The following is a 55,569-nucleotide window of genomic DNA, read 5'->3' on the forward strand; positions in this document are numbered from 1 at the left end:
GGGGACGGTCCCTTTCGGACACACCACCACCGGCCACTCCATCACGCGGCTTAACGTCACCGTATCCTGCAGCAGAGGGTGATCGGGACGAACCACCAGCTTCAGGGATTCCAGGAACAGCAGTTCGTAATTGAGACCCCCCATCAGTTCAGGATCGGACATGCGGCCGATACCGATATCCAGCTCGCCCGATTTCAGCCCCGCGAGCAGCATGGTGTTATTCATGGTGGCAACCTGGATCGTGGTATGCCGTTGCTGCTTGTGGAACTGGCCAATCACCGGCGGAAGAATGCCGAGCGCGGCGGTAGGCAGGGCCCCGACGCGGACGACCTCGCTGCTGTGTTCTTCTTTTCGATGCAGGGACTGGCCTGCGGTATTGAGCGCATCCAGCACCTTAACGGCGTGCGTCAGGAACTGTTCGCCGACGATGGTAAGCTGCGCGCCAAGCCGACCGCGGTCAAAAAGACGGGCGCCGGTCAGCTGTTCAAGCTCGTTGAGGGTTTTCGAGAGCGCAGGCTGGCTCAGGTTAAGAGTTTCAGCCGCACGCCCCAGCGTTCCCTGTTGAGCGACGGCCACAAATGTATGCAAATGGCGCAAGCGTATGCGCTGACTGAACAGACCATTTTTTTCCATAGGCGATGTTAAAAACAGAGCGATGCGGGTGACAAGTTAAGTTGTTTAATTTTGATAACCTGATAGCAAAATATTTTTAACATTTGATCTGTTTGAGTTACAACATGTTTTTCGGCAGGGGAATAAGAGCGAACATCCTTGTTCATTTATTGCTCATTGCTGAGGGGAAAGGGTTATGCGGTTAGATTACCCCGTCACCGCCGTCAGAACACCACACCTGGCCGGACGTAAATGAACATTCATCCGAGGCCAGCGTGACGTACAGCGGGGCAATCTCGACGGGCTGACCTGGACGTCCCAGCGGCGTATCTCCGCCAAACTCCTTCACTTTTTCCATCGGCTGGCCGCCGCTGGACTGCAGTACCGTCCAGTAAGGACCGGGAGCGACCGCGTTGACGCGAATGCCTTTCGGACCCAACTGCTTGGCTAAGGATTTGGTAAATACCGCCAGACAGGCTTTCGTCTGGGCGTAGTCCAGCAGCACCGGGCTGGGCTTCACCGCCTGGACGGAGGAGGTATTAATGATCACGGACGAGGCTTTCAGGTGGCGCAGAGCAGCCTTCGTGATCCAGAAAGGCGCGTACACGTTAGTTTTAAACGTCGCGTCAAAATCTTCGGTGGTCAGCTCTTCAAGCGATTCACGGAACTGCTGGCGACCGGCGTTGTTGATCAGAATATCCAGCCCGCCCAGCTTCGAGACGGCTTCTTCGACCAGATTCTGGCAGAAGGTTTCGTCCCGGACGTCCCCCGGCAGCGCGACGGCATTCCGCCCTTCGGCTTTGATCAGGTCGATAACCTCGGCGGCGTCTTTTTCCTCTTCAGGCAGGTAGTTAATGGCCACGTCCGCGCCTTCACGGGCATAGGCGATGGCTACAGCGCGACCGATACCCGAGTCACCACCGGTGATCAGCGCTTTTTTGCCCGCCAGGCGGCCATGCCCTTTATAGCTGGTTTCCCCGTGGTCGGGTACGGGTTGCATTTCGGATGCCAGTCCCGGTGGCGTTTGTGGCTGTTCCGGGAACGGGGGCTGCGGGTAAGCGTTCGTACGTTGTTTAGTATCACTCATAGCTGACTCCTTAAGCCAAGGGGTGAGATTTGATGGATAACTGCAGCGTTAACGCTTCGCTGAATTATTTCTGCAAACGATCAACACGGACGACGGCAGGGGATGATTTTTTATCAAGCGAACCGTTGATACTGATCATCTGGTCGGGTTTTACCGTTCTGCCGTCGAAGACTGCCTGGGGAATAATAACGTCGATTTTTCCGGTTTTATCCTGAAATACAAACTTATCGCCGCTACCATCAATAAGATTACCGCGTAATGAAATGGTCGCACCGTCGTGCAGTTGTTTTGCCTGATCGATGGTCATAATACGCGCATCATCGGTTCCGCGATATCCACTATCCAGCGCATGGGGTGGCGGCGGAGCTTCACCTTTTTGTAATCCGCCATTATTATCTGCGAAGGCGGCCGGAACCAGAAATATCATAAAAGCGGAAATAAGCGATAATTTCATCGGATATCCTTCATTTTGGGTGTCTTGACTTATTAAGTATTGTTGCTATTTCTTTATGTGGCAAATGTGATAAGTCCTAAAAACATTCGCGTGAAAAATCAAACTTATCGGATAATAAGCGAAACGGTGACGATGACCATGAAGCGTGAAAATGAAAAGTTGCCCGGGATAGATGAGAGTTATCGCTTGCTGACGTTTGAATACGCGTTTCGTCAGGTGGGTTTTATTGTTCTGCTGGCTATTATCATCGCCGCTATCGCCGGTCTGTTTTCAATCGGGTGGGTCAGCGATACGGTTAAAACCAATTCCGCTAAATCACTGACCATAAGTTATGAACGGTTTGGCCGCCGGGAGACGGAGACGCGAATGGCGCTGGCGTTCCCGGTGCGAACAGAGGGAAAGTATGTTCTCAGCATGGCCAGCGAGAGCAGCGATGTTTACGAGCCTGGCAGCGTCTGGCCGCAGCCGGACAGCATGTTCAGCCGTGGCAAGACCCTCTATTTTGTCTATAACAACCTGAAAAAGTCAGACCGCTTCGCGGTGTTACTCTTCACCACGCCTTCGAGAGCCGGTAAATGGAACACGACCGTTCGTGTAAACAACGAGCCGGAGATAACCCTCTGGCAATTTATTTACCCCTAGGAGGCTGATATGGATATGGTCTTTCGTGCGCTGGCGATTTATCTGTTCCTCGTGGTGGTATTTAAAGTGGCCGGGCGGCGTGCGCTGCTGCAGATGACCAGCTTCGATCTCATTCTGCTCCTGATAATTAGTGAAGCTACGCAGCAGGCGCTTCTCGGACAAGATTTTTCCGTCACCGGTGCGATGATTACGATTACCACCCTGGTGGTGGTGGATATTATTTTTGGCCTTATGAAGAAGTATTTTTCCCCGGTGGAGAATATTCTTGACGGCACTCCTGTGATTCTGGTGGAAAACGGCGTACCCCTGGCGGATAAACTCAAAAAGGTCGATGTCTCTTGCGATGATATTCTGGTGTCAGCGCGTCAAAATAATGGTATTACCGAAATAAGCCAAATTAAATATGCCATACTTGAGCGCAATGGACATATTTCAATCATTCCTTTCGAGAAATAAGAGGCGAAAAGATGAGCAATCTTTTTCACGACAATAATTATACCGTGGGTGAACTGACGAAAAAACTGGCGAGCAAATTAACCGATCTCGGGCTTCGCTTAACCACGGCGGAATCCTGCACTGGCGGAAAGCTATCGGTAGCACTTTGCGCCGAAGAGAACACGGCCGATTTTTATGATGTTGGCCTGGTCGTATTCAGCGACGAAGCCAAAGCGCGGATCCTCGGCGTTCGTCCTGAGACGCTCGCGCGCTATACCGCCGTCAGTGAGCAGACGGTGACCGAGATGGCCGCCAGCATCCGCGACATCGCCCAGGCGGATATCAGTATCGCCATCAGCGGCTATGCTGGCCCGGAAGGGGGCGACGATGGCACGGCGGCGGGGACGGTCTGCTTTGCGTGGAACATCCAGGGCGAGACGCAAACCCGCACCGTGCTTTTCTCCGGCGACTGTCAGGACGTGGTGGAAAAAGCGGTGCATTTTTCGCTGGCCGAGCTGGTGACAGCATTGTCGGACGGGCATAACGGTTGATTTCACGTGGAGGTTCTATGGCTGTCATAGTAATTACCGGTGGGACGGCGGGCGTGGGAAAAGCCACGGCGCTGCGCTTTGCAAAAGCAGGTTACGATGTCGGCCTCATCGCCCGCGATGAGGCAAGCCTGCACTCCACCCAGGAAGAGTTGCGCCGCTTCGGCGTGAATGCACACGCCGTGCAGGCTGACGTTGCCGACAGTCAGGCGGTGGTGGATGCGGCTAACGACATTGAGTATCGCCTCGGCGCGATTGATGTCTGGGTTAACAATGCCATGGGGGCCGTGCTGGCACCGTTTCGCACCCTTACGCCGGACGAGTTTCGCCGCGTGACTGAGGTGACGTACCTCGGCTACGTGAACGGTACCCGCGCGGCGCTTGAGCTTATGGTTCCGCGCGACAGGGGCGTGATTATCCAGGTAGGGTCCGCGCTGGCCTACCGTTCCATTCCCCTGCAGTCCGCCTACTGCGGGGCCAAAGCGGCGATCCGCGGGTTTACCGACGCGGTACGTACCGAGCTGATGCATGAAAACAGCCGGGTTCAGCTTTCGATGGTGCAGATGCCGGGGCTTAACACGCCGCAGTTTGAATGGGCAAGGAACAAGTTCGCGTGGGCGATGCGGCCGGTACCGCCGGTGTTCGAGCCTGAAGTCGCCGCCAGCGCCATCTTCAGGGTGGCGCAAAAGCCGGTGCGTGAGCTGTGGGTAGGCAGCAGCACCATCCAGTCGATTGTCGGGCAGTTCCTCTTCCCGGGTTTTCTGGACCGGCTGATGGTGAAGAAAGCCTGGGAAGGTCAGATGACGGACGATCTGAACGCGCCGGACCGCCGGGATTATCTCGACCAGCCGGTTAACGACCTGCACAAAATCCATGGCCGTTTCACTGACGAAGCGAAAACTCGCGCGACGTCCGTGACCTCCGGTATGCCGGGCAAAGTGGCGTTAGGGGGGCTGGCGTTGGCGGGGATTGTATTAACGCGTTTGCTCACCCGCCGGAAACCGTAATCAGCGCAGCGCGCTGCGGTGCGTCCAGAACCAGCGATAGCCGTAGCCGCCAAGGCTGAGCTCAACGGTTTTACCGCAAACCAGCGCGTCATCGTAGCGTTTGTCTTCGAGACAGGCGGTCCAGGTGGCGTTGCGGATCCCCTTGACGGTGAACCGCACCGGCTGGTCGCTAAAGTTGACGAAGGTCAGGATGCTGCGTTCTTCGGTCTCGTAATAGATCCCCAGCACCGCGTCATTATCGATCGTGAGGAGCCGAAAGGGCGCAACGGCGATTTCGGGGAACTCCGAGCGGGTATTGGCGATATCAATGATCCGGTGCAGAAGCGAGTTGCGGTGGAGCAGCGAATCAGCGACGTTGATTTTCTGATAGCGATAAGGACCGCGGTCGATAATCGGCGCGATAAATTTTTCCGGGTCGGCTGCCGAAAAACCGCCGCCTTGCGATCCTGCCCATTGCATGGGGGTGCGGACGGCGTAGCGCTCCTCCAGTTCGAGGTCATCCCCCATGCCGATCTCATCGCCATAGCGCATCACCGGAACGCCAGGCAGGGAAAAGAGTACCGCGTGGCAGAACGCCAGCCGCTTCAGATCGCCGTTGAGCATCGGGGCCAGGCGTCGGCGGATCCCGCGCTGGTAGACGTTCATCTCCTCTTCAGGGGCGAAGGTATCGAGGACAAACTGTTTGTCTTTCTGGCTGATGCCCTCCAGATCCAGCTCGTCGTGATTGCGCAGCCAGTTGGCAAAACAGCATGAATCGGGCGGGACAATCATCTTCTTCACCGCGTTGCGCAGCGGGCGGGCGCTTTTGCGGGCCAGGCTGACGTAGAAATATTTGTTGAGCCAGAAATTGAGCACCAGATTCAGGCGGTCATTATTGCCAAAGTAATCCTGATAGGCCTCCACCTCGACGTCCACTTCACCCAGCAGGATCGCCTCCGGATTATGCTCCTCAATAAGACGGCGCATATGCTCGAGGATCCACAGACCCTTTTTTTCATCACCATTTCCCGCCTGCGTGGTCAGGTGGGAGGCGGCATCCAGGCGGAACCCCGACACGCCCAGCTTGAGCCAGAAGAGGATGATGTTCTCAATCTCTTTCAGCACCGCGGGCGAGGTCAGGTTCAGGTCCGGTTCGTGGCGATAGAACATGTGCCGGTAGTATTGTCCCGCCTCGTCGTCCGAGCTCCAGATGCTCTCCTCCACGCCGGGAAACATCGGGGGCGTATCGTCCTCGTCAGTATCTGACCAGAGGTAGTAATCCCGGTAGGGTGACGCCGGGTTACGGCGGGCCTGCTGGAACCAGGGGTGCGCGTCGGAGGTGTGCTGGATCAGCAGCTCAATAATGACCTGCATGCCCAGCTCGCGGGCCTGTTCGATAAGGGCAATAATATCGGCCAGCTTTCCGAAGCGGGGGTCTACCTGGAGATGGTCGCTGACGTCATAGCCTTCATCGAGAAAGGGGGTGAGGTAAAACGGGGTGATCCAGATAACCGTCGCCCCCATCCGGCGAATGTAGCGCAGCTTGGCCGCTATCCCGGCGATGTCCCCGCAGCCATCGCCGTTCAAATCATAAAAGAGTGCGGTATCAATCTGGTAAATAATGGCCCGTGTATGCCAGTCCGTCATAGCGTTCCTCAGTGATAGCCTTCAGTATCCGAGACCTTGCCCCGGAAAACGTAGTAGCTCCAGGCGGTGTACACCAGGATCACCGGAATAATCAGTAACGTCCCAACCAGCATAAACAGCTGGCTGGCAGGCGGGGCTGCGGCCTCCCACAGGGTGATGCGCGGCGGAATAATGTTTGGCCAGAGGCTGATGCCCAGCCCGCTAAACCCGAGGAAAATCAGCCCCAGCGTCAGCAGGAAAGGACGCGCGTGGCTGTCCGGGTTGCGGGTCAGGCGCCAGATCACCACGCTGAAGATACCGACCAGCAGAGGAACCGGCAGGAACCAGAAGAAGTTGGGCAGGGTAAACCAGCGGTCGGCGACGTACTGCCAGCCGAGCGGTGTCCAGACGCTGACTCCCGCGATAACCACCATCAGGGCCAGCAGCACGTGGCGGGTCAGCTCGCGCATGCGTTGTTGCAGCGCGCCTTCGCTTTTCATAATGAGCCAGGAGGTGCCCAGCAGCGTGTAGGCGACGACCAGACCGATGCCGCAGAAAAGGTTAAAGGGGGTGAGCCAGTCCAGCGCCGAGCCGACAAAACGTCGGCCCTCCACGTCAAAGCCGTTGATCACGGCCCCCACCACCACGCCCTGGCTAAAGGTGGCGAGCAGGGAGCCGCCGGCAAAGGAGTAGTCCCAGAACCGGCGGTGTGAGGGTGTGGCTTTGAAGCGGAACTCAAAGGCGACGCCGCGAAAAATAAGGCCGATCAGCATTGCGGTGAGGGGGATCGTCAGCGCATCTATAATGACCGCGTAGGCCAGCGGAAACGCGCCGAACAGCCCCGCACCGCCGAGCACCAGCCAGGTCTCATTGCCGTCCCAGACGGGCGCTACGCTGTTGACCATCACATCGCGCTCTTTCGCATCGCCCACGAAGTTAAACAGCAGGCCAATGCCCAGATCGAAGCCATCCATAATGATGTACATCAGCGTGGCAAACACGATGATGGCAAACCAAATCACTGAGATATCGACGCCCATCAGATTCTCTCCTCTTCCGGAACAGACTCAGCGGCAGACAGCGGACGGGCAGGCGTGCCCGAGGTGTTTGACGTCAGCGTATCGACGGGCTGAGGTCCTTTCTTAATCAGCCGGATGAGATAAACATAGCCCACGCCAAACACGGATGAGTAGACGACGAAGAACGCCAGCAGGCTGATGCTCATCTGTAGGGTACTGTGCAGCGATACCGCGTCGATGGTGCGCAGGTAGCCATAGACGACCCACGGCTGACGTCCCACTTCGGTGGTCACCCAGCCGGCGAGCAGCGCCAGCAGCCCGGCAGGCCCCATGCAGAGGGCAAACCACTGGAACGGACGCGAGTGGTAAAGTCGATGGCGATAGCGTAGCCAGAGGCTGACCAGACCAAGGGTAATCATCAGCAGTCCCATCCCGACCATCACGCGGAACGACCAGAAAACGATGGTCGAGTTTGGCCGATCCTCTTTCGGAAAGTCTTTCAGCGCCGGGACCTGCTTGTCCAGACTGTGCGTCAGGATCAGGCTGCCGAGCGCGGGGATTTCCAGGCCGTATTTGGTGCGCTCTTCCTCCATATCCGGCAGACCAAACAGCAGCAGCGGGGTGGCCTCGCCGGGCGGATTTTCCCAGTGACCCTCAATAGCGGCGATTTTGGCTGGCTGATGCTCAAGCGTGTTCAGGCCGTGCATATCACCCACCACCGCCTGAATGGGCGCGACCAGCAGCGCCATCCACATCGCCATCGAAAACATGGTGCGAACGGCAGGCGTATCGTTACCGCGCAGCAGATGCCATGCCCCCGATGCTCCGACAAACAACGCGCTGCTCAGAAACGCGGCGATAGCCATATGAATAAGACGATAAGGGAAGGAGGGGTTAAAGACGATGGCCAGCCAGTCCTGCGGGATCACCTGGCCGTTCTCGATAGTAAAACCCTGTGGCGTGTGCATCCAGCTGTTGGAGGCGAGGATCCAGAAGGTCGACATCAGCGTGCCGAGCGCCACCATGCAGGTCGAAAAGAAGTGCAGCCCGGGGCCGACCTTATTCCAGCCGAACATCATAACGCCGAGGAATCCGGCCTCCAGGAAGAAGGCGGTTAACACCTCATAGGTCAGAAGCGGGCCGGTAATGCTGCCCGCGAACTGGGAGAACCCGCTCCAGTTGGTGCCAAACTGGTACGCCATCACCAGCCCGGAAACGACACCCATGCCGAAGTTAACGGCAAATATCTTGAGCCAGAAGTGGTATAACGATCGCCAGACGTCGTTTTTGGTGCGCAGCCACATGCCCTCCAGCACCACCAGGTAGCTGGCGAGACCGATGGTGATCGCGGGAAACAGGATGTGGAACGAGACGGTAAAAGCGAACTGAATTCTGGCCAGATGAAACGCATCGAGTTCGAACATGTTCCGTACCTCTGAGACGATGGGGCACGCGAATTGCCGGGCAGGTCAGGCCTGCCCGGCAAACCGATTACGGTTTAGTCTTACCGGCACCCAGCTCGGCACCGGTCAGCGGGTCGGAATGTGGATCGGATTTCGTGCGGGCAGACATCGCCTTGACCAGGGTTGCCTGCTCGGTTGTGAGCGTGACGCTGGCACTGCCATCGCCGCCATCCACCGCAGGCTGGGGGGACTCAACGTAATCGAAGTGTTTATCGCTGTTCCAGCTTCCGCGAACCTCTCCACCTTCAGACATATTGTAGTACTTGTTGGTGAATTCCTCGATTGGCGGCAGTTTTCCCGGCGGGAAATTATTACGGATGGACTGCAGCGCCTTCTCAAAGGAGAGCTGATGCGCCGCCTCACGCGTCATCAGAAACGCCAGCGCGTCCTTAACGCCGGGATCGTCAGTCACGTTGATCAGTCGTTCATAGATGATTTTCGCTCTGGCCTCGGCCGCCACGTTCGAACGCAGATCCGCCGTCGGCTCGCCGATGGTGTCGACGTAGGCCGCCGTCCACGGCACGCCCGCCGAGTTGGTGAGCGGGGTACCGCCGCCGTAGAGCAGGGAGGTGATGTGGCTGTCATTGCCGTTTTCGGTCATGGAGCGATACAGCTCGGCCTCATTTTCCACCCCTTCCGCCAGCGCGCCCTTGGCACCTTTATTCAGCATACCGACCAGGGTACCGATGATTTCAAGGTGGCTTAACTCCTCGGTCGCGATATCCATCAGCATGTCTTTACGGCCCGGATCGTCATCGCTCAACCCTTGCGTAAAGTAGCGGCAGGCGGCGGCCAGTTCACCCTGCGGTCCGCCAAATTGTTCCAGTAAAAGGTTGGCCAGGCCGGGATTCGGTTCGGCGACGCGAACCGTGTATTGCAGCTGTTTAACGTGTCGAAACATGCTCACTCTCCTGTGGGTTATTTTTTCGCTTCGACACCCGATGCGTCTGAGCGCAGCAGGAACTGTTCCGTCGTTTGCGGGATATGGCGAATCAGCCAGTCGGCCATTTCGCGCTCTTCTGCGAGGATCGTCTCAATAGCGGGTATCGAAGCGGTGTCCCCGGCTTTTTTGGCCGCTGCCAGCAGGGAGGTATAGCAGGCGATTTCAAACTGTTCGAAAACATAGCCGCTGATCGAGCCCTTCACGATTTCGTCTGAAGGGAACATGCCGCCGATGGATTGCCCCAGCGCCGCCATTTTGCTCATCGAGTCTTTTAAGACCGAACGAGAAATATCATTACGGTCGAGGATTTCCTCCAGCAATGTGATTTGCCGTTTTGTCTCATTGATATGCTGTTCAATTCTGGCGCGAACATCAGGATAATTATCGATACGGCTGGCCATGGATTCCAGCATAGATTCGGCTTGCTTTTCCATCGCATGGGCATCGCGTAGCCAGTCATGGTAGTGTTCTACGTGATTCATCATTGTATCCTCATTAGGGGTTCGCTTATTTGGTCTCACTTTCAGCAGCCTGATCGGCACGTGCGGCACTGTAGCCAGATAAATGGCCGACAATATTGGCATAGATACTGATGATAATGACCCATAGCACGCTGTTCTTCCACCATATTACGGAAGGGATAGCGAGTATGAACCATATTATAGCTGCCGTTAAATGGCACCGTTTAATTGTCCTGGGACTGATGCTCATTTTATTTAACCTGTGTTATTGCGTCATTTCTGCGCTTTTTGGTTAATATTTCCAACGGCCAGGTCGGTGAGTTTAAGGTCGGTCTCTTTTTCTTCTTCCAGCGTTTCGGCAAGAAGTTTAACGGCTTTTTTATAGCCCAGTTGTTCTGCTAATGTGGCAAGGGTACCGTAGCTGGCTATTTCGTAATGCTCAACTTTTTGTGCAGCGGCAATTAACGCGGCATCACGCACTTCATTTTTTTCCGTGCTTTCGATAACTTCGTTGGCTTCTTCAATTAAGCCTTCCATCGCCACGCACTTCATGCGTTTGATCTTAACACCGTCTTCCTGTTCGACGATCTGGTCGATACGTTCAATCTGACCTTGCGTCTCTTCAAGGTGTGCGGTAAAGGCGGCGCTCAGCTTCTCGCTGGAGGCGGCACGGGCGAGTTTACTTAACGCTCGGGTAAGCTGCTTTTCTGCGCTGTAGGTATCCGACAGAAGATGAATAAATACATCCTCAACACTTTTCATATTCATAATAATTACGCTCCGGTAAAATAAAGAAAGGGTACTGCGAGCTTTTCAGCCCGCAGCATGCTCTCAGGTTTTATTAAAGGAGTACTAAATAAGATCAGGAGTTATCAGACTTACGGCCTCCGCCGTGACTGTTCTGTCCCCCTTTCTTACCCGCTTCAGATGCGCGTTGCGGATCGTTTTTAAAATTACCACCGCTGTGCTGGCCACCTTTACGTCCAGCTTCTGATGCTTTTTCACGGTCTTCAGCGAAATTACCGGAACCACCACGATGCTCTGCCATATTAAACCTCATAGTCATATATTGGTTATGTCAGTACGATACGAAAATATTCCGTATCACTCGTCGTTCGAGTAATAAATCTAGTCGCTGTGCGTCATCCGTCAAATGCGTTTTGCTATTTGCGGCTGCGTTATTTTTAAATATTTGTAAATTTACGCTTCGCTTAAAATGGAAATATGGATAGGCAGGAGGGACTTGTAAACAACCATTCGGATTAGTCCTAACTTCGAACTAAAAATTTGAAAGGTGAGGAAAAAATAATGGCGCGCTCAAATTGGTTAATTTGCAGTCAGAAAAAAAGCAAAAAATACTCCTTTATAGCTAGCAAGCGGAACCCTAAATAATTATAAGGAAAATCCTGGATAAAAGCGTTCAGGTCGAAAGGGCGGTTTCGTTCGGACCTGTTCAGGGACCAGTAGCACACGGTTTGACCACTGTCGTCTTAAGATCACAAATCAGAAATTCTTCCCCCCGGAAGGAACGGGTTTCTCTACACTCCAGGTAATATTCACTGGAGGCATGACATCATGGCGAACACCATCACGGCTGATGACATTCGGGAACACTTTTCGCAGGCTATGTCGGCGATGTACCAGCAGGAAGTTCCGCAGTATGGCACCTTGCTCGAACTGGTTGCGGACGTAAACCTGGCGGTGCTGGAAAATAACCCACTATTACATGAACAACTGGCAAACGCCGATGAGCTTGCGCGCCTGAACGTGGAGCGTCACGGGGCGATCCGCGTTGGCACAGCACATGAACTTTCAACCCTGCGTCGTATGTTTGCCATTATGGGGATGTACCCGGTCAGCTATTATGATCTCTCCCAGGCGGGGGTGCCGGTCCACTCAACGGCGTTTCGCCCGATCGATGATGCGGCGCTGTGCCGTAATCCGTTCCGTATCTTTACGTCGCTGCTGCGACTTGAACTGATTGACAACGTTGCGCTGCGCGAACGGGCGGCGGAAATCCTCTCTCACCGGAACATCTTTACCCCGCGCTGCCTGGCGCTGCTTGATCTGTATGAATCTGAGGGGCAGTTTACTGACGAACAGGCGCACGAATTTGTGCAGGAAGCGCTGGAAACCTTCCGCTGGCACCGTCATGCGACGGTCGATCAGGAAACCTATCAGGCGCTGCATAACGAGCACCGCCTGATTGCCGACGTGGTCTGCTTCCCGGGCTGCCATATTAACCACCTCACGCCGCGCACGCTGGATATTGACCGGGTGCAGGAGCTGATGCCGAAATACGGTATCGAGCCGAAAATTTTGATTGAAGGGCCGCCGCGTCGCGAGGTGCCCGTCCTGCTGCGTCAAACCAGCTTTAAAGCCCTGGAAGAGCCGGTGCTGTTTGCCGGGGAACATAAGGGCACCCACACTGCGCGCTTCGGTGAGATTGAGCAGCGCGGCGTGGCGCTGACCCCGAAAGGGCGTGAACTGTACGATAGCCTGCTTTCCCAGGCCGGTACCGGCAAAGATAACCTGACGCATCAGCTGCATCTGCGGGAGATCTTTAGCGCCTTCCCTGACAGCGAACTGCTAATGCGCCGTCAGGAGCTGGCGTATTTCCGCTACCGTCTGACGCCTGCGGGTGAAGCGCATCGCCATGCGTTCCGTCCGGGAGACGATCCGCAGCCGCTAATAGAGCGCGGATGGGTGGTCGCACAGCCGATCACCTACGAAGATTTCCTCCCGGTCAGTGCCGCGGGGATTTTCCAGTCCAATCTCGGGAATGAAACCCAGGCCCGTAGCCACGGCAACGCCAGCCGCGATGCGTTTGAAGACGCGCTGGGCTGCCCGGTGTATGACGAGTTCACGCTCTACCAGGAGGCTGAAACCCGCAGCAAACAGCGTTGCGGTTTGCTCTGAAATCGTTACTCTGCTGGGGTGTGATGGAAAAAATAAGGTCGTTATGCAAAATCCTTCCGCCCCTGTGGTTGAAACGCGCCAGGGCGCACTGTCTGGTTTAACCGATGAAAATGTCCACGTCTGGTGCGGCATTCCTTACGCCGCACCGCCCGTGGGCGAGTGGCGCTGGCGCTCCCCGCGGCCGCCTGAACCGTGGGATGGCGTTCGCGAGGCCACCGCCTTTTCGGCCTCAAGCTGGCAAAGCAGCGAATATTGTCAGGAGCTGGGCGGGGGCGATCCCGGCCAGTTCTCGGAAGACTGTCTTTATCTGAACGTCTGGTCCCCCAAAGAGCGCGCCGGGGCGCTTCCGGTTATGGTCTGGCTGCACGGGGGCGGGTTTACGATTGGTGCAGGCGGCCTGCCGCCTTATAACGGCAAAGCGCTGGCCACACGCGGGGTGGTTGTGGTCACGATTAACTACCGTCTCGGCCATCTCGGCTTTTTCGCCCATCCCGCGCTGGAAGGCGAGGAAGATCGCGTGGTGCATAATTTTTCCCTGCTGGATCAGATCGCGGCTCTCGAATGGGTTAGGGACAATATCACCGCATTTGGTGGCGACCCCGCTAACGTGACCCTGTTTGGCGAATCCGCCGGTGCGCGCAGCGTGCTCTCTCTGCTGGCATCGCCCCTGGCGGCTGGCTTGTTCCACAAGGCGATTGTGCAAAGCGGGTACACCTTGCCGGACACGCCGCGTGAACAGGCGCTGCAAAAAGGGGAGGCGCTGGCCGCCCATTTTGGCCTGGAGAAAGCGACTGCTGAGCAGCTGCGCGCCATTCCGCCGGACGCGTTCTGGCCGCTCACCGCGCCGCTGAACGTCGCCCCGGCACCCATCGTCGGGGACTGCGTTCTGCCCGAAGCGATGCTGGACGTCTTTTTCGCTGCCCGCCAGCATCCCGTACCGGTGATGATTGGGTCGAACAGCGATGAGGCCAGCGTGATGGCGGTGTTTGGCATCGATCTCGCCGGGCAAATCCAGAAGCTCCGCCGGGAGCGACGCTTCGGGCTGGGGCTGATTAAGCTGCTCTATCCGGGCGTCAAAGGCGATGAGGAGTTGGGCAGGCAGGTATGCCGCGACATGGCGTTCACCACGATGGGCTATGTCGTGATGCAGGCGCAGCAGCGCGTCGGCGGACTGTGCTGGCGTTACTGGTTTGACTATGTCGCGGAAGCGGAACATGCCACCTATATCAACGGCGCCTGGCACGGCAATGAGGTGCCCTATGTCTTCGATACCCTCGGCCAGGTGGAGCCTTCACGCCAGTATGTCAACGAACGGGATTTACAGTTTGCTGCGCAGGTGGCCGATTACTGGGTGAGCTTTGCGCGAGACGCAGGGCCTCGTGAGATCCTGCCAGGGCCGACGCACTGGCCCGCATGCCGAAAAGGGCGGGATGTTTTGTTACGCATTGGCGTGAATAAACATGCAGGTTTCCGGCTTGAAAACCGCTTTATGCGCGCCCGCATGAGCCTCTTCAAACGGGTAATGAAGCACCACGTCAGCCTCGATTAAGCAAACAGGCGCGAAACGCCGCCAGTCCATTTTCCTCCCCTGGCGTTTCGCGCAGCACCAGCCGGTAGCTCGCGCCGGTTTTTATGCTGGTTTCATAGGGCCGTATCAGTCTTCCCGCGCGGACATCTTCGGCCACCAGCGTTTCGTCGGCAATGGCCACGCCCAGCCCCTGAATGGCGGCCGTGATGGCGAGATCCATCGTGTCGAAGTGTTGATTTTTGTGCATGGCAAAGCCCGGACCTTCCTGTTTCGTCAGCCACAGCGACCAGTCTGTCTTATCCCTTGTGGGGTGCAGGAACGTCAGCGATCCCAGCGCTGCACCCGCCCGCACCGGGCTTATCACCGGGGTGAGCGCCTCTTCGAACAGCAGGTCGCCTGCGCTCATGTGCGTGCCGAACACGATGGCCGCGTCGTAAGATTCGGTTTTGAAATTGACGTTGTGATCGGTGGTGGTGGTCAGGGCGATCTGCAGATCCGGCTGCTCACGCTCCACCTCCAGCAGGCGCGGCACCAGCCAGCGCATGGCACAGGTGGGCGCCTTGAGCCGGATCACGGTCTGCTGGCTGCGGGCCTGGTCGGCCACGGTCAGCAAGTGTTCGAAAGCAGACTGCAGTTCCGGGAGCAGGGCGCTGCCCTGCGAAGAGAGGCGCAGGCCGCGCGCGTGGCGTTCAAAAAGCGGAAAGCCAAACCACGCTTCGAGGGAGGCTATTTTGCGGCTCACGGCCCCCTGTGTCAGGCAAAGTTCTGCGGCAGCATGGGTCAGATTCAGGTGACGCGCGGTGACTAAAAATGCGTCGATGGCATTGAGCGGGAGCGAACGGCGCGACATGGAAACACCTCAGCTATGCATTTTTCTCATGGCTATTATGACAACAATTCGATTGTCCCGACAACAGAGATGTTGTTTGAATAGTTATGCAATGTCCATGAGAAGGGAAAGAGGATGACTTTACGAACGCCAGTGCAAACGCGCTCTAAACTGCCCGATGTGGGCACCACCATTTTTACCGTTATCGGCCAGCTCTCGGCGCAGCATAACGCGATTAACCTTTCTCAGGGCGCACCGAATTTTTCCTGCGACCCGAAGCTTGTTGCGGGCGTTACCCGCGCAATGGAGGCGGGGCATAACCAGTATGCGTCGATGACCGGTCTGCAGCCGCTCAAAGAGCGCATTGCCGATAAAATTGCCACCCTATACGGCACGCGGTATGACCCGGCCAGCGAGGTGCTGGTGACCGCCAGCGCCAGCGAAGGGCTCTATTCGGCAATCAGCGGGCTGGTGCACCCGGGTGATGAGGTGATCTACTTTGAGCCGTCATTTGACAGCTACGCGCCGATTGTCCGTCTGCAGGGGGCAACGCCGATTGCCATCAAGCTCACCGTGCCGGATTTTGCCGTCAACTGGGACGAAGTCCGGGCTGCCATCACCCCGCGCACGCGCATGATCATCATCAATACGCCGCACAACCCGAGCGGCCAGGTTTTTTCAGCCAACGACCTGCAGCAGCTGGCGGCGCTGACGCGCAATACCGACATCATTATTTTGTCTGACGAAGTGTATGAACACGTGGTGTTTGACGGTGAGCCGCACCACGGGATGGCCACGCACCCGCAGCTGGCGGAGCGTAGCGTGATTATTTCTTCTTTCGGAAAAACCTATCACGTTACCGGCTGGCGCGTGGGTTACTGTGTTGCACCGGCGGTGCTGATGGACGAGATTTGTAAAGTCCATCAATTTTTAATGTTTTCTGCCGATACGCCAATGCAGCACGCGTTTGCTGAACATATGGTCGACCCGCAAACCTGGCTGTCGCTGTCGGCGTTTTACCAGCGCAAGCGCGATCTGCTGCAGAGTCTGCTGGCCGATTCGCCGTTTACGCTGCTGCCCAGCGCCGGATCGTTCTTCATGCTGGCGGACTACAGCCAATTCAGCAACGAGCGCGACAGCGAGCTGGTGAAACGGCTGATCGTTGAGTACGGTGTAGCTACCATTCCGCTGTCGGCGTTTTATGCGGACGGTACGGATAATAAATTGATTCGTCTCTCTTTTGCGAAAGATGAGGCGACGTTACGGGCAGGTGCCCAAGCCCTGTGTCGGGTTAAACCACGCTGAGATAGGCTCTGAGGAGTTTGAGATGAAAATACGCGCGCTAGTTGTCGGCATGGGATTGCTGTGTACCTTTTCCTCCTTCGCGGCGTCCGAGCTGCGTTACGGTCTGGAAGCCGAGTATCCGCCGTTTGAAAGCCGCAATGCGGCAGGTGAACTGGAAGGGTTTGACGTTGAGCTGGGGAATGCCATCTGCAAAGCGGCAGCGCTGAAGTGCAGCTGGGTGGAAACCTCGTTTGATGCGCTGATCCCGGGCCTGGTGGCGAAGAAATTCGACGCCATCAACTCGGCGATGAATATCACCGAGCAGCGCCGCAAGAGCATTGATTTTACCCAGCCGATTTACCGTATTCCGTCGCAGCTGGTCGGCAAGGCCGGCACGGCGGTTGAGGCAACCCCAGAAGGGCTGAAGGGGAAAACCATCGGCGTGCTGCAGGGATCCATTCAGGAAACCTATGCCAAAGAGCACTGGGAAAAGCAGGGTGTCACCGTGGTGTCGTATAAAGATCAGAATATGGCCTGGGGCGATCTGCTGAATGGCCGTATCGACGCCTCGCTGGTCATGTCCGCGGCCGGGCAGGCAGGTTTCCTCAGCAAGCCGCAGGGGAAAGGGTTTGGCTTCATCGGCAAACCGGTGTCTGACGACACTATCCTCGGCAGTGGGATCGGCTTTGGTTTGCGTAAAGGTGACGAGGCCACCAAAAAGCAGCTTGATGCCGCAATTGATAAAGTACGTGCCGACGGCACGATCGCCAAACTCGCTGATAAGTACTTCCCGGGTATCGATGTCAGCGTAAAATAACCGCCTCATTAGCCCCGTCAGCTGATGTCCTGACGGGGCATTTTTAATACACTTCATCCTTCAAGCTGCCTCTGCGTTGGCTACGTCTGTTCACCCCAGTCACTTACTTAAGTAAGCTCCTGGGGATTCTCAGACTTGCCGCCTTGATCCAGCATGAATGATTTTGTGTATTTACTGTTTTTTACACCACTTTCGGGCCGTTCTGGTCGACAGAAAATATTTCTCACTTTGTTCAGATAATCACCGGCCAACAATTGGATTCTTAACCATTTTTGTTTAGGCTGTGCGTTCTTTCTTGCCGTCATTTCGCCGAGCGCGAAACACATTCACACGACCATAAGGACGTTTTTCCAGGCATGAATCGCAGACGTTTTCTAAAAGGCTCGCTGGCAGTGGCAGCCCTGAGCGGCACATCCGGCCTTGCTTCCCTGTTTTCCAAAGCGGCATACGCTGCTGACTCTGACATTGCTGACGGCCAGAGCCGTCGTTTTGACTTCTCCGTCCTGCAATCCATGGCGCATGACCTGGCGAAAACCCCGTGGGGTGGCGCGCCGCGCCCGCTGCCGGAGACGCTGGCCACGATGACGCCGCAGGCGTACAACGCCATCCGCTACGATGAAAAACAGTCACTGTGGAACAACATTGAAGGGCGTCAGCTGGACGTGCAGTTCTTCCATATGGGAATGGGGTTCCGCCGTCGCGTGCGGATGTTCTCACTGGACCAGTCCACCTCTATGGCGCGCGAGATCCACTTCCGGCCGGAGCTGTTCAGCTACGGTGAAACGGGGGTGGATACCAAACAGCTGGAAGGGCAAAGCGATCTCGGCTTTGCGGGCTTCCGCGCGTTTAAGGCGCCGGAGCTGGCGCGTCGCGATATCGTCTCTTTCCTGGGCGCGAGCTATTTCCGCGCGGTGGATGACACTTACCAGTACGGCCTTTCCGCCCGCGGCCTGGCGGTAGATACCTTTACCGACACGCCGGAAGAGTTCCCGGACTTTACCTCCTTCTGGTTTGAGACCGTCAAGCCCGGCGACACGACCTTTACCGTCTATACGCTGCTGGATAGCCCGAGCATCACCGGTGCCTATAAATTCGTGATCCACTGCGAGAAGAGTCAGGTGATCATGGAGGTGGAAAACCACCTCTACGCGCGTAAGGACATCAAGCAGCTCGGCATCGCGCCGATGACCAGCATGTTCAGCTGCGGTAATAACGAACGCCGCATGTGTGACACTATTCACCCGCAAATCCATGACTCCGACCGCCTGGCGATGTGGCGCGGCAACGGGGAGTGGATCTGTCGTCCGCTGAACAACCCGCAGAAGCTGCAGTTCAATGCCTATATGGACAAAAACCCGAAAGGGTTCGGTCTGCTGCAGCTCGATCGCGATTTCTCGCACTATCAGGACGTGATGGGGTGGTACAACAAGCGTCCAAGCCTGTGGGTGGAACCGCGTAACGACTGGGGTAAAGGCGCGGTTGGCCTGATGGAGATCCCGACCACCGGTGAAACGCTGGATAACGTGGTCTGCTTCTGGCAGCCGGAAAAAGCCGTCAAAGCGGGCGACGAGCTGGACTTCAAATATCGCCTCTACTGGAGCGCGATGCCGCCGGTGCGCTCCCCGCTGGCCAACGTCTATGCCACCCGTACCGGCATGGGCGGCTTCCCGGAAGGCTGGGCGCCGGGCGAAAACTACCCGAAAGTGTGGGCCCGTCGCTTTGCCATCGACTTCGTCGGTGGCGACCTGAAGGCCGCTGCGCCAAAAGGCATCGAGCCGGTGATTACGCTCTCCAGCGGTGAAGCGAAGCAGGTGGAGATCCTCTACGTTGAGCCGTTTGACGGCTATCGCATTCTGTTTGACTGGTACCCAACGTCGGATTCGACGGAACCGGTGGATATGCGCCTGTTCCTGCGCTGCCAGGGCGACGCCATCAGCGAAACCTGGCTGTACCAGTATTTCCCGCCAGCGCCGGATAAACGTCAGTATGTTGACGACCGAGTAATGCGTTAACTTTTGTGGGATTGTGCCGGGTGGCGGCTTCGCCTTACCCGGCCTACGTTTCAGTACTGTAGGCCCGGTAAGCGCAGCGCCACCGGGCGATGACGAGGCACCATGACATCTGAAATCATCCCCGTTTCACAACACATCGAACTACGTTCCGTCGAAGAGCGCTACACCGCCGACCTGCACAATCTCGTCGTCAAAAACAGAGCCTTTCTGCAAACCGCCTTTGACTGGGCGCAGCACGTGGGCAGCGAAGAGGATACCCGCCGCAACGTGCAGAGCAACCAGATGCTGCACCAGCGCGGCTACGCCAAAATGTTTCTGATCTTCAAGGATGATGCGCTGGTTGGCGTCCTGTCGTTCAATACCATTGAACCGACCAACAAAGCCGGCTACATCGGCTACTGGCTGGATGAAGCCCACCAGGGTCAGGGCATTCTCTCTCAGTCACTGCAGGCGTTTATGCGCTACTACGCTGAACGCGGTGAGATCCGTCGTTTTGTGATCAAGTGTCGGGTGGCGAATCAGCACAGCAACAGCGTTGCCGTGCGCAACGGTTTTACGCTGGAAGGGTGCCTGCGGGAAGCGGAATACCTGTATGGCCGCTTTGACGATGTGAATATCTACGGCCTGATCTATACCTTATAACGCGCCCAGCAGCGGCGTGCGGGTGATGCGCTGGTCGCCGTTAATCACTTTTTCGCCGCGCAGGTGAATGCTCTCGCCGGCAAACGCTTCAATGACCGCATCGTCGGTGATTTCAACCCGGTGCTCGATAAGCACATCTCCGCTGATGCGCGCGCGCCCCTGGATCACCACTTTATCATCCAGCATGATTGGCCCGCCGCGCAGCCAGGCCTGCCCGCCAATCAGGACGTGATGCTTGATGACGCAGTTGCCTTCGACCACGGCATTCTCCGCAATCTGCGAGCTGTAGCGCACCGTGGGGATGGCATCGTCGTTAAACCCGGCTATCACGCGGGCGTTACCATAGACTTTAGCGCAGTCGCACACCCAGACGTTGTTCAGTTCGTTACCCTCCAGGATCGCGTTGTCAAAGACCTCGGCCCGGTGTTCAACAAAGGCAAAATTGACCATCGCCTCGCCGTAGATTTGCGCCTGGTGCACAATCCGCGACTGGCTCACCGTCGCCTTGTCGTAAATTTGCAGGATCTGTTCATGGTCCGGCGTCAGCCCTTTGGCGGCAATGACCACGCTGTGATGCAGCACGCGCGCGTCGCCGTAGATATGACACTCGCCCCGTACGCAGGATTGCTGAATGGTGACGTTGTCACTTATTCGCGCCCCATGGCTGACCTCAGCGCCGTCCAGCCAGCAGCTGTCGCCGATGTGCGCGTCATGGCTAATGATGCACGGCAGGGTAAGACGCGCGTTGCCGGAGACGACTGCCCCCGCGAACACCACGCTGTTTTCATCGTAGATCCAGCAGTCGCCGTCCTGCGCGAGGGCGCGCTCATCGTCAATCCAGCCGCCTCTCGTGCCGACTGTCACGTCGTTAAAGTCCGCCGTGGCGATAATCTGACGCAGCGTAGTGGCGTGGGTGGTTTCGCCGTTTTTCCATTGCCAGAGGCGGGTCTCGTCGCTAAGGCGATATTTGTTCATCTTCATGTCTCTGATAAGCGTCTTCACTAAACGTAGCAAAGTTTTCGCATTTCGAGCGGCTTGGCAACCAGACGGTAAACGCCTTAAAATGGCATGTAAAATACACTTTCACTTTATGCGAACGCAGGAAAAATAATGACCGTCGATGAGAATTACTTCACAGAGAAATATGGCTTAACCCGTACCCATTCAGAGGTGCTGTACAGCGCGGAGATTGTGAAGCCCGGTAAAACGCTGGATCTGGGCTGCGGCAACGGCCGTAACAGCCTGTACCTTGCGGCCAACGGGTACGATGTGACCGCGTGGGACAAGAACCCGATGAGCATCGACAATATCGAGCGCATCAAGGCGGAAGAAGGGATTGCTAATCTGCATGCCGCGATTGAGGATCTGAACAACCTGAGCTTTGACGGCCAGTACGATTTTATTCTCTCTACCGTGGTGATGATGTTCCTGGAGGCAAAAACCATCCCGGGCCTTATCGCCAATATGCAGCGCTGCACGACGCCGGGCGGTTACAATCTGATCGTTGCCGCCATGGATACGGCAGACTACCCCTGCACGGTCGGCTTCCCGTTTGCCTTCAGGAGCGGTGAGCTGAGCAACTACTACGAAGGCTGGGAGTTGCTCAAATACAACGAGGACGTTGGCGAACTGCACCGCACTGATGAAAACGGCAACCGCATCAAGCTGCGCTTTGCCACGATGCTGGCACGAAAGCCCGCTTAACGGGCGGCCAGCAGGCAGATCTGCAGGGCCGTCTTATAAGACGCCTCAAACGACGACAGCGGCAGGAATTCAAACTTCGAGTGGAAGTTATGCGCCCCGGTGAAGAAGTTCGGGGTGAGTAGCCCTTTAGCCGAGAGCGCCGCGCCGTCGGTGCCGCCGCGCATTGGCGTCGGTTTCGGCGTGATGCCGAGCGATTCCATCGCCTCGAACATCAGATCGATGGCGCGCCGGTCTTCGCCAATCGCATTGCTGATATTGCTGTAGGTATCTTCAATGCGATAGTCCACGCTGGCCGTCGGATATTGGGCGGCAATCAGTGCGGCTACGTCGGCAATCTGCTGCTTGCGCGCGGCAAAGCTCTCCTTATCAAAGTCGCGGATATTGGCCTTAAGAACGGCCTCGTTCTGTCCAGCCTGAATGCCGTTAAACCAGATATAGCCTTCACGTCCCTCGGTGCACTCGGGCGTTTGCTGGCGGTCAAAATGGCTGATGTAATCAGTCGCCATCAGCAGGGGATTCACCAGCACGCCTTTGGCGGACATCGGGTGCGCTGTCACGCCGGTAAAACGGATTTCCGCGGCTGCCGCATTAAAGTTCTCGTAGACAATCTCACCCAGCTCGCAGCAGTCAATGGTCCAGGCAAAGTCGACGTCGAAGCGCTTAAGATCCAGCGCCTTGGCACCGTTCAGGCCGATCTCTTCGTCAGGCACAAACGCCACGACGATATCCCCATGCCGATGCTCCGCCGTCAGGTTTTCCAGCACCGTCATGACCACCGTGACCGCCGATTTATTATCGGCGCCCAATACGCTGGTTCCGTCGCTGAAAATAATCTCCTCGTTCGGATAAGCCAGAATTTCGGGATGCTCGTTCACCCGTAGCCAGATGTCTTTCTCTTTATTCAGACAGAGATCTTCACCGGTAAACGTTAATATTTGTGGATGAATATCCGGTGAAAGTCCCACGTCGACGGTATCAATATGGGTAATAAAGCCGATGCGCGGCGCACCGGGCACGTTGCCTTTTTTAACCGCCGTCACCGTGGCGAATTCATCTATCACAATGTCGTCTAACCCCAGCTGTGCCAGCTCCTGCGCCAGCTCGCGCGCCATGTCATGCTGGCCCGGCGTTGAGGGCAGGGTTTTGACTCTGGGATCGCTCTGGCTGGTGATCGCGAGATAGCGGAAAAAACGGTGCGTTAATTGTCTGGAAAGCGGCGAGCCCATAGTGATTTATTCCTTATTTATTTTTCAGGTGTTTGCCACATCACTTTAATGTTATTTATGAAATGGCAAAAGAATTAATTAGCCGTCGAATTAAAAAGACAGGAATAAATGATGACAAGCAAACTCACAACTTTCACATTGGCGCTCGCGGCACTCACGGTCAGTTCCGCTGTCGCTGCGAAAACGCTGGTGTATTGCTCCGAAGGATCGCCGGAAAACTTTAACCCTCAGCTTTACACTTCGGGAACCAGCGTCGACGCCAGCGCCGTGCCGGTCTATAACCGTCTGGTCGATTTCAAACCCGGCACCACGGAGCTGGTGCCGAGCCTGGCGGAACGCTGGGAGGTGAGCGACGACGGCAAGGTTTACACCTTCCATCTGCGCAAGGGCGTGAAGTTCCAGAGCAATAAATCCTTCACGCCGACCCGTGACTTTAACGCCGACGACGTGATCTTCTCGTTTATGCGGCAAAAAGACGTGAATCATCCCTACCACAACGTCTCTAACGGCAGCTATTCCAACTTCGAAAGCCTGGAGTTCGGCAGCCTGATTACCGCCATTGATAAAGTCGATGACCACACCGTGCGCTTTACCCTGGCGCACCCGGAAGCGCCGTTTGTCGCCGATCTGGCCTGGTATTTTGCCTCGATCCTTTCAGCGGAGTATGCCGACGCGATGCTGAAAGCGGGCACGCCGGAGAAGGTGGATATGGAACCCATCGGCACCGGACCGTTTAAGCTGGCGCAGTATCAGAAGGATTCCCGGATCCTGTTCACGGCGTTTGCCGACTACTGGCAGGGGAAATCGAAGCTGGACAGGCTGGTGTTTAGCATCACCCCGGATGCCTCCGTGCGTTTTGCCAAAATTGAGAAGAACGAATGTCAGGTGATGCCGTTCCCGAACCCGGCCGATCTGCCGCGCATGAAGGCCAACAAAGATATCAACCTGATGAGCAAGGCCGGACTGAATACCGGCTTCCTGGCGTTCAATACGCAGAAGCCGCCGCTGGATAACGTGAAGGTCCGTCAGGCGCTGGCGATGGCCATCAATAAACCGGCCATTATTGATGCGGTGTTCCACGGTACCGGCACCGTGGCGAAGAATCTGCTGCCGCCGGGCGTCTGGAGTGCCGACAGCGAGCTTAAGGATTACGACTACGATCCTGAAAAAGCCAAAGCGCTGCTGAAAGAGGCCGGCTTTGCCAGCGGCGTCAGCATCGATTTATGGGCGATGCCGGTCCAGCGTCCCTATAACCCGAATGCGAAACGCATGGCGGAGATGATTCAGGCGGACTGGGCGAAAATTGGCGTACAGACCAAAATCGTTACCTACGAATGGGGCGAGTATCTGAAACGCGTGAAGGGCGGAGAGCATCAGGCCGCGCTGATGGGCTGGACGACGGCCACCGGCGATCCGGATAACTTCTTCGGCCCGCTCTTTACCTGCACCTCGGCGAACGGCGGATCAAACTCGGCGAAATGGTGCTACAAGCCCTTCGATAACCTCATTGCCGAGGCGAAATTGATAACCGATCATGATAAGCGCGTGGCGTTGTATAAAGAGGCGCAGCAGATGATGCATGACCAGATGCCTGCGGTGATGATTGCGCATTCAACGATTTTCGAACCGGTACGCAAGGAGGTGAAGGGCTATGAAATCGACCCGTTTGGCAAACATCTGTTCTGGCAAGTGGATATAAATCAGTAATTTTTCACTGCCCGGCATGCGTCCGGGCAATCTTTTTGCAATTTGTGCTCACCGCATCATTTTTTGTCACAACAAACCCGCCCGTCTTTTGCTATAACTTCAAATGCATACTTGCAGATAACATGGAAAACTATCATGCGTACTCAAACTTTTTTTAAAGTTGCAGTGCTTACTGGTCTGTTGGCGTTGGCGGGCTGTTCTTCAAAAGTCGCCGCTCCAGAGCAATACTCCGGCTTTTTAAAAGACTACTCAGGCTTGCAGCAGACAACGTCTGCGACGGGTAAACCAACGCTGCGTTGGGTTGATCCTTCTTATAATGAAGCTAACTACGACAGTATTCTCTGGACACCAATTACCTATTACCCAACGCCAAAACCGACCACGCAAATTGGTCAAAAAACGCTTGATGAGTTGTTGAATTACACCAATAACAAAATGAAAACGGCGATTGGTACGCGTAAGCCGGTTGTGACCACGCCGGGTAAACATAGCCTGATTTTCCGTGGCGCGATTACCGGGGTGAGTTCGCAGAAAGAGGGGCTGCAGTTCTATGAAGTGGTGCCTGTTGCGCTGGTGGTTGCCGGGACGCAGATGGCAACCGGACATCGCACCATGGATACGCATCTCTTCTTTGAAGGCGAGCTGATCGATGCGGCCACCAATAAACCGGTCATGAAGGTGGTACGTAAAGGCGAAGGTAAAGAGCTGAATAACGAAAACACACCAATGACCTTTGCGACGCTGAAGCAGGTTGTTGATGATATGGCGACGGACGCCACCATGTTTGATGTGAAAAAAACCGCAAAATAAAATAAAACGGCCTGCGTAATGCAGGCCTTTTTATTTACGCCATCCGTAAGCGTCTGAACCAGGTTTCCGGTTTGGTAAACATCACCATATTTCCTCCCAGGATCAGCACTAATCCCACGATACCGTTGACATGCCAGACGTAGCCTTCATAGACCGTGGAGATGGAGAGCGCCACCAGCGGAAAGAGCAGCGTGCTGTAGGCCGCTTTGCCCGGGCCAATACGTCCCACCAGCGTGAAGTAGGCGCCAAAGGCAATCACCGAGCCAAACAGGGCCAGATACACCAGCGCGCCGAGATAGCTCACCGTCCATTCCGGCACAAAGCTATCGCCTCTGAACAGCGCAATGCAGCCCATCACCAGCGTGCCATAGAGCATCGCCCAGGCGTTGGTGGTCATGGTTTCCAGGCCTCTGCGCTGATGACGCATGCTGATCATATTGCCCAGCGAGAAGCCGTAGGTTCCGAGCGCGGAAAGCCCAATACCGGTCAGGAGTGACGCGCTCCAGCCGCTGGCCAGCAGATCGTCCCAGAAGAGGGTGACAATCCCAACCAGCCCCAGTGCCGCCGCCGTCCAGAAACGCGCGGGCGGGCGCTGTCCGAAGAAAATAAAGCTGTTAATGGCGTTATAGAGCACCGCCATGGAGAAGATCACCGACTCCAGTCCGGTATTGATATGTGCCGCTGCCGTGTAAAAACACCAGAAGTTAAAGCAGAAAACACAGCATCCCTGAAGCAGGCAAAAAAGATGATCCCGAAGCGCCAGCGTGCGCAGGCGACGCAGGGCGAGTAACACCACCATCATGGTGAGGCTGGCGACGGCGAAGCGCCAGAAAATCGACACCGGCGCCGCGACGGGGCCCTGCTGCAGGAAAATCGCAATCCAGGTGGTTCCCCAGATAATGACCACGAGTCCATATAATAATGCGTTCATAGTTGTCTCTTCTCAAACCGCGGAAGCCCGCAGTATGGCGCTGAACTGCGTAACGGGCTTTCACCTGCTTGCGGGTGACTTGCAAAATCTTGCGCTTTTTTCTTCCCTGGGGTCTGGCAACGCGGGACAACTCTTTTTAGACTGATATTCCGATCATTCATGCGCTAACGGTTATGTCTCACGCTTACGATACCTTTGAAACGCTTTGCCAAAAGAATGCAGTCCTGCGGGAAACCGTCTCGCTGAATTCGGGTATTCAGCTGGCGGCGTGGTACAACAAGCACGACACGATAACCGTTAAAAGTAACCATCACACCCTCAGCCTGTACGTGGCGGACGGCTACGAAAGCTATCAAAAAACGCCGGGCGGCTGGAAGAACGGTGGGGGGCCGGACCGTTTCTGCCTGATGCCCAAAGAGAGCGAATCGACGTGGGACATCCGTGATGATCTGTCGTTTGTGCATCTCTACTGCACCGATGAACACCTGCGCGATGTGGGGGAGAAAATCTGGGACAAGCGACCGCTTTCGCTGACCCTGGACGAGCGCATTTTTGGCAGCGATCCGAAGATCACCACGCTGTATCGCCAGTTTTTACTGGGCTGTGACTGGCAGCAGCACGCCAACCAGCTGACCTTGAGCACAGCCTCCACGCTGCTGCTGACCCATCTGCTGCAAAACTACTCAAACGTGCAGTGGAAGCTGCCGGTTGTCACGGGAGGGTTGTCGCCGTTTGCGCTGCGCAACGTCCTCGCCTTTATCGAAGAGAATCTCGGGCAGCCCCTGACGCTGGCCGAACTGGCGGCGCAGGCTGCCCTCAGCGAATACCATTTTGCCCGCATGTTCCGCCAGTCGACGGGGCTGGCGCCGCATCAGTATGTGATGGAGAGGCGAATGGATAAAGCGAAAGCCCTTGTCCAGCATACGACGACGCCGCTAACAGAGATCGCGCTTGCCTGCGGGTTTAACTCCGCCAGCCACTTCAGCAACCGCTTTCGCAGCGCGACGGGCATGACGCCTTCGCAGCTACGCGCGGCGAGCGCGTGAAAACAGGGCGTAGCATACTCCGCCCAGCACCAGCCCCCAGAATGCCGAACCGATGCCCAGGATTGTCACGCCGCTTGCGGTCATCAGAAATGTGACGATAGCTGCGTCGCGCTCCGCTTCGTGACTCAGCGCCTGATATAAACTCCCGCTGATGGTGCCCAGCAGGGCCAGACCGGCCAGCGTCTGGATCCAGCTGAGCGGCAGCGCGGCCATCAACCCGGTAATGGATCCCCCGAAAATTCCCGCCAGCAGATAAAACCCTCCCGCAGCGATGGCCGCCAGCCAGCGTTTACCCGCATCCGGGTGTGCATCCGGGCTTTGGCAAATGGCGGCGGTAATGGCCGCAATGCAGATTGAAAAGACGCCAAACGGAGAAAACAGCAGCGCCATTCCCCCCGTAACGATAATAAGCGGTGAGACCGCCAGCGGGTAACCGGAGGCTTTCATCGTGGCGAACCCCGGAGCGTTTTGTGAGGCCATGGTGACCAGGAAGAAGGGCAAGCCAATACTCACCAGGCTGGTGAAGGTGAAGGCGGGCGCAATAAATTCGGGCATCACCAGTGAAAGCGTGAGCTTATCCGTGACAACGTCACCACCGACCCATGCCACCATACCGCCCACCAGGAGCGTGACCACGATGGCATAGCGCGGCGACAGCGCTTTGGCGATCAGCCACGCCGCAATCATGCTGCCGCACAGCAGAAAGTGTCCCTCAAGATGCGCAAACGCGTGGAGGCCAAACTGCAGCAATACCCCGGCCAGCATGGCGGCAGCAAGCGAATGGGGGATCAGCTTCATCAGACGGGCAAAAAGCCCGGTAATGCCGCAGAGCAAAATAAGCGCGTTAGCAAAGATGAACACGCCGATGGTTTCCGCCAGCGTGACGCCGTGCAGGCTGGTGGCGAGCAGCGCCGCGCCGGGCGTCGACCAGGCGGTCAGTACGGGCGCTTTGTACCACCAGGAGAGCGCCAGCGTGCTGACGCCCATCCCAATCCCCAGTGCGGTCATCCAGCCCGCAATCTGCTGCGCGCTGGCGCCTGCCGCGGCGGCGGCCTGCCAGATGATGGCTGCCGAGCTGGCGTAACCGACCAGCACGGCGACAAATCCAGCCAGTGCGACTGGAATAAGATGAGAGGAAGGGCGCATGAAAACTCCGTTGTGCGTTATAACGTCCGCAGTAAGGTATCACTGTGCGCTATAGCGTACAAGTGGTATGCTGAATGTCACCAGGAGGGAACATGGACATCACACGACATCTTGCAACCACATTGAAAACGCTGCGCCAGGCACGCGGCTGGAGTTTGTCGAAGCTCGCGGACGAGACCGGCGTGTCAAAGGCCATGCTCGGGCAAATCGAGCGAAATGAATCCAGCCCCACGGTGTCGACGCTGTGGAAAATTGCCACAGGACTGAACGTGCCGTTTTCCGCTTTCATCACGCCTGAGGCGGACCGGCAGGCGGTGTTTGACCCGCAGCAGCAGGCGATGGTCGTCAAGCCGCTCTTTCCGTGGGACGAGGCGCTCCGGTTTGATTATTTCTCCATTACCCTGGCCCCCGGCGCCCTGAGTGAATCCACGCCGCATGAGGCAGGGGTGATTGAACATGTGGTGGTGATCAGCGGCGAGCTGGAGATGAAACTCGAGGGCAAGTGGCAGACGATTTCTGCCGATTCGGGCGTCCGTTTCGCCGGCGATAAACCGCATGCCTACCGCAACAGCAGCGACCGGACGGTGCATTTTCACTCCCTGATTCATTATCCCCGCTGAGGCTACGCAAAACTGTTTCGCTGACGCAGACTTCTGACTACAATAGCCGCCATTTTGACCATAACGGATAACGACGAAGTATGCGCCTGCAATCCCATCATCTTGAACTTTTAAGCCCGGCCCGTGACGCCGCCATTGCCCGTGAAGCGATCCTTCATGGCGCAGATGCCGTCTACATTGGTGGTCCTGGCTTCGGTGCCCGCCATAACGCCAGCAACAGCCTGAGCGATATTGCTGAACTGGTGCCGTTCGCCCACCGTTTCGGGGCGAAAGTGTTCGTGACCCTGAACACCATTCTTCATGATGATGAGCTGGAGCCTGCGCAACGTCTGATTACCGATCTCTATCAGGCCGGGGTGGATGCCCTGATTGTTCAGGATATGGGCGTGCTGGAGCTGGATATTCCGCCCATTGAACTGCATGCCAGTACCCAGTGTGATATCCGCACGGTTGAGAAGGCGAAGTTTCTTTCGGACGTCGGCTTTTCGCAGATCGTCCTGGCCCGCGAGCTGAACCTGAATCAAATCCGCGATATTCACCAGGCGACAGACGCGACGATTGAATTCTTTATCCACGGCGCGTTGTGCGTCGCCTATTCCGGTCAGTGCAACATTTCCCACGCGCAGACGGGGCGCAGCGCCAACCGCGGCGACTGCTCTCAGGCCTGCCGTCTGCCGTATACCCTGAAAGACGATCAGGGCCGCGTCGTGGCATTTGAAAAACACCTGCTCTCGATGAAGGATAACGATCAGACCGCCAACCTGGGCGCGCTGATCGACGCGGGCGTGCGTTCCTTCAAGATTGAAGGGCGCTATAAAGATATGAGCTACGTGAAGAACATCACCGCGCACTATCGCCAGATGCTGGATGCCATTATTGAGGATCGCGGTGACCTGGCGCGTGCGTCGGCCGGTCGTACCGAGCATTTCTTTATTCCGTCGACGGACAAAACGTTCCACCGCGGCAGCACGGACTATTTTGTGAATGCCCGTAAAGGGGATATCGGCGCGTTTGACTCACCGAAGTTTATCGGCTTACCGGTTGGCGAAGTGCTGAAAGTGGCGAAAGATCACCTTGATGTTGCGGTGACGGAGCCGCTGGCGAACGGCGATGGCCTTAACGTGATGATTAAGCGTGAAGTGGTGGGCTTCCGCGCCAACACGGTCGAAAAAACCGGCGAGAACCGCTACCGCGTATGGCCGAATGAAATGCCGGCCGATCTCTACAAGGCGCGACCGAACGCGGCGCTTAACCGTAACCTCGATCATAACTGGCAGCAGGCGCTGCTGAAAACCTCCAGCGAACGTCGTATTGCGGTGGATATTGAACTGGGCGGCTGGGAAGAGCAGTTGATTCTGACCATGACCTGTGAAGACGGCATCAGCGTAACGCATACGCTTGATGGCCTGTTCGAGGTGGCAAACAACGCGGAGAAAGCGCTCAACAGCCTGAAGGATGGTGTGGCGAAGCTGGGTCAGACGATTTACTACGCCCGCAACGTTGAGGTCAACCTGCCGGATGCCCTGTTTGTGCCGAACAGTTTGCTCAACCAGTTCCGCCGTGAAACTGCCGAGATGCTGGATGACGCGCGCCTGGCGAACTACCCGCGCGCTAGCCGTAAAGCGGAAACCGTTCCTGCGCCCGTCTACCCGGATACGCATTTATCCTTCCTGGCCAACGTCTATAACCATAAAGCACGTGAATTCTATCATCGCCACGGCGTGCAATTGATCGACGCGGCCTATGAAGCGCATGAAGAGAAGGGCGATGTGCCGGTGATGATCACCAAGCACTGCCTCCGTTTCGCGTTTAACCTGTGCCCTAAGCAGGCAAAAGGCAACATCAAGAGCTGGAAGGCTACCCCTATGCAGCTCGTAAACGGTGACGAAGTACTGACCCTCAAATTTGACTGCCGTCCTTGCGAAATGCATGTGATTGGCAAGATGAAAAACCACATCTTCAAAATGCCGCAGCCCGGCAGTATTGTGGCGTCCGTCAGTCCGGACGATCTGATGAAAACGCTGCCAAAACGCAAGGGCAGCTAATTACCGAACGTGCGCGTCCGGTTTGCGCGATTTCTGCCACAGGTGGTGTTCGCGCAAACCTTCCGCCGACTCCTCCGCCGCACTTCGCAATTCATCGCTGTCGGCTTCATGACGCAGCTGATGCTCCACATTCTTTACCCACAGATATTCATGTCCTTTGTGCCCGGCCATAAGCTGGCCTGAAAAGAGGGCACAGATCAGCATCACGAGAGATAAACCTTTTTTAACCATGAAGTCACCGCCGAATAACATTGCGGCTTGATCATGCCGATTATTTATTATGGTTATTATTCAAAACTTCAAATTAGCGCAAAGGAAATGTCAAAGAGTATGATTTCGGGCGCGCTGCAGCGGGTTAAAAAAGGCTGTTTAACCTTCGTTAAGACAACGGGTGTTAGCTTGTATGGGATCCGCAGCCCGGCCATGTCGTGTCGGGACGTAGAGACCAAAATACAAATCTATCCATGCAAGCATTTACCGCCATTTTTGGCGGTTTTTTTTTGCGCAGTGTTTACCGTGGTTTTACGGCATCAGTCGGTAGTGCGACTGCACCAGACCCGAAGGGAAGCTGCGGCTGGAGACCAGCGTCAAATCGATATCCCCGGGCAGGGCGCCAAACAGCGATTTACCCGAGCCGAGCAGGACAGGTACGGTCGTGATCACCATATCGGCGACCAGTCCTTCCCGCAGAAACGACTGTATCACCTGCCCACCATCGAGATAGACGCGATGGACGTTCTGCATCGCCAGATCGTCGAGTACCTCCTTTGGCGTGCGGCCGGAAAACTGTACTTTTCCCCTCAGTGCGTCGGGCACCGGCGTGTCGGCCAGCCGTCGGGAGAGGACCAGCACGGGCCGGTCATAGGGCCAGGTGTCAAAAGTCAGCACCTTCTCATAGCTCCCCCGGCCCATCACGATCCACTCTTTGTCCGCGATGAACGCCGCGTAGCCATGATCCTCAGTCGGGTCATCGCGCTGCAGCAGCCACTCGATATCGTCATTGTGTCTGGCGATGTAGCCATCAAGACTGGTTGCGATAAAAACGTGTGTGGTGACCATCAGGTTCTCCTTATTCCAGCAAAACCAAAAGACTGACGCCTCAGCGCGCAGTACCGGAATGAGAAAATTGTTTACGGTACTGAGCCGGGGAAATTGCGAACTGCTGGCGGAAATGATGACGCAGCGTCGATGCCTGGCCAAACCCGGTCTGTTCCGCGATGCTGTCGATGCTTAAACGGCTGCTTTCCAGATAATCTTTCGCCCGCAGCAGGCGCTCATTGAGTAACCAGCGGGCAGGCGTCGTTCCCGTTGCCGCTTCGAAGCGACGAAGAAACGTGCGCTGACTCATACCGACGCGGCGCGCCAGCGAGTCGACGCTATGCGGCTCGGTAAGATGCGTGTGCAGAAAATCAAACAACTGACCAAGGCGCTGGCTTTCGCGCAGCTGCGCCACCGGTCGACTCAGCTGTTGCGGCTGAGAGCCATCCCGGTGAGGGGGAATGACCAGCCGACGCGCCACGCTGTTGGCGGTTTCCATCCCATAATCTCTTCGTACAACGTGAAGGCAGAGATCGATCCCCGCCGCGCTGCCTGCGGAAGTCAGTATATCTCCTTCGTCCTGGTAGAGCACATCCTCGACCACGTCGATGACAGGGTAGCGGGTTTTTAGCGTCTCAATGTAGCGCCAGTGCGTCGTGGCTTTACGTCCGTTCAGCAGCCCCGAGGCGGCCAGCACAAATACGCCCGAGCAGATGGAGAGCAGCTGACAGCCTCGCGCGCTGGCCTGACGTAATACGTTGCGGAGCGCGTCCGGCACCGGCGAGTCCAGCCCACGCCAGCCCGGCACCACGATCAGATCGGCAGACTCAAGCAGGGAGAGATCGCCATCGGTAATGATACGGATCCCGCCTGTCGCCCGAAGCTCTCCGCTGTCAACGCTTGCCACGGCAAAACGATACCAGTCGTCGCCCAACTCGGGGCGCGGCAGTCCGAAGATTTCCACCGCCACCCCAAACTCAAAGGTACACAGACCGTCATACGCCAGCACCACCACCTTCGGTCGGGCAATCTGTCTTAACGTTGTCATCTTTTTGCTGTTTTCTGGCATAAGCGAGCGCATTCACGGGCTGAATTTGTGGATAGAGTAGTGTTAACACAAACGCCAAAGATGAGGAAGGATCATGAGCTATGTTACTGAATTTCCGGCTGCCGAGCCGCAGGAAGCCGTTACCCATTTCCTGCGCCGCCTGAGCGTCGAAACCGACTGCGCCGATGTGCATCATGCCATCACGCATAATGAGCAGGACTTTGTTTTACTGCACGTTGTGGGAAGCCCGGAGCAGTTTGCCCGTCGCCATGTGCCGGGCGCTCTGCATATGCCATGGAGCCAGATGACCGCTGAGCGCATGGCCCAATGGCCTGAAGGAACGCTGTTCGTCGTCTACTGCGCAGGGCCGCACTGTAACGGCGCGGACAGAGCCGCGCTGAAGCTGGCGCGTCTCGGGCTGCCGGTCAAAATCATGCTCGGTGGGATCACCGGCTGGGAAGATGAACGCTACGCTTTTGCCAGCGAGGCGTCCGTCGCCGCGCTGTGAAGATGAATTTTTTTCAACACCCGTGAAATTTTCTCGTTTGCCGGTACCGGTGAGGTATGACATTGTTTTTGGACATTTAGACATCCAGAAGTCTAAAGCTTCAAATGATGAATTATCACTGCGGGCAATTATTGCCGGCAGACTGAGGAGATTTCCATGCAACGACACCACGCCCCGTTTCGCGCCGATGTAGTCGGCAGTTTTTTACGCCCGGATGCCATCAAGCAGGCTCGCCTGAAATTTGCCAGCGGTGAGATTGATGCCGGACAGCTTCGCGCGGTGGAGGACGAGGCCATTCGCCACGTCGTCGAGCAGCAGTGTGCGTGCGGCCTGCATGTGGTGACCGACGGAGAGTTTCGTCGTGCCTGGTGGCACTTCGACTTCTTCGACGGTCTTCAGGGCGTTGAGCGTTACGATTCGCAGCAGGGCATCCAGTTTAACGGCGTGCAAACCAAAGCCCACGGCGTGCGCGTCACCGGCAAGCTGGGCTTTGGCGAGCATCCGATGCTGGAAGACTTTCGCTATCTGAAAAGCATCAGCGGGAACGCCCAGCCGAAAATGACCATTCCCAGCCCGAGCGTGCTCCATTTCCGCGGCGGTCGCAAAGACATTGACGCGACCGTCTACCCGGACCTGAACGTCTATTTTGATGACCTGGCCACCACCTGGCGCGACGCCATTCGGGCCTTCTACGATGCGGGCTGCCGTTATCTGCAGCTGGATGACACTGTCTGGGCCTATCTCTGTTCGGACGATCAGCGCCGTCAGATCCGCGAGCGCGGCGACGACGCCGATGAGCTGGCGCGCATCTATGCCCGCGTGCTGAACAAGGCGCTGGAGGGCAAGCCGGACGACCTGACCATCGGGCTGCACGTCTGTCGCGGCAATTTCCGCTCCACCTGGATTTCCGAAGGTGGCTACGAGCCGGTAGCGGCAGTGCTGTTCGGAACCGTCAACGTTGACGCCTTCTTCCTCGAATATGATAACGACCGCAGCGGGGATTTTGCGCCATTGCGCTTTGTCCGCCCGGGCAAGCAGCAGGTGGTGCTGGGTCTTATTACCACGAAAAACGGCGAGCTGGAGAACCCTGAGGGGATTAAAGCCCGTCTGGAAGAGGCGGCGAAATACGTGGCGAAAGAGCAAATTTGCCTTAGCCCGCAGTGCGGCTTTGCCTCTACCGAAGAGGGCAACAGCCTGAGCGAATCCCAGCAGTGGGACAAAGTCCGTCTGGTCACGCAGATCGCCAGCGAAGTCTGGTAAAACCTTCCTCCTCAGCGCTGCATTATAAAAGTGCAGCGCTGTGCCATTGTGAGACGTTCTCTTTACATCCGGCGTTACCCTCCCAGAAATAGCGCTATCTCCATTCTGGCATTCTTTTTGCTCCTGCTTCGCTGACACATTTTTTCCGCGTCCACGCCGTAACGGACGTTTTCGCACAGCGTTCTTTTTCAGGAGTGAAAATATGCACCGTCGTACTTTACTAAAAGCCTTCGCGTTATCTGCGTCCGTCGTGGCGATGGGGATGAGTTTTGGCGCGCAGGCGGCCGATACCATCAAAGTGGGGATCATGCATTCTCTTTCCGGCACGATGGCTATCTCCGAGACCCCGCTGAAAGATGTTGCCCTGATGACCATCGACGAGATCAACGCCAAAGGCGGCGTGCTGGGTAAGAAACTGGAGCCGGTGGTGGTGGATCCGGCCTCAAACTGGCCGCTGTTTGCCGAGAAGGCCCGTCAGCTGCTGAGCCAGGATAAAGTGGCGGTGGTATTCGGCTGCTGGACCTCGGTTTCGCGCAAATCCGTACTGCCGGTTTTCGAGGAGCTGAACGGTCTGCTGTTCTATCCGGTGCAGTATGAGGGTGAGGAAATGTCGCCAAACGTCTTCTATACCGGCGCGGCGCCGAACCAGCAGGCGATCCCGGCGGTGGAATACCTGATGAGCGAAGACGGCGGCGCGGCGAAACGCTTCTTCCTGCTGGGAACCGATTACGTCTATCCGCGCACCACCAACAAGATCCTGCGCGCGTTCCTGCATTCGAAAGGGGTGGAGGATAAGGATATCGAAGAGGTGTATACCCCGTTTGGTCATAGCGACTACCAGACCATCGTCGCCAACATCAAAAAATTCTCCGCGGGCGGCAAAACTGCCGTGGTGTCGACCATCAACGGCGACTCCAACGTGCCGTTCTACAAAGAGCTGGCTAACCAGGGGCTGAAGGCGACCGACGTGCCGGTGGTGGCCTTCTCCGTCGGTGAAGAAGAGCTGCGCGGGATCGACACCAAACCGCTGGTGGGTAACCTGGCAGCCTGGAACTACTTTGAGTCCGTCGATAATCCGACTAACCAGGCGTTCGTGGCGGATTACAAAGCCTATGCGAAGGCGCACAAGCTGCCGAACGCCGACACCGTGGTGACCAACGACCCGATGGAAGCGACTTACGTGGGGATTCATATGTGGGCGCAGGCGGTGGAAAAAGCAGGCACTACCGATGTGGACAAAGTGCGTGCGGCGATGGCCGGTCAGTCCTTTAAGGCGCCGTCAGGCTTTACGCTCACCATGGATGCCACCAACCATCATCTGCATAAGCCGGTCATGATCGGTGAAATCGAAGGCAACGGTCAGTTTAACGTGGTGTGGCAGACCGAACAGCCGGTACGCGCCCAGCCGTGGAGTCCGTTCATCGCCGGGAATGACAAAAAGCCCGACCAGCCGATGAAAACCGCCAGCAACTAAGCCATCACCGCAGGGAGAAACGTCATGAACGCCATGCGCCTGTTCATCGCTCTTGTATGGCTTTCCGGACTGCTGCCAGGGATGGTGCAGGCATCGGATGCCGATCGTTTTGTTGCCGCCAGCCGCAGCCAGCAGGCGGATTTGTTGACGCAGTGGGCCGCCGCGCCGGATGCGTCAAGACTGCCGCTCCTTGAGGCGCTGCAAAAAGAAAATCTCTACGTCGATACGCAAAAGCACGCCTTTGCACAACGCAATGGTAATGTCATCCCGCTGGGGGAAAGTCAGACGGCAGAGGGCCCAACCAAAGCCGTTCGTCTGACGAACCGGCTGCGCGTGCTGGCCGCGACCGCCATCGCCACGCATCAGCTGGTGAGTGACAGTGTCACCGAAAGGCGAGCGGCGGCGCGTCAGCTGCAGCGCGATGCCCGGCCCGACATGCTCGCTTTTCTGGAAAAGCGAGTGAGCGATGAAACGGATGCCGTGGCCCGTCAGGCGCTGCTGCTGGCGGTCGCGAATCTTCAGCTGGCAAGCCCGCAGGCCGAGGTGCGCCGCAAGGCCGTGGCGTTGTTAGGTCAGTCCGACGATCCGGACGTACAGTCCAGACTCACCCCGTTTACCCAGCCACAGACGGAGCCGGATAGCGGCGTTCGCGCGGCCGCAGAAGAGAGTCTTAGCCAGATCCAGCACCGACTGATGTGGGGCGATCTGCTGGGCCAGGCGTTTATGGGGCTGTCCCTCGGATCGGTACTGCTGCTGGCCGCGCTGGGGTTGGCTATCACCTACGGCCTGCTGGGCGTGATTAACATGGCCCACGGTGAGATGCTGATGCTGGGGGCATATGCCACCTGGATGGTACAGCAGGCGATGGCCGGGCTTGCGCCCCAATGGCTGGCGCTCTATCCCGTTATCGCCTTGCCGGTCGCGTTCTGCCTGACGGCGGGCATTGGAATGATGCTGGAGCGCACGGTGATCCGTCATCTGTACGGACGTCCGCTGGAAACGCTGCTGGCGACGTGGGGCATCAGCCTGATGCTTATCCAACTGGTGCGCATGACCTTTGGCGCCCAGAACCTCGAGGTGGCGAACCCGGCATGGCTCTCCGGCGGGGTGCAGGTTTTTGCCAACCTGACGCTGCCGTGGAACCGCATTGTGGTGCTGGGCTTCGTGCTGCTGGTGCTGTTCTTCACCTGGCTCATTCTGAATAAAACCCGTCTGGGGCTCAATGTGCGGGCGGTGACGCAAAACCGCAGCATGGCCGCCTGCTGCGGGGTACCAACAGGGCGCGTCGATATGCTGGCGTTCGGGCTTGGCTCCGGAATTGCGGGGTTAGGCGGCGTGGCGTTATCGCAGCTCGGTAACGTCGGGCCGGAGCTGGGACAGGGCTATATCATCGACTCCTTCCTTGTGGTGGTGCTTGGAGGCGTAGGCCAGCTGGCAGGCAGCGTGGCCGCGGCATTTGGTCTGGGGATCTTTAATAAAATCCTTGAACCGCAGATGGGGGCGGTGCTGGGCAAAATCGTGATTCTGGTGGCGATCGTGCTGTTTATTCAGAAGCGTCCCCAGGGTCTGTTTGCGCTGAAAGGGAGGGTAATTGACTGATGAGCCAGCCGCTGACCTTAACGCTGGCGCGCAAAGCGCCACGCACAACGCAACTTGCAGGCAGCCTGCTGGTGGTGTGTCTGCTGATATTGCCGTTTTTCGCCTTACTGCCTGCGACGCATCCGTTGGCGTTGTCGACCTGGATGCTGACGCTGATTGGCAAGATCCTCTGCTATGCCATCGTTGCGGTGGCGCTGGATCTGGTGTGGGGCTATGCCGGTATGCTGTCGCTTGGGCACGGGATCTTCTTCGCGCTGGGCGGCTACGCGATGGGCATGTACCTGATGCGCCAGGCTGCAGGTGACGGTCTGCCTGCGTTTATGTCGTTTCTCTCCTGGAGCGAGGTGCCGTGGTTCTGGTGGGGCACCCAGCATTTTGCCTGGGCGCTGGTGCTGATTGTGCTGGTACCGGGGCTGCTGGCGCTGGTATTTGGCTGGTTTGCCTTCCGCTCGAAGATCAAAGGGGTCTATTTCTCGATTATGACCCAGGCGCTGACCTATGCCGGGATGCTGCTGTTCTTTCGCAACGAAACCGGCTTTGGCGGCAATAACGGCTTTACCGGCTTCACCACGCTGCTCGGGTTTTCAGTAACGGAAACGACGACCCGTATCGCGCTGTTTCTGGCCACCGTGCTGTTGCTGCTCCTGGCCCTGGGCACCGGGTTTGCGCTGGCGAAGAGCAAGTTTGGCCGCATTCTGACCGCCGTTCGCGACGCCGAAAACCGGCTGACGTTTTGCGGCTACGATCCGCGCGGGTTCAAGCTGCTGGTGTGGACGCTCTCTGCCGTACTGTGCGGTCTGGCGGGGGCGCTCTATGTGCCGCAGGTGGGCATTATCAACCCGGGCGAAATGTCGCCGACAAACTCGATAGAGGCCGCCATCTGGGTGGCGCTGGGTGGGCGCGGCACGCTGGTGGGGCCGGTGATTGGCGCGGCGCTGGTGAACGGGGCGAAAAGTTTCTTCACCGTTGCGATGCCGGAATACTGGCAGCTGTTTCTGGGGCTGATTTTTATCGCCGTTACGCTGTTTTTACCGCGCGGCGTCTACGGACTGTTTCGTAAGGGAGAAAAATAATGCAGCCAGCCGAAGGGTTATTCACCCGCCAGCTACCCGGCGATCGTTACCGCGAGCAGACCGACCCGGTTCTGCAGCTTGAGGCGATTAACGTCAATTTTGATGGCTTTCAGGCCCTGACCGATCTCTCGCTGAATATCGGCGTGGGCGAGCTGCGCTGCGTGATCGGTCCCAACGGGGCCGGTAAAACCACGCTGATGGACGTTATCACCGGCAAAACGCGGCCAAAGAGCGGCAGGGCGATTTACGACCAGTCCATCGACCTGACCGCGCTGGAGCCAGCGGCCATTGCGCGCCAGGGCATCGGGCGTAAATTCCAGAAACCCACGGTCTTTGAAGCGCTGACGGTGTGGGAAAACCTGGAGATCGCGATGAAAACCGATAAGTCCGTCTGGGCGAGCCTGCGGGCAAAACTCAACGGCGAGCAGCGCGATCGGATCGACGAGATGCTGGTTTTACTGCGGCTGACCGGCGAGCGCGACCGCCGCGCCGGGCTGCTTTCCCACGGACAAAAGCAGTTTCTGGAGATCGGCATGCTGCTGGTGCAGGACCCGCATCTGCTGCTGCTGGATGAACCCGCCGCCGGAATGACCGACGCGGAAACGGAATACACCGCAGAGTTGTTCAAAACGCTGGCGGGCAAACACTCCCTGATGGTGGTGGAGCACGATATGGGCTTTGTTGAAACCATCGCCGACCATGTGACCGTGCTGCATCAGGGGCGGGTGCTGGCGGAAGGGTCGCTTCGCGAGGTGCAGGCCAACGAGCAGGTGATTGAGGTCTATCTGGGACGTTAAGGAGAGGGAATGTTACAGGTCAACGAACTGAATCAGTATTACGGAGGCAGCCATATCCTGCGCGGCGTGAGCTTTGAGGCCATCACCGGCGAAGTCACCTGTCTGCTGGGGCGCAACGGCGTGGGGAAAACCACGCTGCTGAAGTGTCTGATGGGGCTGATCCCGGCGAAAACCGGGGAGGTCATCTGGCAGGGAAAAACGATCACCCACAGTAAACCGCACCAGCGGGTGCAGTCTGGTGTGGCGTATGTCCCGCAGGGACGGGAGATTTTCCCGCGCCTGACCGTGGAGGAGAACCTCCAGATGGGACTGTCGCGATTTTCTACCCGCGAGGCGAAGCAGGTGCCGGAGGAGATCTGGCAGCTGTTCCCGGTGCTTAAAGAGATGAAGCATCGTCGCGGGGGCGATCTCTCCGGCGGGCAGCAGCAGCAGCTGGCGATTGGGCGCGCGCTGGCGAGCCGTCCGCAGCTGCTGATCCTGGATGAACCGACTGAAGGCATACAGCCTTCCGTTATTAAAGAGATCGGCCACGTGATCCGCACCCTGGCAAACAGAGGTGACATGGCGATCCTGCTGGTGGAGCAGTTTTACGACTTCGCCGCCGAGCTGGCAGACAGCTATCTGCTAATGTCGCGCGGCACCATTATTCAGCGCGGGCGGGGCGAAAACATGGAGCAGGAGGGCGTGCGCGGCCTGGTTGCGATCTGAAATGTTATAATATAACATCCTCATTCTTATAAAACGGAATGAGGGCGTTACTTTGGCTGCACATATTGGAAAATTTGCCATGACTCTGGGGGCGCTGCTGGTCAGCGGCCAGCTGTTTGCTCACTCGCACGGTCATCAGATGACCGAAGCGGAACAGAAAGCGGCGAACGGCGTGTTTGAGGATAAAGACGTGAAGGACAGAGCGCTGTCTGACTGGGACGGGACCTGGCAGTCGGTCTATCCGTTCCTGCTCGATGGTTCGCTGGATCCGGTCTTTAAACAGAAAGCGCGGAAGGATAAAAGCAAATCCTTTGATGAGGTGAAAGCCTACTACCGCACGGGATATGCGACGGACGTCGATGCCATCGGCATCGAAAATAACGTGATGGAATTCCATCAGGGCAAAGCGGTCAGCCGGTGTCAGTATGATTACAGCGGCTACAAAATTCTGACCTACGCGTCAGGTAAGAAAGGCGTTCGCTATCTGTTTGAGTGTAAGGATGCCGCTAGCAAGGCACCGAAGTTCGTGCAGTTCAGCGACCATACCATCGGACCGAAGGCCTCGTCTCACTTCCATATCTTCATGGGCAACACCTCTCAGGAGGCGCTGCTGAAAGAGATGGACAACTGGCCGACCTATTACCCGAACGAGATGTATAAAGAGCAGGTGGTGGAGGAGATGTTGCACCACTAGGTTTTTGCTTTTGCCGGGGGGCGGCTTCGCCTTACCCGGCCTACGATTAGGGTTTTGTAGGTCGGGTAAGCGCAGCGCCACCCGACACGCTATCTTCACTTTTCACGCTCATCCCGCGCAAAATCATCAGCCAGGCCATGGCGATGGCGACCATCATGATCACAAACAAGGACCAGTGCGGCAGGTTGGTCAGGATGATACCGGTGATCATCGGGTTTGCCGCCGCGCCGAGCCAGCCCAGCGCCTGCGCGGAGAAATAGCTCGCCTTCATTCCCGGTGGCGCAATGTTGTCGATCAGCATGTATTCACCCGGCGCATAGATAATCTCGCCCAGCGTGAAAATGGCGGCAGCGATGCCCCAGTAAACCAGGTTTTCCCCGGAGAGCATAAAGCCGCCCAGTCCCACGATAAAAAACAGGGTGGCAAGGGTCATCAGCGGGCGGATATTGCTGGCTGAGATTTTGCGGCCCAGCGCATATTGCAGCGTCACCACCACGGCAGCGTTGACCGGGAGCACCACGGCCACCACCTTTTCGGCGAAATCACTGTCCGCATGCGCGGCCAGAACGTATTGCGAAATACAGCTCGCGAACGACCCGCCCACATAGGACGCCAGCAGGCCAGAGAGCGTGTACCAGAACAGCGCGCGGTCTTTCAGCAAGACCGACGGCTGCCAGGGCGTCTTCTCCTCTGCGGTATCTAACGCCACGCTTTTTTGCACAAAGAAATGGATAAAGCCCAGCGGCAGGGCGGCACAGAAGGCTGCCAGCCAGAACGGCAGCTGCAGGCTGTACATCACCAGCAGGGTGCCAATCGGCGGGCCGACCGTCCAGCCAATGTTCAGGAAGCTGTAGTTCAGCGAGAAGACCCGCGCCTTCTGGCTGGAGGTCAGTACGTCGGAGAACCAGGCTTTCAGCACCGTCGAAAAGACGGAGTAGGCGCAGTTGATCAGCGCAAAGAACAGCACCACCAGCGTGACGTTATTGACCAGCGGGATCGCCACAAAGCCGGCGATAAACGCCACAATCGCGATCAGCATGTAGCGTTTTTTATCAAACTTATCGGCCAGAATGCCAAATCCCAGGCTGAATACCACGCCAATGGTCAGCGCCACGGTCAGGGCATAACCAATATTCTCGACGCTCATGCTGTAGACGCGCGTGAGATAGATGGTCATGAACGGCAGCGTTGCCCCTCTACCGATGGTTAACAACAATGACGATGCCAGCAGCGCTGCGGTTGAGCGCCTGAGAGATGGTTTCATATTCCTGCCCGACAGTTGCTTATGCTTTTATTAGATGTGTGTTAACAGGATTACCATGACATAAGGGGCTTGTATAGCACCTGATTTATCCCTAAGTGCTTCAGCTGCCTGCCAGAAATAATGATCTTCTCGTGACGTACTTTTTTCTGTTACCTTGAAGTGTTAACAAATTATTAATAATTCAGGGGCGGGATATGACGCGGAAAGACGGGCTGCTGGCATTGCTGGTGGTCGTAGTATGGGGGCTCAATTTTGTGGTCATTAAGCTGGGGCTGCACAACATGCCGCCGCTGATGCTGGCCGGTTTACGTTTTATGCTGGTCGCTTTCCCGGCCATCTTCTTTGTGGCTCGTCCAAAGATCCCCTTTAAACTGCTGCTGGGTTACGGTCTGACCATTAGCTTTGGCCAGTTCGCGTTTCTCTTTTGCGCCATCAAGTTCGGTATGCCGGCGGGTCTTGCCTCGCTGGTGTTACAGGCGCAGGCGTTCTTTACCATTATTCTCGGGGCGTTCGTGTTTGGCGAGCGTCTGCAGGGCAAACAGCTGGCAGGGATCACCCTTGCGGTGTTCGGCGTGCTGGTGCTGATCGAGGCCAGCCTGAATGGTCAGCATGTGGCGCTGCTCGGGTTTATGTTGACGCTGGCGGCGGGGCTGAGCTGGGCCTGCGGGAATATCTTCAACAAGCTGATTATGCAGCACAAGGCGCGCCCGGCGGTGATGTCACTGGTGGTGTGGAGCGCACTGATCCCGGTTATTCCGTTTCTGCTGGCGTCGAGTATTCTGGACGGTCCGGCGGTGATGCTGAACAGCCTGGTCGACATCGATATGACCACGATCCTGTCTCTCGTCTATCTGGCCTTTGTCGCCACTATTGTGGGCTACGGGATCTGGGGATCGCTGCTGGGGCGGTATGAGACCTGGCGCGTCGCGCCGTTATCTCTGCTGGTGCCGGTGGTAGGACTTGCCAGTGCGGCGATATTGCTGGATGAAACGCTAAGCGCGCTGCAGCTGTTGGGTGCCGTGCTGATCATGGCCGGGCTGTACATTAACGTGTTTGGTCTGCGGGTTCGTCGGACGACGCGGGTAAGCGAAAAGGCATAAAAAAAGCCCCGCATCGGCGGGGCAAAAACGAATCAGAAGCCGTGCTGATTATAATAAGGCACGCCTAATTCGTCGGATTTGTCGCTACCAGCACCCATGTGGTTGAAATCATAAGGCGACTGGTCATGTGCTGACGGCAAAATCATCGTATCAGGATTATTTTGCTGCGTTGCACGAGGGGTTTGCTCCGCGAAGGTCTGGCTGGAGAACAGCACCAGCAAGGCGAGGGCGGCGGAGGCGATAACTTTCATGATTTCCTCGGTTACGTCTGTTACAGGCGATGATTAACTACAGTGTTTTAACGGATACAGGTATCGGGATTCGCCCGGCACGCTGGTGATTCGGTACTTATGAGGCGGCACGTCAAAATAGTTCTTGAACGTACGCGTCAGGGTTTGCTGCGATTCAAATCCGTAACGCTCCGCCAGATAAAGGATCGGCTCATTGCTTTCTTTCAGTTTCTGGGCAATTTCCGTCAGCTTGCGGCTGCGAATATATTGACCTAATGAATGACCGGTCTCTTTTTTGAACATCCGTTGCAGGTGCCATTTGGAGTAACCCGAACGCTCTGACACTTTTTCAAGGGAGAGCGGCGATTCCAGGTTATCCTCGATCCAGTCCAAAATGCTATGAATGGTGATAGCGTCAGTATTGCGTCTGGACATCGTCATACCTCTTTTTTCTGTTTACGGCAGGATTTTCTTCAGCAGAAGCTCAAGGGTTGCCACTTCATCTGCCGTTAAGTTTTTTGTTAGTTCCTGATGCAGTGTCTGTCCTACTAATTGATGACATTGCTCGCACATGGCCGCGCCATCGCTGGTTAGCTTCACCAGTACGCCGCGTTTGTCATTCGGGTTAGGGCTTCGTTCTATCCATCCTTTGCAGACGAGACGATCGAGCATGCGGGTTAACGCACCCAGATCGACAGAGAGCACCTTTTTCAGCTCAACCGGCGTGATACACACTTCGCAGCGAATGGAACACAGCACTTTGAACTGTGTTGCGGTGATATCCAGCGGTGACAGGTAGTCATTGAGCAGGCGATCTTTTTTCTGATTTACCATATGAATAAGACGACCCAGCGGAACAACGTCGTTAAAGATATCACTGGTGCTTTTCACAATGGTTGCCCTGGCAAGTAGTTAGTCACGGCAGATATTATTGCTCAGGCAAGTATAAGTCAACTGAATGAATCAGCCGATGCCACGAATTGCTAAAACGTTTCATGAACTTTTTTTGAGGTCTTTCAAATCATAGAGATAACTGACAGTTATCTTTTCTGAAGGAAAATAATCGTTACGTTGCCCCCATGGCTGAATGTCACACTTTCCCCCTATAATTGCTGTGTTACATATGGATAAGGACGACAACGCACTATGTTGGATTTAATTAAAGCAATCAGCCTTGGGCTGGTGGTCTTGCTGCCGTTGGCTAACCCGTTAACGACGGTGGCGCTTTTCCTCGGGCTGGCAGGGAACATGAACAGCGCAGAGCGCAACCATCAGTCGATGATGGCCTCGGTGTATGTGTTTGCCATCATGATGGTGGCTTATTACGCCGGACAGGTGGTGATGAATACCTTCGGGATTTCCATCCCTGGTCTGCGTATCGCCGGGGGGCTGATTGTGGCCTTTATTGGTTTCCGCATGCTGTTCCCGGCGCAAAAAGCGCATGAGTCGCCGGAAGCGACCAGCAAATCGGAAGAGCTGGAAACCGAACCGAGTGCGAATATCGCCTTTGTGCCGATTGCCATGCCGAGCACGGCGGGACCGGGGACCATCGCGATGATCATCAGCTCCGCGTCAACGGTGCGTGACAGCGCAACCTTCCCGGACTGGGTACTGACGGTTGCGCCACCGCTGATTTTTGCGATTATCGGTCTTATCGTGTGGGTGTCGCTGCGCAGCTCCGGCGCCATTATGCGCTGGGTAGGTAAGGGCGGTATCGAGGCAATTTCCCGTCTGATGGGTTTCCTACTGGTCTGTATGGGCGTGCAGTTTATTATTAACGGCGTGCTGGAGATTATTAAGACCTATCATTAAGTTCATTGCCGGGTGGCGCTGCGCTTACCCGGCCTACAAATCGTAATAACGTAGGCCGGGTAAGGCGAAGCCGCCACCCGGCACCAACACCCCTCACCCGTGCTGCCCCTGTTCCTCCAGCGCCACCGGCCACTTGCGGAAGATGAGTACCGACCAGATCAGCGCCACCAGGGCCGGAATAGCTCCCAGGTAGCCAATGGCCGACATCGACACGTGCAGGATGACCTGATTTCCCACCAGCGCACCCGCGCCAATGCCCAGATTGAAAATCCCTGAGAACAGCGACATGGCGACGTCCGTCGCATCCGGCGCCAGGGCTAGCACCTTCACCTGCATACCCAGGCCAATAATCATGATCGCCACGCCCCAGAACAGGCTGAGGATCGCCAGATAGCTTTCACTGCCCGCGGCGGGCATCAATAACAGCAGACAGCCCAGCAGCAGGCCGATGGCGCTGCTCACCAGCAGGGAGGCGTGCCGGTTACCCAGCTTGCCAAACAGCACGCTGCCGATAATACCCGCGCCGCCGAGGATCAGCAGTAAGACGGTGGCAAAGTTGGCGCTAAAGCCCGCCACCACCTGTACAAACGGTTCAATATAGCTGTATGCCGTATAGTGGGCCGTCACGACGATTACAGTCAGCAGGTAGATGCTCAGCAGCGCAGGGCGACGCATCAGCAGCGGCAGGCTTTTCAGCGAGCCGGAATGTTCGCTCGGCAGCGCGGGCAGCAGTTTAATCAGGCATACCAGCGTCATCAGCGCGCCCATCCCAATGGCGAAGAAGGTCGTGCGCCAGCCGAAGTATTGCCCCACGATGCGGCCAATCGGCAGACCCAGCACCATCGCCAGTGCGGTACCGGTAGCAATCAGGCTCAGCGCCTGGGCGCGTTTACCTGCCGGCGCCAGGCGAATCGCCAGCGACGCGGTAATCGACCAGAACACCGCATGGGCAAAGGCGATGCCGATGCGGCTCATGACCAGCACCGTAAAATTCCACGCCATAAACGACAGCACGTGGCTCGCAATGAACAAGACAAACAGACCGATCAGCAGCTTGCGCCGCTCCATCTGGCTGGTCAGCAGCATAAACGGCAAAGACATCAGCGCCACCACCCAGGCGTAGATGGTCAACATAATGCCCACCTGCGCCGTTTCCATCTGGAAACTGTCAGCGATGTCAGACAACAGCCCAACCGGCACAAATTCTGTGGTATTAAAAATAAACGCGGCAACTGCCAGCGTGACCACGCGTAGCCACGCGACCCTGCGGGAAACTGTGTTCGTTGTCATAGGGATGTCTGAGATTCGTTGCTGAAAAGAAGAGGAGACGATCTTAAAACGTCGAATGGCGAAAACTCAACCATTATGTGACGCAGTTCTCAATATTTACCTTATGAAAGCGGTAGCCGGGGACGCTGTTTTCATTGAATATAAAAGAACAACACAATAAAAACAGGCGGTAAGACAATGCAGGAGATTGATTTTTATCTGGTCGATGCGTTCAGCGATACCACGTTTGGCGGTAATCCGGCCGCCGTGTGCCCGCTGAAAGCATGGTTACCCGATGAGATCTTGCTGAAGATGGCGCAGCAGCATAATCAGTCGGAAACGGCGTTTTTCGTCTGCAGCAAAGGGGGCATTGAGCTACGCTGGTTTACCACGCTTAGCGAAGTCAATCTCTGCGGTCACGCTACGCTGGCGGCGGCGCACGTTCTGTTTACCGAGCTGGATTACCCGGACGCGCGGATCCACTTTGATACCGCCTCTGGCCGCCTGACGGTCACCCGGGAGGGGGACTGGATGACGCTGGACTTCCCGGCATGCCCAACCCATGAAGAGACGCCCCCGCCGGAGATGCTCTCGGCGCTCGGGATTGGCCGCTACGCTGAAGCCCGGAAAGGGCGCGCCTGGGTCATCGTTCTGGAAAATCGCCAGCAGGTCGAGGCCCTCGCCCCGGACTTTTCGGTGATGACGCCAGGCGAGCATAAGGTGAGCGTGACGGCGCGCGGTGAGGGGGAATACGATTTTGTCAGCCGCTTTTTCTCCCCCGGCGTTTCCGTCCCGGAAGACCCGGTCACCGGCTCCGCGCACACCATGCTGATCCCGTACTGGAGCGAAAAGCTGGGGAAAACAGCCATGCTTGCCCGTCAGGTTTCCGCGCGCGGCGGCGACGTGCGCTGTGAGCTGAAAGGCTCGCGGGTGCTGATGAGCGGACAGGCTTCACTTTATCTGAAAGGCACAGTTTTTCTGCGCTAAATACCCATAACAAGAGAGGAAGAGACAATGCAGGAAATTGATTTTTATCTGGTGGATGCCTTCAGCGACAAAACCTTTGGCGGCAACGCGGCAGCGGTCTGTCCTCTGGAAGAGTGGCTGCCGGACGAGACGCTGCTCAAAATGGCGCAGCAGCATAACCAGTCTGAGACCGCCTTTTTCGTCCGTACCGACGGTGGGTTTGAGCTGCGCTGGTTTACCACGCTGGATGAAATTAACCTGTGCGGCCATGCCACGCTTGCCGCCTCGCACGTTATTTTCGAATACCTTGACTATCCGCACACTGAAATCACCTTCACCACGCGCTTCGTGGGCGAGCTGACGGTTAAACGCAGCGGCGACTGGCTGACGCTGAACTTCCCCGCGTGGTCAACGGAGGTGGTCGAGAACCCACCTGCGCTGTTGTTTAGCGGCCTGGGCATCACAGAGGCAAAAGAGGTGCGAGTTGGACGTGATTACCTGGTGGTGCTGGAGAGCCAGCAGCAGGTAGAAGCGTTAACGCCGGATATTGGGGCAATGCGTCCGCTGGATAAAATGATCTGCGTGACGGCGCCGGGCGATAAATATGACTTCGTCAGCCGCTTTTTCTGCCCGGGCGAAGGGGTGCCCGAAGATCCGGTTACCGGATCTGCCCACAGCATGCTGATCCCTTACTGGAGCGAAAAGCTGGGTAAAACGTCACTCAATGCCCGCCAGGTGTCACACCGTGGCGGGGATCTGCGCTGCGAATTGAAGGGCGACCGCGTGCTGATCGGCGGTCAGGCCACCCTATATCTTAAAGGGCGTGTTTTCCTGCGCTAGCCGAGTGAGGCGCCGCCGCATATCACCATCTCCTGACCGGTGATAGCGGCGGCTTCATTGCTAAGTAAGAAATTCACCAGTCCCGCCACCTCCTCTGGGGCGATCAGACGTCCGATTGGCGGATACTTCGGCGGCGAGGTTTCTCTCCCCGGTGCGCTGAGCATCGGCGTTTGGGTAGCCCCTGGCGCGACCACGTTAGCGGTGATCCCGCGCGGGGCCAGCTCCGCCGCCCAGCTTCTGACCATACCTACCATTGCTGCTTTGGTGGAAACGTACTGCGATCGTCCTGCTGCACCGCGAGAGGTTCTGCTGCCAATCGCCACAAACCGTCCACCTGCGGCCATTGTGGGCGCAAAATGGTTAAACAACGCCTCACAGGCCCGGACGTGGAGTTGCCACAGTGAGGAGCTCACATCGTTTTCGAGCTGGCCCAGGGGCGCAGCGGCCATCATCCCTGCAGCATGGATCACCGCCTGGGGCGTCGCGATGGTTTGCAGGGCGCTGCACAGCGCAGCAGGATCGCTGATATCCACGCGCAGGCCCGTGAAGCCAGGGGCATTCAGCATCACTGCCCGGCGGCTGAGCCCGGTGACCTGCCAGCCTTCCGCCAGTAAACGCTTGACGATGGCTTCACCAATTCCGGAGCTGGCCCCGGTGACGACGGCGTGACGCATGTCAGACCTCCAGCATCGCTCGGGGAATTTTAAACACCGCTTTGCGAACGCTCAGCGGCGCCTCTGCGGCGCACAGCGCCTGGTGGGGTTCTCCAGGACAAAAGACCGCAAAGTCTCCTGCGGCAAGACGGATCCTGACGCTGTGTTCAGCAGGTGAAGTAATAAAGAGATCCGGCTTACGCTCTTCGTCCTCCGGCTTGCCAGTGGGGCGTGCGCCAGCATAAATATGTTCTTCTCCTGCCAGGACAACCTGAATATCGGCCCACTGGCGATGGTACTCCGTATGCCGATCTGCACGTGGCTGCGTCTGCGCCGGACCAATCTGGCAAAACCAGGTTGCATTTTCCGGCTGCCAGCGCCCGTCATCGCGTTCGCTGAGCGCCTGCAGCGTGCAGTCCGGACGGGATAGCAGGGCGTACAACGCCGACGGAAGCCCTGCCAGCGGCAGGGCGTTGAGATGACCGATAATCATATGGACTCCTTAACCCATTCCGGGGTCACCCGCACATATTTGATGGCCTGGCGGAAGTAGGTGTACGCGATATGAAGCGCGCCATCGGGCCCCTGTTTGATGCTGGGATAGGAGAATTCGCGGTTCAGCTTTTCCAGAGAGTTGTTGGTCATGCAGTAACCATCCCCCTCGTCCAGATGACGCTGCCACGGCCAGCTTTTTCCGCCGTCCGGTGAAATGGCGACGGTCATCGGTGCCCGCGGTGCGCCCCAGAAGGCCGCCCGACCGTGGGTAACAACCGGCTCCTTGCGGTCATCACCATCGTCAATTTCATCGTATAACGAGGCGCGACGTTCCCGCGCCCCGGCGGCGCTCATGGGGTTAAAGACCAGCGCGAGTTCACCGCCCGCAAGCGTGGTCACCTGGATAGAGGAGTTATTATTAGGGAGCTCCGTGGGCTCCGGTGCGGACCAGCTTTCGCCGTTATCCGTTGACTGGCTGTAATAGATATTGTCTGCCCAGCGGCTGCGGAACAGGGCGACCAGTGTGCCGTTGAGCAGGCGGGTAATATTCATATGTACGCAGCCGAGGCTTTCCGGTACTTCAACATCGCGCCACGTTTTGCCGCCGTCCCCGGATATTTTTACCGCGCTGATATCGTCGTTTCCGACCCATTTCTCACCTGGTTGGGTACGGCAATAAAACACCGGGAGCAGCCAGTTACCGTTATCCACCACGACAATCGGCTGGCGGATAAACGTGCCCGGTTTATCGAGCAGGGTAGCGATCTCCCCCCAGGTTTTCCCCAGATCCCGGGACTGGCGATAGCGAACGATAGCCGTATCCTGATTACCTGAGATCTGCGCGGTCCACAGCAGCCACAGGACGTTGTCCGGGGCCAGGAACAGAACCGGGTTCTGTTCGGAACGTGTGGCATCGTCCGACAGTTTTACCGCATCACTCCACTGCTGGCTGCCCGGTGCCAGGCGTGATCCCCACACGGAGATATCGGCAATGCCTTCCTGAGTGCCGCCAAACCAGACGCACATCAGCGAGCCATCCGGCAGCGGCAGCAGATTCGCCGCGTGGTTTTGTGGGCAAGAGGAGGGCAGCATGGCGGTTTGCACGTGCGCATCCTGTTGTGGTCGAACAATCCCGTCGCGGGTTACGGTTACAGACATATCAGACTCCATTATTTTGAGCGGGGGTTGGCGCTTTACCCTGCGCTTTTCCCGGAATGAGGCGGTCGATCGCCATGATGACGGCAGGGGTCAGCAAGGCAATGTACATATTGTTGATGCCGAAAGGATCGCCCAGCAGATACCAGACGGAGGTGACGACGCAGGCGCCAATCAGGCCCGCATTGGCACCGCGGGTGCTGCGGAAGAACGGCGCGTAAAACGCAATAACGGCCACCACGGAAATCGACAGGCGAATGGCGCGGGTAAAGAACGAGAGCTTCAGGACTTCAGGTACCAGCAGAACAAAAATCAGCGGCAGGAAACCAATCAGCAGGGAGATCCAGCGGGTGGCCTTAAACTCCTGATCGGGCGTTGGGTTGCGCATCGGCACGTAAAAGTCTTTTACCACCAGAGAGGCGATAGCCAGCGCCACGGTACTGACGCTGACGAAAATAGACGCCACCAGAGAGGTGGTGACCAGGCCGGCCAGCCACGGGTTCATGTCCTGCAGGAAAATCGGCATTGCATACAGGCTGTTAATTTCCGGGTGCAGGTATTTTGCCGCCACCCCAATCACCGCAATGGCCAGCGCAATCGGCAGGCAGAAGAAGAAGGCGACCCAGGTAGAGCGTTTGGCCGATTTCACGTCTTTGGTGGAGGAGATTGCCTGGATTACAAACTGGGTACAGAAGATAGAGCCGATGGTGCCGATGAGCCACGCGAAAATGGTCGACGCACCGATGTTACCGTCCCAGGTCCAGTAGAAGGCCGGCATGTTTTCGATCATTGGCGTAAAGCCGCCGGTTTTGGAGAGCGCAAAGCCCATGATAGCCAGGATACCGAAGTATTTCAGCGCGCTGTGCAGTACGGTCACCCAGGCTACCCCCTTCATGCCGCCAAAGGCGAAGTAGAAGGTACTGACGATGGCCGTAATGAAGGCGGCAACGGGCAGGTTGACTTTCAGTACGGTGGAAATAGCCGCTGCGCCGCTGACATAATTCCCCACGTTAACCAGCAGCAGGGCGTAGATCATGATGACAGAGATAATGTTTTTGGTGCTGTTACCGTATTTTTCAGCAATCGCACCAGAGATAGTGATTTTCCCGGTGTTGTAGATGCGTTTTACCAGCAACAGGCCAAAGAGCGGGAAGCCAATCGCGGCCCCGATGACCGACCATGACGCGGCAAAGCCGTCTTCAAACGCCGCCTGTGCGGTGCCGATGGTGGATTTAGCACCGATATACTCGGACATCAGCAGGATCCCGACAATAAACGCCGGCATCGCACGCGAGCCTTCCATAAAATCGCCGGAATTTTTACTGCGGATCCGGAAGGTCAGCCAGGTGGTGAAAAGGATGTAAGCAATAACAATGCCCACAATGATTAGGGTATCTTCAGCGGTAAAATTATTCATCTTTGCCTCTCTTCAGGGCGAGTGAATCCTGGGCACCTCGGGTACCCGGTATTCTTATTGACGAAACCAACGCCGTTTAGTTAAGTGACGTTGTCACTATTCGGCGTATCTGTTGGCACTGCTGCTCGCTAAATGCCACGGCATATCGGCTCTCACCGACGTCTTCACCCATGATCTGCAGCGCTTTTTTGACTGCGGCAGGGGAAAACGCCACGTTGTACAGATCGGTGCGCAGTTGGGTGACGCTCTCCTGCGCAAGGCGGGAACCGTCAATATCCCCCGCGTTAAAGCGTGACCAGATAGCGTTGATGGCCGTCGGCGCCACGTTTGCCAGCCCGGAAATGCAGGCCGAACATCCGTCGACGAAGCCCTGGTGGATAAGCGAATCTGGGCCGTTGAGCACGTCGAATCCATCCATGTCCCTCACCGCATTAAGGAATCCACGCAGGCTTTCATAGCTCCCGGCACTGTCTTTAATACCGACGATGTTGGGATGTTCGGCCAGCGCGCGTGCGGTAGCGGGTTCAATGGTATTGCCGGTACGCGCTGGAATGTTGTACAGAAATACCGGTACGGCTAGCGCGTCGGCGATAGCGGTGTAGTGCGCGACGAGTTCAGACTGTTTCAGCGGAACGAAGTAAGGGGTAATAACGGAAACGGCATCGACGCCCAGCGAGGCGATCTGTTTCCCCAGACGGATGGTTTCGCGGGTCGAAATTTCCCCAATGTGCGCCACGACCGGTGCGCGCCCGACCACCGTTTCCACGCAGGTGCGGGTGACGGCGATTTTTTCTTCTTCGTTAAGCACGAAGAACTCGCCGTTTGTGCCGCCGCAGAAGATGCCGTTGCCAGCACTGAGTTGACGATCGATCTGTCGTTTCAGGCCCGACAGGTTCAGCGCGCCTTCCATGTCAAAGGGGGTTACAACGGCCGTTAGCACGCCCCTGATGTTGTTACGCATTACACACTCCTTGGCTATTAATGTTGGGGAAACAGTGTCCGGTAAATCGCCTGCACCTCGTCGTGATTAACCTGACAGGGTGCATTGTTCATGAGCCGCTTAACGTTAAGGGCCGCATCACTGAGGGAGGCGATATCTTCACGCGGTACACCCAGTGTCTCCAGGTTATCCGGCAGGTTGAGTCTGCGAACCAGCGCGGCAAAGTACTCCACCAGCAAGTGGGATTTTTCTTCGTCTGACAGCGACGTATCCGCGCCGGGCACCAAATCCCAGACTTGCGCAAATTTTGTCACGCAGTGGGGACGAACCACGCGCATGCAGGGCGCCAGCAGAATCGCGTTGGCTACCCCGTGAGGCAGGTGATATTTGCCGCCGAGCGGGTAGGACAGGGCGTGAACCAGGTGCGTGCCAGCATGTGCAATGGCGACCCCGCCGTAGTAAGACGCCCACAGCATCTCCAGTTTCGCCAGCAGATTGCCCGGTTCGGCGCAGGCCGTTTCAATGTTGTTGAGCAGCTTAGACAGGCCCATCAGCGCGGCGTTATCGCTAACCGGATTAGCGACCGTTGAGGTGAAACACTCAATCAGATGGCACAGGGCATCAATCCCGGTGGATGAGGCAATGTGTGCGGGCATGCTGGTCGTCAGCTCCGGCAGCAGGGCTACATAATCGGGCAGCAGGACGGGGGAGATGATGCCCACTTTCGTGCTTTGCTCCGGTATGGCCAGAATGGCATTCGGCGTTGCTTCCGATCCGGTTCCTGCAGTGGCCGGGATCAGCAGTGACGCGATGCGTGCCACCGGTTTTATGCCCGCGAGCAGGTTGTCTAGCCCTGGAGAAAGCGGGTGACAAAGTACTGAAAGCAGTTTGGCTACATCCAGTACGCTACCGCCGCCGAGCCCGACGACCAGCCCAAACGTTCCCTTTAACGTCGAGAGCAGTTGGTTCACGTCGTGATGGGTGGGTTCAGGCGGGACATTGTCGATAATTGTGACGCCGCGCTGGTCCTCTTCGAGGATCGCGCGGATCTGCTTTGCTGCCTCCAGACGCGCAATATTGCCGTCCGTCACCAGCAGGATCTGCGTTTTATCAGTAAGTAATGGCCTGATGGCGGCGATGGCATTCGCCCCGCTAATCAGGGTGCTGTTGATCGTAACCACGCTTTTCTCCTGTCTCTGTATCCATGATTGATTTCGCTCAAGCAAGACGCTTCATGGTCATCGTGTGGCTAAATTTATAATTTATTCGCAAACTGATTAACTTGATCTTGCTCACATATAATCAATCATGATTGAATATAATCATTAACGGGAAAGGCTAACCCGAAGTGGGGATGAAAGTGAGCAATGTGAACAGAGAGGTCGTGGTCGTCGCCGATGACTTTACCGGCGCAAATGATGCCGGTGTCAGCCTGGCGCTGTGCGGCAAAAAAGTCAGCGTGGCGTTTCATACACCGTTTACCCAGGCGAGCGATGTGCTGATCGTTAACACCGATTCCCGGGCGCTGAAGGCATTGGAGGCGGCCGAAAGGGTGGCCGCACTCGGGGCTGAAATCGTGGATGCCCGCTGGCTCATTAAAAAGATGGATTCCACGTTGCGTGGCAATGCAGGAGCCGAATCTCAGGTTCTTAAGGCATTAAGCGGCAGGCGGCAGGTGATCGTGGCG

59 protein-coding genes (2 of these 59 running past the window's edge) are annotated in these 55,569 nt (G+C 56.8%); 29 read left to right on the forward strand and 30 right to left on the reverse strand.

The genetic code is table 11. From position 1 onward, the window contains the following. From ABFV38_RS10820 to ABFV38_RS10830, 3 genes are all read right to left on the reverse strand, one after another. Window positions 1-633, reverse strand: the 5' portion of a protein-coding gene (locus ABFV38_RS10820; protein WP_045910501.1) for a LysR substrate-binding domain-containing protein. 291 nt of this gene lie to the left of the window's left edge; 633 of the gene's 924 nt are visible here — the first part of the coding sequence; the start codon lies at window positions 631-633; its stop codon lies beyond the left edge, outside the window. A 181-nt stretch (window positions 634-814) separates the two neighbouring features. Further along, window positions 815-1,699, reverse strand: coding sequence for an SDR family oxidoreductase (locus tag ABFV38_RS10825; RefSeq protein ID WP_045910502.1), 885 nt, complete (start codon window positions 1,697-1,699; stop codon window positions 815-817). Window positions 1,700-1,763: 64 nt separating this feature from the next. Beyond that, window positions 1,764-2,153 (reverse strand): YdeI family stress tolerance OB fold protein, encoded by a 390-nt coding sequence (locus ABFV38_RS10830; protein ID WP_045910503.1) that lies wholly within the window; start codon window positions 2,151-2,153, stop codon window positions 1,764-1,766. Between the two features lie 138 nt (window positions 2,154-2,291). Here ABFV38_RS10830 and ABFV38_RS10835 point away from each other — a divergent pair, with 138 nt between their 5' ends. Genes ABFV38_RS10835 through ABFV38_RS10850 form a run of 4 tightly spaced genes read left to right on the forward strand, consistent with a single transcriptional unit; the run spans window position 2,292 to window position 4,785 of the window. Next, the gene (locus ABFV38_RS10835; protein WP_348959368.1) at window positions 2,292-2,795 is read left to right on the forward strand and encodes a hypothetical protein; all 504 of its coding nucleotides are present in this window, start codon (window positions 2,292-2,294) and stop codon (window positions 2,793-2,795) included. A gap of 9 nt (window positions 2,796-2,804) precedes the next feature. Further along, window positions 2,805-3,251, forward strand: a complete 447-nt coding sequence (locus ABFV38_RS10840) for a YetF domain-containing protein (RefSeq protein WP_008502280.1) — start codon at window positions 2,805-2,807, stop codon at window positions 3,249-3,251. An 11-nt stretch (window positions 3,252-3,262) separates the two neighbouring features. After that, complete coding sequence (locus ABFV38_RS10845) at window positions 3,263-3,781, forward strand: 2-oxo-tetronate isomerase (protein ID WP_045910504.1); 519 nt, start codon at window positions 3,263-3,265, stop codon at window positions 3,779-3,781. Window positions 3,782-3,798: 17 nt separating this feature from the next. After that, a complete protein-coding gene (locus tag ABFV38_RS10850) occupies window positions 3,799-4,785 on the forward strand; it encodes an SDR family oxidoreductase (RefSeq protein WP_063621590.1) in 987 nt (328 codons plus the stop codon). On the opposite strand, the gene ABFV38_RS10855 is transcribed toward ABFV38_RS10850, so the two are convergent. The 8 genes from ABFV38_RS10855 to ABFV38_RS10890 form a co-directional block, all read right to left on the reverse strand. Then, window positions 4,786-6,411, reverse strand: coding sequence for an alpha-amylase family protein (locus tag ABFV38_RS10855; protein ID WP_348959369.1), 1,626 nt, complete (start codon window positions 6,409-6,411; stop codon window positions 4,786-4,788). An 8-nt stretch (window positions 6,412-6,419) separates the two neighbouring features. Continuing rightward, window positions 6,420-7,430 (reverse strand): cytochrome d ubiquinol oxidase subunit II, encoded by a 1,011-nt coding sequence (gene cydB / locus ABFV38_RS10860; RefSeq protein ID WP_348959370.1) that lies wholly within the window; start codon window positions 7,428-7,430, stop codon window positions 6,420-6,422. Next, window positions 7,430-8,833, reverse strand: coding sequence for a cytochrome ubiquinol oxidase subunit I (locus ABFV38_RS10865; protein ID WP_045910508.1), 1,404 nt, complete (start codon window positions 8,831-8,833; stop codon window positions 7,430-7,432). The genes cydB and ABFV38_RS10865 overlap by 1 nt, the downstream gene beginning before the upstream one ends. A gap of 67 nt (window positions 8,834-8,900) precedes the next feature. Then, window positions 8,901-9,773, reverse strand: coding sequence for a manganese catalase family protein (locus ABFV38_RS10870; RefSeq protein WP_008502274.1), 873 nt, complete (start codon window positions 9,771-9,773; stop codon window positions 8,901-8,903). A 17-nt stretch (window positions 9,774-9,790) separates the two neighbouring features. After that, complete coding sequence (locus ABFV38_RS10875) at window positions 9,791-10,297, reverse strand: ferritin-like domain-containing protein (protein WP_014883791.1); 507 nt, start codon at window positions 10,295-10,297, stop codon at window positions 9,791-9,793. 25 nt (window positions 10,298-10,322) lie between these two features. Beyond that, complete coding sequence (locus ABFV38_RS10880; RefSeq protein WP_013096662.1) at window positions 10,323-10,526, reverse strand: hypothetical protein; 204 nt, start codon at window positions 10,524-10,526, stop codon at window positions 10,323-10,325. A 23-nt stretch (window positions 10,527-10,549) separates the two neighbouring features. Continuing rightward, a complete protein-coding gene (locus ABFV38_RS10885; protein ID WP_348959371.1) occupies window positions 10,550-11,044 on the reverse strand; it encodes a ferritin-like domain-containing protein in 495 nt (164 codons plus the stop codon). Between the two features lie 94 nt (window positions 11,045-11,138). After that, window positions 11,139-11,324 carry a general stress protein gene (locus ABFV38_RS10890; protein ID WP_004150795.1) on the reverse strand — a complete coding sequence of 62 codons (186 nt, stop codon included), beginning with the start codon at window positions 11,322-11,324 and terminating at the stop codon, window positions 11,139-11,141. Window positions 11,325-11,851: 527 nt separating this feature from the next. On the opposite strand from ABFV38_RS10890, the gene ABFV38_RS10895 reads away from it, so the two are divergent. Continuing rightward, window positions 11,852-13,195, forward strand: a complete 1,344-nt coding sequence (locus ABFV38_RS10895; RefSeq protein ID WP_234083106.1) for a VOC family protein — start codon at window positions 11,852-11,854, stop codon at window positions 13,193-13,195. 43 nt (window positions 13,196-13,238) lie between these two features. After that, window positions 13,239-14,744 (forward strand): carboxylesterase/lipase family protein, encoded by a 1,506-nt coding sequence (locus ABFV38_RS10900; protein ID WP_348959372.1) that lies wholly within the window; start codon window positions 13,239-13,241, stop codon window positions 14,742-14,744. Here the strand turns inward: ABFV38_RS10900 and ABFV38_RS10905 are convergent. Beyond that, complete coding sequence (locus ABFV38_RS10905) at window positions 14,731-15,573, reverse strand: LysR family transcriptional regulator (RefSeq protein WP_348959373.1); 843 nt, start codon at window positions 15,571-15,573, stop codon at window positions 14,731-14,733. The two genes, ABFV38_RS10900 and ABFV38_RS10905, sit on opposite strands and share 14 nt — an antisense overlap. 114 nt (window positions 15,574-15,687) lie before the next feature. On the opposite strand from ABFV38_RS10905, the gene ABFV38_RS10910 reads away from it, so the two are divergent. The 4 genes from ABFV38_RS10910 to rimL all read left to right on the forward strand — a co-directional run bounded on the left by ABFV38_RS10910 (window position 15,688) and on the right by rimL (window position 20,307). Beyond that, window positions 15,688-16,857: a pyridoxal phosphate-dependent aminotransferase gene (locus tag ABFV38_RS10910; protein WP_104948593.1), complete on the forward strand. Its 1,170-nt coding sequence runs from the start codon at window positions 15,688-15,690 to the stop codon at window positions 16,855-16,857. A gap of 22 nt (window positions 16,858-16,879) precedes the next feature. Next, the gene (locus tag ABFV38_RS10915; protein ID WP_048030514.1) at window positions 16,880-17,653 is read left to right on the forward strand and encodes a transporter substrate-binding domain-containing protein; all 774 of its coding nucleotides are present in this window, start codon (window positions 16,880-16,882) and stop codon (window positions 17,651-17,653) included. A gap of 356 nt (window positions 17,654-18,009) precedes the next feature. Continuing rightward, the gene (locus ABFV38_RS10920) at window positions 18,010-19,665 is read left to right on the forward strand and encodes a glucan biosynthesis protein (protein ID WP_047075337.1); all 1,656 of its coding nucleotides are present in this window, start codon (window positions 18,010-18,012) and stop codon (window positions 19,663-19,665) included. A 102-nt stretch (window positions 19,666-19,767) separates the two neighbouring features. After that, window positions 19,768-20,307, forward strand: coding sequence for a 50S ribosomal protein L7/L12-serine acetyltransferase (rimL, locus tag ABFV38_RS10925; protein ID WP_348959374.1), 540 nt, complete (start codon window positions 19,768-19,770; stop codon window positions 20,305-20,307). Here the strand turns inward: rimL and ydcK are convergent. Continuing rightward, window positions 20,302-21,282, reverse strand: coding sequence for a YdcK family protein (gene ydcK, locus ABFV38_RS10930; protein ID WP_348959375.1), 981 nt, complete (start codon window positions 21,280-21,282; stop codon window positions 20,302-20,304). The two genes, rimL and ydcK, sit on opposite strands and share 6 nt — an antisense overlap. A gap of 135 nt (window positions 21,283-21,417) precedes the next feature. On the opposite strand from ydcK, the gene tehB reads away from it, so the two are divergent. After that, the gene (tehB, locus tag ABFV38_RS10935; RefSeq protein ID WP_348959376.1) at window positions 21,418-22,011 is read left to right on the forward strand and encodes a tellurite resistance methyltransferase TehB; all 594 of its coding nucleotides are present in this window, start codon (window positions 21,418-21,420) and stop codon (window positions 22,009-22,011) included. Here the strand turns inward: tehB and pepT are convergent. Further along, window positions 22,008-23,237, reverse strand: coding sequence for a peptidase T (gene pepT / locus ABFV38_RS10940; protein ID WP_262780662.1), 1,230 nt, complete (start codon window positions 23,235-23,237; stop codon window positions 22,008-22,010). The two genes, tehB and pepT, sit on opposite strands and share 4 nt — an antisense overlap. A 111-nt stretch (window positions 23,238-23,348) precedes the next feature. On the opposite strand from pepT, the gene ABFV38_RS10945 reads away from it, so the two are divergent. Continuing rightward, window positions 23,349-24,944: an ABC transporter substrate-binding protein gene (locus tag ABFV38_RS10945; protein WP_348959416.1), complete on the forward strand. Its 1,596-nt coding sequence runs from the start codon at window positions 23,349-23,351 to the stop codon at window positions 24,942-24,944. A gap of 135 nt (window positions 24,945-25,079) precedes the next feature. Next, a complete protein-coding gene (locus tag ABFV38_RS10950) occupies window positions 25,080-25,754 on the forward strand; it encodes a DUF3313 domain-containing protein (protein ID WP_008502258.1) in 675 nt (224 codons plus the stop codon). Window positions 25,755-25,788: 34 nt separating this feature from the next. On the opposite strand, the gene ABFV38_RS10955 is transcribed toward ABFV38_RS10950, so the two are convergent. Then, window positions 25,789-26,685, reverse strand: coding sequence for an EamA family transporter (locus ABFV38_RS10955; protein ID WP_008502257.1), 897 nt, complete (start codon window positions 26,683-26,685; stop codon window positions 25,789-25,791). Window positions 26,686-26,858: 173 nt separating this feature from the next. Here ABFV38_RS10955 and ABFV38_RS10960 point away from each other — a divergent pair, with 173 nt between their 5' ends. After that, window positions 26,859-27,731, forward strand: coding sequence for a helix-turn-helix transcriptional regulator (locus ABFV38_RS10960; protein ID WP_348959377.1), 873 nt, complete (start codon window positions 26,859-26,861; stop codon window positions 27,729-27,731). On the opposite strand, the gene ABFV38_RS10965 is transcribed toward ABFV38_RS10960, so the two are convergent. Next, window positions 27,711-28,877 (reverse strand): benzoate/H(+) symporter BenE family transporter, encoded by a 1,167-nt coding sequence (locus tag ABFV38_RS10965; RefSeq protein WP_334761644.1) that lies wholly within the window; start codon window positions 28,875-28,877, stop codon window positions 27,711-27,713. The genes ABFV38_RS10960 and ABFV38_RS10965 overlap by 21 nt on opposite strands. A gap of 92 nt (window positions 28,878-28,969) precedes the next feature. Between ABFV38_RS10965 and ABFV38_RS10970 the strand changes: the two genes are divergently transcribed. Both ABFV38_RS10970 and ABFV38_RS10975 read left to right on the forward strand, forming a co-directional pair. Beyond that, window positions 28,970-29,497, forward strand: coding sequence for an XRE family transcriptional regulator (locus tag ABFV38_RS10970; RefSeq protein WP_048223163.1), 528 nt, complete (start codon window positions 28,970-28,972; stop codon window positions 29,495-29,497). Window positions 29,498-29,577: 80 nt separating this feature from the next. Then, complete coding sequence (locus ABFV38_RS10975) at window positions 29,578-31,542, forward strand: U32 family peptidase (protein WP_021242519.1); 1,965 nt, start codon at window positions 29,578-29,580, stop codon at window positions 31,540-31,542. Here the strand turns inward: ABFV38_RS10975 and ABFV38_RS10980 are convergent, their stop codons facing one another. The 3 genes from ABFV38_RS10980 to ftrA all read right to left on the reverse strand — a co-directional run bounded on the left by ABFV38_RS10980 (window position 31,543) and on the right by ftrA (window position 33,649). Beyond that, complete coding sequence (locus ABFV38_RS10980) at window positions 31,543-31,773, reverse strand: DUF2554 family protein (RefSeq protein ID WP_348959378.1); 231 nt, start codon at window positions 31,771-31,773, stop codon at window positions 31,543-31,545. It abuts the gene before it with no gap. Between the two features lie 291 nt (window positions 31,774-32,064). Continuing rightward, window positions 32,065-32,601, reverse strand: coding sequence for a dihydrofolate reductase family protein (locus ABFV38_RS10985; RefSeq protein ID WP_047075346.1), 537 nt, complete (start codon window positions 32,599-32,601; stop codon window positions 32,065-32,067). A gap of 40 nt (window positions 32,602-32,641) precedes the next feature. Then, window positions 32,642-33,649, reverse strand: a complete 1,008-nt coding sequence (gene ftrA, locus ABFV38_RS10990; RefSeq protein ID WP_348959379.1) for a transcriptional regulator FtrA — start codon at window positions 33,647-33,649, stop codon at window positions 32,642-32,644. Window positions 33,650-33,722: 73 nt separating this feature from the next. Between ftrA and ABFV38_RS10995 the strand changes: the two genes are divergently transcribed. The 8 genes from ABFV38_RS10995 to zinT all read left to right on the forward strand — a co-directional run bounded on the left by ABFV38_RS10995 (window position 33,723) and on the right by zinT (window position 41,741). Then, entirely contained in the window at window positions 33,723-34,136 is a 414-nt protein-coding gene (locus ABFV38_RS10995) for a rhodanese-like domain-containing protein (protein WP_008502248.1), read from the forward strand. A 156-nt stretch (window positions 34,137-34,292) separates the two neighbouring features. After that, window positions 34,293-35,396, forward strand: coding sequence for a cobalamin-independent methionine synthase II family protein (locus ABFV38_RS11000; RefSeq protein WP_348959380.1), 1,104 nt, complete (start codon window positions 34,293-34,295; stop codon window positions 35,394-35,396). 202 nt (window positions 35,397-35,598) lie between these two features. Next, window positions 35,599-36,870, forward strand: coding sequence for an urea ABC transporter substrate-binding protein (gene urtA, locus ABFV38_RS11005; protein WP_023618714.1), 1,272 nt, complete (start codon window positions 35,599-35,601; stop codon window positions 36,868-36,870). Window positions 36,871-36,894: 24 nt separating this feature from the next. Continuing rightward, window positions 36,895-38,469 (forward strand): urea ABC transporter permease subunit UrtB, encoded by a 1,575-nt coding sequence (gene urtB / locus ABFV38_RS11010; RefSeq protein ID WP_248221379.1) that lies wholly within the window; start codon window positions 36,895-36,897, stop codon window positions 38,467-38,469. After that, window positions 38,469-39,542, forward strand: a complete 1,074-nt coding sequence (gene urtC / locus ABFV38_RS11015; RefSeq protein ID WP_348959381.1) for an urea ABC transporter permease subunit UrtC — start codon at window positions 38,469-38,471, stop codon at window positions 39,540-39,542. The genes urtB and urtC overlap by 1 nt, the downstream gene beginning before the upstream one ends. Beyond that, complete coding sequence (urtD, locus tag ABFV38_RS11020) at window positions 39,542-40,339, forward strand: urea ABC transporter ATP-binding protein UrtD (protein ID WP_063621603.1); 798 nt, start codon at window positions 39,542-39,544, stop codon at window positions 40,337-40,339. The genes urtC and urtD overlap by 1 nt, the downstream gene beginning before the upstream one ends. Before the next feature lie 9 nt (window positions 40,340-40,348). Further along, window positions 40,349-41,047: an urea ABC transporter ATP-binding subunit UrtE gene (gene urtE / locus ABFV38_RS11025; RefSeq protein ID WP_348959382.1), complete on the forward strand. Its 699-nt coding sequence runs from the start codon at window positions 40,349-40,351 to the stop codon at window positions 41,045-41,047. A 52-nt stretch (window positions 41,048-41,099) separates the two neighbouring features. After that, a complete protein-coding gene (zinT, locus tag ABFV38_RS11030; protein ID WP_235401810.1) occupies window positions 41,100-41,741 on the forward strand; it encodes a metal-binding protein ZinT in 642 nt (213 codons plus the stop codon). Between the two features lie 46 nt (window positions 41,742-41,787). Here zinT and ydeE read toward each other — a convergent pair whose 3' ends face one another. Then, window positions 41,788-43,005, reverse strand: coding sequence for an efflux MFS transporter YdeE (gene ydeE, locus ABFV38_RS11035; protein WP_045910532.1), 1,218 nt, complete (start codon window positions 43,003-43,005; stop codon window positions 41,788-41,790). 194 nt (window positions 43,006-43,199) lie between these two features. Here ydeE and eamA point away from each other — a divergent pair, with 194 nt between their 5' ends. Continuing rightward, window positions 43,200-44,105 (forward strand): O-acetylserine/cysteine exporter, encoded by a 906-nt coding sequence (eamA, locus tag ABFV38_RS11040; RefSeq protein WP_348959383.1) that lies wholly within the window; start codon window positions 43,200-43,202, stop codon window positions 44,103-44,105. A gap of 32 nt (window positions 44,106-44,137) precedes the next feature. Here the strand turns inward: eamA and marB are convergent, their stop codons facing one another. The 3 genes from marB to marR are packed head-to-tail and all read right to left on the reverse strand — an operon-like array spanning window position 44,138 to window position 45,226. Further along, on the reverse strand, window positions 44,138-44,356 hold the full coding sequence (marB, locus tag ABFV38_RS11045; protein ID WP_008502238.1) for a multiple antibiotic resistance protein MarB: 219 nt from the start codon (window positions 44,354-44,356) through the stop codon (window positions 44,138-44,140). Between the two features lie 33 nt (window positions 44,357-44,389). Continuing rightward, entirely contained in the window at window positions 44,390-44,770 is a 381-nt protein-coding gene (gene marA, locus ABFV38_RS11050; protein WP_008502237.1) for an MDR efflux pump AcrAB transcriptional activator MarA, read from the reverse strand. Between the two features lie 21 nt (window positions 44,771-44,791). Then, on the reverse strand, window positions 44,792-45,226 hold the full coding sequence (marR, locus tag ABFV38_RS11055; protein WP_008502236.1) for a multiple antibiotic resistance transcriptional regulator MarR: 435 nt from the start codon (window positions 45,224-45,226) through the stop codon (window positions 44,792-44,794). 255 nt (window positions 45,227-45,481) lie between these two features. Between marR and ABFV38_RS11060 the strand changes: the two genes are divergently transcribed. Beyond that, window positions 45,482-46,147 (forward strand): MarC family NAAT transporter, encoded by a 666-nt coding sequence (locus tag ABFV38_RS11060; protein ID WP_032651801.1) that lies wholly within the window; start codon window positions 45,482-45,484, stop codon window positions 46,145-46,147. Window positions 46,148-46,240: 93 nt separating this feature from the next. On the opposite strand, the gene ABFV38_RS11065 is transcribed toward ABFV38_RS11060, so the two are convergent. Then, window positions 46,241-47,437 (reverse strand): sugar transporter, encoded by a 1,197-nt coding sequence (locus ABFV38_RS11065; protein ID WP_348959384.1) that lies wholly within the window; start codon window positions 47,435-47,437, stop codon window positions 46,241-46,243. 177 nt (window positions 47,438-47,614) lie between these two features. On the opposite strand from ABFV38_RS11065, the gene ABFV38_RS11070 reads away from it, so the two are divergent. Beyond that, window positions 47,615-48,403: a PhzF family phenazine biosynthesis protein gene (locus ABFV38_RS11070; RefSeq protein ID WP_348959385.1), complete on the forward strand. Its 789-nt coding sequence runs from the start codon at window positions 47,615-47,617 to the stop codon at window positions 48,401-48,403. A 27-nt stretch (window positions 48,404-48,430) separates the two neighbouring features. After that, window positions 48,431-49,222: a PhzF family phenazine biosynthesis protein gene (locus ABFV38_RS11075; RefSeq protein ID WP_348959386.1), complete on the forward strand. Its 792-nt coding sequence runs from the start codon at window positions 48,431-48,433 to the stop codon at window positions 49,220-49,222. Here ABFV38_RS11075 and ABFV38_RS11080 read toward each other — a convergent pair. From ABFV38_RS11080 to ABFV38_RS11105, 6 genes are all read right to left on the reverse strand, one after another. Then, complete coding sequence (locus tag ABFV38_RS11080; protein ID WP_348959387.1) at window positions 49,219-49,896, reverse strand: SDR family oxidoreductase; 678 nt, start codon at window positions 49,894-49,896, stop codon at window positions 49,219-49,221. The genes ABFV38_RS11075 and ABFV38_RS11080 overlap by 4 nt on opposite strands. Before the next feature lies 1 nt (window position 49,897). Next, on the reverse strand, window positions 49,898-50,368 hold the full coding sequence (locus ABFV38_RS11085) for a YhcH/YjgK/YiaL family protein (protein WP_024908452.1): 471 nt from the start codon (window positions 50,366-50,368) through the stop codon (window positions 49,898-49,900). Next, a complete protein-coding gene (locus ABFV38_RS11090; RefSeq protein ID WP_348959388.1) occupies window positions 50,365-51,528 on the reverse strand; it encodes an exo-alpha-sialidase in 1,164 nt (387 codons plus the stop codon). The genes ABFV38_RS11085 and ABFV38_RS11090 overlap by 4 nt, the downstream gene beginning before the upstream one ends. 1 nt (window position 51,529) lies before the next feature. Continuing rightward, on the reverse strand, window positions 51,530-52,942 hold the full coding sequence (locus ABFV38_RS11095; protein ID WP_032640176.1) for a sodium:solute symporter family protein: 1,413 nt from the start codon (window positions 52,940-52,942) through the stop codon (window positions 51,530-51,532). Window positions 52,943-53,018: 76 nt separating this feature from the next. Continuing rightward, window positions 53,019-53,903: a dihydrodipicolinate synthase family protein gene (locus tag ABFV38_RS11100; protein ID WP_348959389.1), complete on the reverse strand. Its 885-nt coding sequence runs from the start codon at window positions 53,901-53,903 to the stop codon at window positions 53,019-53,021. Between the two features lie 17 nt (window positions 53,904-53,920). After that, window positions 53,921-55,063, reverse strand: coding sequence for an iron-containing alcohol dehydrogenase (locus ABFV38_RS11105; protein WP_348959390.1), 1,143 nt, complete (start codon window positions 55,061-55,063; stop codon window positions 53,921-53,923). Between the two features lie 173 nt (window positions 55,064-55,236). On the opposite strand from ABFV38_RS11105, the gene ABFV38_RS11110 reads away from it, so the two are divergent. After that, window positions 55,237-55,569, forward strand: the 5' portion of a protein-coding gene (locus ABFV38_RS11110; protein ID WP_348959391.1) for a four-carbon acid sugar kinase family protein. The gene runs 885 nt beyond the window's last position; 333 of the gene's 1,218 nt are visible here — the first part of the coding sequence; the start codon lies at window positions 55,237-55,239; its stop codon lies off the right edge, out of view.

It is taken from the genome of Enterobacter cloacae complex sp. Mu1197 (genome assembly GCF_040059225.1).
Taxonomy (GTDB): domain Bacteria; phylum Pseudomonadota; class Gammaproteobacteria; order Enterobacterales; family Enterobacteriaceae; genus Enterobacter; species Enterobacter quasiroggenkampii.

Coding starts and splice junctions, on each gene's coding strand:
- ABFV38_RS11075 (WP_348959386.1), top strand. CDS start 48,431: ATGCAGGAAATTGATTTTTATCTGGTGGATGCCTTCAGCGACAAAACC.
- urtC (WP_348959381.1), top strand. CDS start 38,469: ATGAGCCAGCCGCTGACCTTAACGCTGGCGCGCAAAGCGCCACGCACA.
- ABFV38_RS10825 (WP_045910502.1), bottom strand. CDS start 1,699: ATGAGTGATACTAAACAACGTACGAACGCTTACCCGCAGCCCCCGTTC.
- tehB (WP_348959376.1), top strand. CDS start 21,418: ATGACCGTCGATGAGAATTACTTCACAGAGAAATATGGCTTAACCCGT.
- ABFV38_RS10835 (WP_348959368.1), top strand. CDS start 2,292: ATGAAGCGTGAAAATGAAAAGTTGCCCGGGATAGATGAGAGTTATCGC.
- ABFV38_RS11070 (WP_348959385.1), top strand. CDS start 47,615: ATGCAGGAGATTGATTTTTATCTGGTCGATGCGTTCAGCGATACCACG.
- ABFV38_RS10985 (WP_047075346.1), bottom strand. CDS start 32,601: ATGGTCACCACACACGTTTTTATCGCAACCAGTCTTGATGGCTACATC.
- ABFV38_RS11095 (WP_032640176.1), bottom strand. CDS start 52,942: ATGAATAATTTTACCGCTGAAGATACCCTAATCATTGTGGGCATTGTT.
- ABFV38_RS10955 (WP_008502257.1), bottom strand. CDS start 26,685: ATGAACGCATTATTATATGGACTCGTGGTCATTATCTGGGGAACCACC.
- ABFV38_RS11100 (WP_348959389.1), bottom strand. CDS start 53,903: ATGCGTAACAACATCAGGGGCGTGCTAACGGCCGTTGTAACCCCCTTT.
- ABFV38_RS10905 (WP_348959373.1), bottom strand. CDS start 15,573: ATGTCGCGCCGTTCGCTCCCGCTCAATGCCATCGACGCATTTTTAGTC.
- ABFV38_RS10850 (WP_063621590.1), top strand. CDS start 3,799: ATGGCTGTCATAGTAATTACCGGTGGGACGGCGGGCGTGGGAAAAGCC.
- urtD (WP_063621603.1), top strand. CDS start 39,542: ATGCAGCCAGCCGAAGGGTTATTCACCCGCCAGCTACCCGGCGATCGT.
- marB (WP_008502238.1), bottom strand. CDS start 44,356: ATGAAAGTTATCGCCTCCGCCGCCCTCGCCTTGCTGGTGCTGTTCTCC.
- ABFV38_RS10885 (WP_348959371.1), bottom strand. CDS start 11,044: ATGAATATGAAAAGTGTTGAGGATGTATTTATTCATCTTCTGTCGGAT.
- ABFV38_RS10865 (WP_045910508.1), bottom strand. CDS start 8,833: ATGTTCGAACTCGATGCGTTTCATCTGGCCAGAATTCAGTTCGCTTTT.
- ABFV38_RS10960 (WP_348959377.1), top strand. CDS start 26,859: ATGTCTCACGCTTACGATACCTTTGAAACGCTTTGCCAAAAGAATGCA.
- ydeE (WP_045910532.1), bottom strand. CDS start 43,005: ATGAAACCATCTCTCAGGCGCTCAACCGCAGCGCTGCTGGCATCGTCA.
- ABFV38_RS10975 (WP_021242519.1), top strand. CDS start 29,578: ATGCGCCTGCAATCCCATCATCTTGAACTTTTAAGCCCGGCCCGTGAC.
- ABFV38_RS10890 (WP_004150795.1), bottom strand. CDS start 11,324: ATGGCAGAGCATCGTGGTGGTTCCGGTAATTTCGCTGAAGACCGTGAA.
- urtA (WP_023618714.1), top strand. CDS start 35,599: ATGCACCGTCGTACTTTACTAAAAGCCTTCGCGTTATCTGCGTCCGTC.
- ABFV38_RS10845 (WP_045910504.1), top strand. CDS start 3,263: ATGAGCAATCTTTTTCACGACAATAATTATACCGTGGGTGAACTGACG.
- ABFV38_RS10900 (WP_348959372.1), top strand. CDS start 13,239: ATGCAAAATCCTTCCGCCCCTGTGGTTGAAACGCGCCAGGGCGCACTG.
- ftrA (WP_348959379.1), bottom strand. CDS start 33,649: ATGCCAGAAAACAGCAAAAAGATGACAACGTTAAGACAGATTGCCCGA.
- ABFV38_RS10840 (WP_008502280.1), top strand. CDS start 2,805: ATGGATATGGTCTTTCGTGCGCTGGCGATTTATCTGTTCCTCGTGGTG.
- ydcK (WP_348959375.1), bottom strand. CDS start 21,282: ATGAACAAATATCGCCTTAGCGACGAGACCCGCCTCTGGCAATGGAAA.
- urtE (WP_348959382.1), top strand. CDS start 40,349: ATGTTACAGGTCAACGAACTGAATCAGTATTACGGAGGCAGCCATATC.
- ABFV38_RS10920 (WP_047075337.1), top strand. CDS start 18,010: ATGAATCGCAGACGTTTTCTAAAAGGCTCGCTGGCAGTGGCAGCCCTG.
- ABFV38_RS11000 (WP_348959380.1), top strand. CDS start 34,293: ATGCAACGACACCACGCCCCGTTTCGCGCCGATGTAGTCGGCAGTTTT.
- ABFV38_RS10950 (WP_008502258.1), top strand. CDS start 25,080: ATGCGTACTCAAACTTTTTTTAAAGTTGCAGTGCTTACTGGTCTGTTG.
- ABFV38_RS10875 (WP_014883791.1), bottom strand. CDS start 10,297: ATGAATCACGTAGAACACTACCATGACTGGCTACGCGATGCCCATGCG.
- ABFV38_RS10855 (WP_348959369.1), bottom strand. CDS start 6,411: ATGACGGACTGGCATACACGGGCCATTATTTACCAGATTGATACCGCA.
- cydB (WP_348959370.1), bottom strand. CDS start 7,430: ATGGGCGTCGATATCTCAGTGATTTGGTTTGCCATCATCGTGTTTGCC.
- ABFV38_RS10965 (WP_334761644.1), bottom strand. CDS start 28,877: ATGCGCCCTTCCTCTCATCTTATTCCAGTCGCACTGGCTGGATTTGTC.
- ABFV38_RS11065 (WP_348959384.1), bottom strand. CDS start 47,437: ATGACAACGAACACAGTTTCCCGCAGGGTCGCGTGGCTACGCGTGGTC.
- urtB (WP_248221379.1), top strand. CDS start 36,895: ATGAACGCCATGCGCCTGTTCATCGCTCTTGTATGGCTTTCCGGACTG.
- ABFV38_RS10880 (WP_013096662.1), bottom strand. CDS start 10,526: ATGAGCATCAGTCCCAGGACAATTAAACGGTGCCATTTAACGGCAGCT.
- ABFV38_RS10945 (WP_348959416.1), top strand. CDS start 23,349: ATGACAAGCAAACTCACAACTTTCACATTGGCGCTCGCGGCACTCACG.
- ABFV38_RS10910 (WP_104948593.1), top strand. CDS start 15,688: ATGACTTTACGAACGCCAGTGCAAACGCGCTCTAAACTGCCCGATGTG.
- ABFV38_RS10830 (WP_045910503.1), bottom strand. CDS start 2,153: ATGAAATTATCGCTTATTTCCGCTTTTATGATATTTCTGGTTCCGGCC.
- rimL (WP_348959374.1), top strand. CDS start 19,768: ATGACATCTGAAATCATCCCCGTTTCACAACACATCGAACTACGTTCC.
- ABFV38_RS10915 (WP_048030514.1), top strand. CDS start 16,880: ATGAAAATACGCGCGCTAGTTGTCGGCATGGGATTGCTGTGTACCTTT.
- ABFV38_RS10980 (WP_348959378.1), bottom strand. CDS start 31,773: ATGGTTAAAAAAGGTTTATCTCTCGTGATGCTGATCTGTGCCCTCTTT.
- ABFV38_RS10895 (WP_234083106.1), top strand. CDS start 11,852: ATGGCGAACACCATCACGGCTGATGACATTCGGGAACACTTTTCGCAG.
- ABFV38_RS10870 (WP_008502274.1), bottom strand. CDS start 9,773: ATGTTTCGACACGTTAAACAGCTGCAATACACGGTTCGCGTCGCCGAA.
- eamA (WP_348959383.1), top strand. CDS start 43,200: ATGACGCGGAAAGACGGGCTGCTGGCATTGCTGGTGGTCGTAGTATGG.
- ABFV38_RS11090 (WP_348959388.1), bottom strand. CDS start 51,528: ATGTCTGTAACCGTAACCCGCGACGGGATTGTTCGACCACAACAGGAT.
- ABFV38_RS11085 (WP_024908452.1), bottom strand. CDS start 50,368: ATGATTATCGGTCATCTCAACGCCCTGCCGCTGGCAGGGCTTCCGTCG.
- ABFV38_RS10970 (WP_048223163.1), top strand. CDS start 28,970: ATGGACATCACACGACATCTTGCAACCACATTGAAAACGCTGCGCCAG.
- ABFV38_RS10995 (WP_008502248.1), top strand. CDS start 33,723: ATGAGCTATGTTACTGAATTTCCGGCTGCCGAGCCGCAGGAAGCCGTT.
- ABFV38_RS11060 (WP_032651801.1), top strand. CDS start 45,482: ATGTTGGATTTAATTAAAGCAATCAGCCTTGGGCTGGTGGTCTTGCTG.
- pepT (WP_262780662.1), bottom strand. CDS start 23,237: ATGGGCTCGCCGCTTTCCAGACAATTAACGCACCGTTTTTTCCGCTAT.
- ABFV38_RS11080 (WP_348959387.1), bottom strand. CDS start 49,896: ATGCGTCACGCCGTCGTCACCGGGGCCAGCTCCGGAATTGGTGAAGCC.
- marA (WP_008502237.1), bottom strand. CDS start 44,770: ATGTCCAGACGCAATACTGACGCTATCACCATTCATAGCATTTTGGAC.